Raw genomic sequence first — 57,671 nt, 5'->3', positions numbered from 1 at the left:
GCATTGTAGTAACAGCGGGACTCATTGCATTTTTATTAAATTATGCAGTAAAAAGACTGGAAGTATTTCTGCCGCGGGGAGTAGCTGCGGGGCTGGTTTATTTAACTGCGGGTGTGATAGTAGTAGTAATTGGTTTAACTATTGTGCCGCCGGTGTTGGGCCAAGCGAGCCAGTTGGGGGTGAGATTCCCGGAATTGCTGGAGTCGGGGCGGCAGCAGCTAGGTGAATTTCAAGCCTGGAGTGCCGAGCGCAATTTACCCTTTGACGTGCAAATATTGGAGCAGCAACTGTCAGCTAGAGTCCAGGGACAAGTCCAGGCGATCGCCGGTACGGGTTTAGGCTTAGTTGTAGGTACTGTTAACTGGTTTTTGGACTTAATTTTTATTGTGGTGATTTCCTTTTATATGCTCCTCGACGGGCAAAGAGTGTGGCAGGGTTTGACCAGCATTTTTTCCCCAGAAATTCGCTATGTTTTAACAGATACTTTGCAGCGAAACCTGCAGCGGTTTGTATCGGGACAGTTATTGCTGGGACTATTGATGGCTCTCTCGCTGACTCTGGCTTTTTGGTGGCTGCAAGTTCCGTTTTTTCTGTTGTTTGCGGTATTTATAGGATTGACGGAAATAATTCCGTTTATTGGAGCAACTTTGGGAATTGGCACTGTTAGTATAATTGTAGCCTTTATTGATTGGTGGCTGGCGCTGCAAGTGTTGGTAGTGGCGATCGGTCTCCAGCAAATCAAGGATAATTTAGTAGCTCCCCGCATCATGGGCAATCTCACCGGCTTGAGCCCGGTAATTATTTTCACAGCTTTGCTGTTAGGAGGTAGAGTGGGAGGATTGTTGGGAGTTATCCTGGCAATTCCGCTCACTGGGGTTGTAAAAAGTATAGTAGAAATTGTACTCAATCCCAAACTGCCGCCCCAAACAGGCTCGTTTTTCTACAATCCTTTTAGCGGCGAGGAATTGGGGAAAATACCAGAAGAGGAAAGTAGAATAGTCTTGGTAGCAGATGAACAAAAATAGTCTAATTTTTGTAGTACGTAATTCAGTTATGAAAACTTTTATCAGTCAGGAATTAACTTTTGGCTGCTGAGTCCATTAAGCAAAGACTAAAGTATCTACAAATAACTTTAATAACTTTAGTCTTTATTACTAACCCACTGAAAATCTCAAACCTAAAAACTTATGAAATGGTGGCAAAATCTTAGAAACAATCCTCTAGCTCAGTTGGGAGCAGTGCTACTGTTAATTTTTTATACAGTCGCACTTTTTGCCGAATTTGTCGCGCCTTACGACCCCTACGACTCTCAATTAAACGGTTCATTATTGCCGCCGACTCAGATTTATTTAACCACCCAAGACGGGCGATTTATCGGGCCCCACGTTTATCCGACTACCCAGGGCCCGGTGGATGCGAATACCGGCGCTCGCGAGCTAATTGTAAACTGGCAAAAACCCTCTGCTGTCGGTTTGTTTGTCAAAGCTTCCCCGTATAAATTTTTAGGAATTTTGCCATTAGACAGGCATCTTTTTGGCACTACCGGAGAAGGCAAAATTAACATTTTAGGCACGGACGAACAAGCGCGCGATCAATTCAGTCGCTTAGTACAGGGTAGCCGAATTAGCCTCAGCATCGGTTTAGTTGGCATAGCAATTTCTTTTCCCTTGGGATTGTTGATCGGAGGAATATCTGGTTATTTCGGCAGTTGGATTGATAGTATTTTAATGCGTTTCGCCGAAGTATTGATGACGATTCCCGGTATTTATTTATTAGTAGCGCTAGCAGCAGTATTGCCACCGGGATTGACAAGTGTTCAGCGATTTATATTGATTGTGCTGATTACTTCATTTATCAGTTGGGCGAGTTTAGCGCGGGTGATTCGGGGTCAGGTACTGTCAATTAAACAACGAGAATTCGTGCAAGCGGCGCGGGCAATGGGCGCCAATCCAATTTATATTATTGTCCGCCACGTTTTGCCGCAAACTGCTACTTATGTAATTATTTCTGCTACTTTGTCGGTTCCGGGTTTTATTGTGGCGGAGTCGGTTTTGAGTTTAATTGGCTTGGGAATTCAACAGCCAGATCCTTCTTGGGGAAATTTGCTATCCCTGTCTACTAATGCTTCAATTTTAGTGCTGCAGCCTTGGTTGGTTTGGCCTCCGGCGATACTGATTATTTTGACTGTTTTGGCGTTTAATTTATTGGGGGATGGGTTGCGGGATGCTCTCGATCCCAGAAGCATTCAAAGGTAATTGGACATGGGCAATTGGTAATTGGGAATCGGTAATTGGGAATTCAAATATTTGTAGGGGCGGATTCACCCAAATTTATATCATCAATTGCCAGAGCTAAAAAACCCGCCCCCACCCATCGCAGATACTCAAAAACTTGTTCCGCAATCAGGGTTAATTGGTTTGGTGTGGGCGGGTTTATTACTATTTTGGATGTGAACCAAAGATTGTTGGTGAACCCGCCCTTACGAGATTTGGCAATACAAGGATAGCTCACAAATAGCAAGATTAGTTAAGGATTAACCGGCAAGCGGATCGTAAAAGTAGAACCAACACCCTCCTGACTTTTTACGGAAATATTGCCGCCCATCATTAGGCAAAAACGCTGGCTAATTGCTAGTCCCAAACCGGTGCCGCCGTACTTGCGGGTGGTGGAAGCGTCTGCTTGGGTAAAGGGTTGGAAAATGTGCTGCAACTGGTCGGGAGTCATCCCAATTCCTGTATCTGTACAATTAATAACTAAAAATTCTTTACTACCCATTGAAGATTGAGAAATTGCCGCAGGTTCAGAAGTGTTTTCTTGTTTTGTTTCGCTGCTGTCGCCCGCAATTTTTTCTCGGCTGGCTGTGAGGGTAATTGTACCGTTTTGAGTGAATTTGGCGGCATTGCTCAGCAAATTTAATAAAATCTGCTGCACTTTGGTAATGTCCCCGTGCATAGTGCCGATATTCGTAATTTGATCCAAGTTTAGAGTGTTGCCGTTTTTCTCAATTAGCGGCGCGGCGGTAGATGCTACTTCTTCCATCAAGGCGGCGATGTCGAAGGTTTCTAAGTAAAGATCCATGCGGCCGGCTTCGATTTTAGAAATGTCGAGAATGTCGTTAATTAGCGATAGCAAGTGTCTGCCGGAAGTGCGAATTTTGTCTAAATCTGGGGTGAGTTCATCGTAGCCCAATTCTGCGGTTTCTTCTTGGAGCATTTCGCTGTAGCCGATGATGGCATTCAGAGGTGTTCGCAGTTCGTGGCTCATGTTTGCCAAAAATGCGCTTTTTGCGGTGGAAGCGGCTTCGGCTGCTTCTAGGGCGAGTTGCAAGGCGGATTCAAAGACTTTTCGATCGCTAATATCCTCGACGCTGCCTTCATAGTAGAGTACCTCGCCGTTGGCGTCGCACACTGCACGCGCGCTTTCGGAAATCCAAATTACGCTGCCGTCAACGCGGTAAACTTGTGACTCAAACCCCGAAACTTCTCCGAATTCTTCCATCACCCGCATAAACTTGTCGCCCTGCTGAGGATTGACGTAAGCTTGGTGTCTGATGTTGGTGAGATTTGATGTCAATTCTTCGGGAGTGGCGTAGCCGTAGATGCGGGCTAAAGCTGGATTTACGCTCAAGAAGTGGCCTTCGGGCGTTCTTTGAAAAATGCCTTCGACGGCATTTTCAAAGATGCTGCGGTATTTTTGTTCTGCTTGACGCAGAGCGATTTGTGTACGATCGCGCTCGCTGGCTTCGATCGCCAATGATATTAAATCTGCCAGGGAAGCAGCAAAATTTTGTTCTTCTAATGTCCAGTTGCGAGTAGTTCCCACTTGTTCGATACAGATGACTCCGACTGTTTGTCCTCCCAGCCGCACCGGCGCATCTAAGGTAGATTTGATGCCGATTACTGTAAAGTAAGATGCCACAAATTCTCTGGTTCTAATATCTGAAAGAGCGTCGTCTGCTGCGATCGTCCGGTGTTCTTCCAAAGCTTTAAAATAAGCTGGATAGTCTGCTGCGGCCACTTCTGCGCCTTCTTCATGCTGTTCGCTGCTGCGGTGAAATTGGTCGAGACATTGCAGTTTCGATCGGCTTTCATCGTACAACCAAGCTCCGGATCGTTCTGCATCTAGGGTATGAGCGGCCGCTTCGGTGATTTGCCTCAAAGCTACTTGCAAATCGCCTCGATACAGCGCTTTATTTCTTGCCAATTCTACCAAAACGGTATTTTGTTTGAGCAATTGTTTTTGCCTTTGGCGTCGCGCCGATTCGGCTCGCTTCTGTTCGGTAATATCGCGGGCCACCCAAATTACCGATGCTTCTGAAAGCGGCGAAACACTGGCGGCAAAACAAACTTGGCGGTCGTCAATGGTTAAATCGTACTCGATGCTGACAGTTTGCCGAGTATCTAAAGCTGCTCGAATGTGGTTGATAAAATTGTCTGCTGTAGCTTGGGGAAACAGGTCTGCTACAGTTTTGCCCAGTAATTCCTCGGCTGGTTTGTAGAGCAGGGATATATTTGTGGGCGCGATTTTTAAATAGCGGCCGTTGGCATCCACAACTATAATTAATTCGTTCATTGCTGCAAACAAAGCCCGCAATTCTGCTTCGGCGGCTTCGAGTTCTGCCGTTCGCTCTGCTACTCGCTGTTCTAAACTAGAGTTGGTTTGTTCTAGGGCAACAAAAGACGATCGCAATTGTCTGGCCATTTGGTTGAAAGACTGAGCTAGGAGACCGAGTTCGTTGACGCCTTGAACTTCGACTTCCCTGTCTAATTCCGAGGATGTGAAGTCGGATGATTCCGACATTTTTGTTAAAGCTTTGGAAGCTTCCAGCAATCGGGTAATCGGTTTGACAACCCAGCGAGAGGTAAAAATTCCGAGGACGATCGCCAGTACGAAGGCAAAAAAGCACAATAAGATAGTTGTGCGAGTGTTGGCGTTAATTTGCTCCATAAAGTCTGCTTCCGGGATTGCGACTACAATCAGCCAATCGAGACCGCGGCCGTCTTGCAGGGGAGCAACGGTAATAAATTGACGTTTGCCGTCTATATCGAAGGTAAACTGTCCTTGGCTGTCAATTTTTTCAAAACTACCAAATCGTTGTTGCAAGTATGTGGAAGACGATCGAATTAGCAAATTTTTGCTCTGTGTCGCCAACAGCCGTTTTTGTCCGTCTTTGTCCTTGACAAAGGGCAATTCGTCTGTGGAACTGCCGACTATTTTCCCGCTGCGTTCGATCGCAAAAACTTGTCCCGACGGGCTAATTTTGATGCTTTTGAGAAAATCGCTGATTTGAGAAAGAGTCAGGTCAATTGCCAGTACCCCCTGCAGGCTGCCCGTTTGGCTGTAGATGGGCATCACCGGCGTAATGCCGAGCACTGGCGATGCTGCGAAGACGTAGATGGGAGACCAGGTGGCTTTTCCTGACTGTTTGGCAGCTTGGTACCACGGTCTAGTACGGGGGTCATAGGGGACGGTTTGGATTAGCTTAGTGCGATTTCCTTGGCTATCTAGGCGATAAATTTGGCGGTTTGGAGCGGTTGATTCGTCTCTGATGTATACTAAGTCTTCTGCTTCTCGCTTGAGTAAGAGGAATCTGCCCTGTTCGTCGCCGTAGTAGATGGTTGTAGTTCGATCGCTCAGCTTGGTCTGGTTCCACAAATAGCGCTCTAAATTGGGGAAGTCTTCCGGGTCTAAGTTGCCAGAGGCGATCGCAGCAGTATTCATTTGTAGGAATAAATGAGACATATCCCCAAAACTGCGGAAATTTTCTTTCGTCCTGGCTGCAACTTCCAAGCTTAACCTGGTAGCAAGGTCATTGACGGCTTTCTGGCCGTTGCGAAACGACAGCCATCCAGTCACGCCGACTGCTACGGAAATTTGCACCACCAGCGGTATCAACAAGACTAGGCTTAGTGACATCTTGGGCGAGCTTTTCATCACACAACTGCTCAGACTTTTCAATAACATCAATATTGTGACACCTACCAGGTTTGCGTATCGTTTGTCGTTTAAAATATGCCCTAGATATAAGTTACAAAGTTGTACAGCAAGAGTGAAGTGCGGTGGCCGGCCGCTCAAAACTTGGCTGAGGTTTCCACCGCTGCTGTAAAAAGTTGTAATATTAATGATGCCACTACTTGCCTGAATGTGGCGATCGCTCTGCAGACTCCCGATAAAAAAGCCACAGCCCGTAAAAAAAAAGCAACTTTAGGCCCGTGCTCCACACCCCGATCGTCATCAGTCATTGCCAATTATTCAATTTTTTCATCTAAACTTTTAAATCTCAAATCAGCTCACTTTCTCCGGGTGGGCATTGTCTTCCTTACCCCTGCTTAATAAAAATCAGATTGAAAATTTTTCTACAGTGTCAGGACAAATGTAAATTATTTGACAATCGGGTGTAAAAAAATTTGCTATTAATAAGATAAGCGGCCAAAATCCCGTAGCGTAGCGGGGCGTAAGCCATCGACTACAAAGAGGATAATTGAAGGATCTGCATTTCATCAACGCCAGCAAAGTAAAGCGTTTTTGGCTTGTTTGGAAGAGCGGCATTTGGCAAAATAATACTTCTGGAGGATGACATGAACTATACATTTGAAATCCTGGGCGTATCTCCAACTTTAACATTTTTTAACCAGCAGCAGGAATTGCTGCAACAACAGCAGCCTTCCGGTGTAGAATACTTGGCAAACCGAAAGTGCACCCTTGATGCGTTTGTGGCATCCGTAGAGACAGTTTCTCCTAACCGCGGCTGGGATGTCGATCGAGTTGTAGACACCGTGATTAGTTTCTGGATGAACAACTCCGATAGCATCCAGTATTGGAGATACAGGCTGCAGGATGCCGGCAGCGAAAACTTGTTAGTAGCCAGAGTAGGCGATATCAAGTCTTTGCAAGCTGCATTTGAATCGCTGCTAGGGGAATAAGAAAATCGCCAATTGCGAAAAAGTCGATCGACTTTTTCGCAAAAATCAACTCAACTGTCTATTCGCAATTCCCAATTCCCCTGATTCGCGACACGGAAGTCGCAGATATAAAATATCTGTTTCTTCCAGCTTCTACCTTCCATCTGCCTGATGCCTTCAACATCTGGCTAATGACTAATGACTTCGCAATTGGCAATTCCCAAATATTATGTCTCGTTCCAAAGCCCTGCAATCTTATATTTTTGTCCGCTTGCTTCTGGCACCCCTAATGTTGTGGACAATCACCACAGCAGTATTTTTATTGTTGCGGGCCACTCCGGGCGACCCCATAGATGCCATTCTCGGCTCCCGAGCTCCCGCAGCAGCCAAAGAAGCAATGCGAACTCAACTCGGCCTCGACGCACCCCTGTGGGAGCAATATTTCCAATACATGAAAGACTTGTTGAGCTTCAACTTGGGAACCTCAATCACTACTCGCGGACAAACCGTGTGGCAAATTATCGGAGACTATTTCCCCGCTACAGTGGAATTAGCAGTTTGTAGCATGGCCGTAGCTTTAATTGTCGGCATCAGTATCGGTTCCCTGGCAGCATCCCGCCCCAACACTATTTTTGATGCTGCAGGCCGTTTGTTTGGCATTATCACTTACTCGCTGCCCGCTTTTTGGGCTGGCATGGTTTTGCAGTTGATTTTCGCAGTGCAGTTGGGATGGTTTCCCTTGGGAACTCGCTTTCCTGTCACATTCCCCGCCCCCGAAGGCTACACAGGACTATACACTATTGACAGTCTCCTGAGCGCTAACCCCGGTCAGTTTCTCACATCTTTGCATTATTTGGCACTTCCGAGTTTGACGTTGGGGATTCTTTTGAGCGGCATTTTCGAGCGCATTGTCAGGGTGAATCTCAAGCAAACTTTGCAAGCAGATTATGTCGAAGCAGCTAGAGCTAGAGGCATTCCCGAATTCCAGATTTTATGGGCTCACGCTCTGAAAAATGCACTAATTCCGGTGATTACTGTCTTAGGATTGACTTTTGCTGCACTGTTGGGCGGTGCTATTTTAACAGAGGTTACTTTTTCTTGGCCGGGGTTGGCAAATCGTCTTTACGAAGCGATTAGCTTGCGGGATTATCCAACTGTTCAAGGTATTGTGGTGTTTTTTGCAGCAATTGTTGTAATTGCCAGCATTGTAATTGATATTTTGAATGCTTACGTTGACCCGCGAATTCGGTACTAAAAATATCAAGGAAGAAGGGCAACGGATGGGCGACAGTGGCACTATTGGCTTTTTCTACCTATGCTTTCTGCGTTCGCGAGATGTTGCAGCCAGCGGTGGCCCTGTAGAAGCAGTTGTCAAAAAGATCGATCGGCTTTTAGAGTGACGACACTTGGCAATTTATGGGCAATACTGGAGAAAATAAAATTATACATTTGAGGAAACGCTGATGAGATTATTGCGAACAATCGCCGCTCTATCGGCGGCCTTGACCCCACTGATGGCTGAAGCTGCCTTTAGCCGTCCCATGCCGGGAACAGCCGATTTTCCCAGAGCCTCAAACCCCGAAGTAAACGTGCCGGTTTGCTTCATCGAAACTCCAGGCGGCACAACTTTTGATTTAGTCAGTTTGTGCGGCACCAACGCTGCTCCCCAAAACACTAATCCGGTTGCCGGCAACCCCGCCAATGCTCCTGCAAATAACCCCAATGGGAGCACTCCGGCTGCTGCCCCGAACCCTAACACCGTCACCAGAGATGCTGTCGGCACCCCGATAACTACTCCTGCAGGCACGGCAAATCGCAACAATCCCAACAATGCCAATCCGGGAACTTCGCCCGCAGGTACTCCCAATGCCAATCCGGGAACTTCGCCCGCAGGTACTCCCAATGCCAATCCGGGAACTTCGCCGAGTACCAATCCCAATAATCTCAATCCCGGAAGTTCGCCGAGTACCAATCCCAATAATCCCAATCCGGGAACTTCGCCGAGTACCAATCCCAATAATCTCAATCCGGGAAGTTCACCGAGTACCAATCCCAATAATAGTGCGTCTCCCACGGGTGGAACTGCTGGCGACAGCAACAGCGATTTAGTTCCCAATCCCAATCTCAATCTTCCGAGAGTGCCGCCGAGTTCTTTTGGCCCTGGAGGTGTGGCGCCGACTCGAGATGCGATTGATGGCCCCCGCCAGTAATCGGCGAAGTGTCAGAACTTTCATCACAGAAACCGGGTTTCTCGGAAATGTTCTCTTTTTTAGGGTGAGAAGCTGTAACCAAAATCCTATTCACATCTACTCATTTCTTATGAAATCAGTAGGGATTGAATCAGTATATAGTGTGACTCAAAGCGATCGAGAGGTAACAATGCTGTTAGGCTTCAAAACAGAATTGAAACTGAATAACAGGCAGCGCACTATGCTCGCCCAGCACTGTGGAGTAGCACGCCATGCTTGGAATTGGGGATTGTGGCCAACCAAAAACATTCTTGAGTATAACAAATCCCATCCCGATGAAAAACTTAACTTTCCCACAGCTATTGACCTGCACAAACTGTTAGTAACCCTGGTGAAATCAGAAAATCCGTGGTATTACGAGTGCAGTAAATCTACACCGCAACAGGCATTAATGGCTTTGCGCCAAGCTTGGAAGCGGTGCTTTAACAAGACTGCGGGAGTACCGAGATTTAAGAAAAAAGGGCGGCGCGACTCTTTCACGTTAGAAGGAACAGTCAAAATTTTGGGTGACAACAAAATCCAAGTTCCTGTAATTGGCGTTCTCAAGACTTACGAAAGGTTGCCACAAGTATTAACTTGCGTCTTGTACAATATCCCGTCAAGCTTCCAGGTGGTTTATCAGTTTCAGATTTGAGGTAGAACAGCAAGAGTCATGTCAAACAAGTATTGTGGGAGTTGACCTCGGCATTAAAGCATTAGCTACTCTTTCAACAGGTGAAGTGATGGTCGGAGCAAAATCCTACAAAAAGTACGCAGCCAAGTTGTCAAGAATGCAGTGGCTCAATCGCCATAAAACTATCGGCTCACGCAACTGGAAAAAGGCACAGCTTAAGATAGCGAGATTGCACGTAAAAATAGCTAACATTCGCAAAAATACGTTGCACAAGTTAACGGCATTGCTTGCCAAAAACCACGGCACAGTAGCGATCGAAGACCTCAACGTATCCGGGATGACGGCGTTGCATAAACTGGCTGCCTCTATTGCTGATATGGGTTTCTTTGAATTCCGACGCCAATTGACCTACAAGTGCAAGTTGTATGGCTCAAAACTTGTAGTAGTTGACCGATGGTTTCCATCCAGCAAAACTTGCTCTAATTGCTCCACCAAAAAAGAAACACTCGGACTTTCTGAGCGAGTGTTTGAATGCGGTCATTGCGGTTTTGTTATTGACCGTGATTTAAATGCAGCGATTAATTTGTCAAAAACCGTCAGTTAGACGGGGCTCGTGCCTGTGGACTGGTTAGTGCCGACACCGCCAGAATGAAGCAGGAAGTAAGTTTCACAATACTCAGGAGTAGATTTGTCTAGTTATGAGTAGTTGTGAGTAGGTCTTATGTAACGGATATTTCACCCGCGAGAAAGCCGGAATATTTATTTGCCTGTATAATATTGATCTCAGGTGCGATCGGCATATTTTGTAGCAGAGTAGCGAAATAAAAGTTAAGCTAAGAACTTGTAGGCGCTATCGGTCAAGCACTCTTTCAAAACTGGACAACCAGGTAGAAGCAGTGATAGATAGCTAGCTTTAATCCGTAACAGGATTAGCGATCGGCACAGGTTAAAATTATTACCAGGCGGGTACTCGCCTGCTCCAAGTTCTCAAGCTAAACCATTAAACAGGCATATTTTTGTTAAGCCAGTGTGGTTGGGAAAGTACCGGCTGATAACATTAGCGAGACAAAATTAACCCGATTATTCGGAGGCTCTTCATGAGCAAAATATTTGTTTTAATAAATTGGAACAAAATTGCTCTAGACCCGATCCCACTTGAGGAGGACATCTAGTGTCAAACTTAGTTCAACGCTTAGAAATAACCGCTCATCCGCAACTAGAAAAATCCCTCGGCTATCGAGGGGATAGTCGCTGGGTAGCTTGGCGCTGGGAACCCGACATCGACCAACTTATATCCAGCGACGGCAAAACAGTCGGCACTGGCAATAATATGGCTTGGCTGGTGTTTTTGCAGCACGATTTAGTCGATCCTGCGGTACAAGAGTACAACCTCGGCGAGGGCGATCGCTACTGGCTGCTTTTAGACACAGCAACTAGAAATCTCTACGTCGGCGAAGGGAAAACAGTTCAAAGTCTGCTCGAACAGCCGGAAAGTTTAGGTTTATTGGCCTGTCTCGATGGCGGGAATGCCGATCGACAAACTGGTGAAACTTGGCAGCAAACGCTATCTCAACTAACAGCCAAACCAGTTGTTCGCCACCTCACAAATGTCCTTCCTTTCGGTATCGCGGCCGCTTTGATAGGTGCTTTAGGCATCGGAACCGGATTGTGGGTAGTGCCGGCGGTGCAGCAGAAACTAGCCGAAAAAACAGCTTTTGTTTCCCCAATTAGTTCTGGCGCCAACTGCGGGCTTGGCGGTTCCGACGATTTTTCAGCTTATATCGGTTCCTCAAGCGGAAATAAAGAACTTCATTTAATAGGCGTTTACGAAGCCAATGCGGATCACAAGAACCGAGATTTATCACAAAGTGCGATCGAAGTCAAAGTAGAACGCCGAAACAAGCCCATTATTCTCGCACTTTCAGCCTACGAACCGGTGCAATGGAACATTACCGCCGAACCAGGGGCTGTTATCGAAAAAATCATCGTTAACGGATACCACAACCAAACTGTTTCAGGAGTTTCGGGAATTCCAATTGAAGAGCACAGCTACGAAGAAACCGGAGACAATCTCGGCGACTTTATCTACAAGTGGGGTGCTACCGCTGACAGTTCCAATACTTCTTCCCTCGTGACTAAATTGGAACAGGGAAACCGCACCAGTTTAACTTCTTTTCAAGGATGCTACAGAGGTAAGAACTTTAGGATTAATTGAGACCAGTGAGAGAGGGCGACAAGTTATACAATTTTCGATTTTCGATTTTCGATAAAAGAATTGGGAATAACTGATTCGATATGGGTTGGGAACTTGTTACAGTTCCGTTGTTTTTTTAACGAGCGTTAAAACCTATCCCCCTAAAATCCCAACCCGCGTCGGCGGGTTTTTTCTTGAGAGTTAAACTTATTCGCATCTCTATGGTATGATATGCGGTGGCGTCATTACCAATTCCCAATTCCCACAATACTAATAGATTTCTTATGAAATACTGGTACGAAACGCTCGCAGTAGCACAGCGGATTTTAATTGAATTGGGGAGGCGGCGACGCAGCTTAGTCTTGTGGAGTATTTTTCCAGTTTCTATCTTGATAATTAACGGTTTAATTTTAAAAGAACGCGCTAATCTCAGCACAGCAAAAGCCTTTGAAGTTGCTGCACCTGCAAGCTTAGTAGGAGCGGCTTTATTTTTTAGCTGTCTCGGTGGTAGCGTAGCAACAGTAGTAGCAGAGCGAGAACAGCATACCCTCAAACGCTTGTTTATTTCCCCGCTGAGCGGCACTTCCTACTTTTTAGGAATTTTCCTGGCTCACAGTTGCATCGGCATCGGTCAGGTAATTTTAGTATACACGATCGCCTCTTGTTTAGGAGCGCAATTCCAAGGCTCTATTCTGTTAGGATGTGCGATTATTCTGCTCAGTATTGTATCTTATGTAGGTGTAGGCTTTATTCTCGGCACCCAGTTTGCAAGGCGCACTGAAGATGTCAACTCGCTAGTAGCCGCTTTCGGCGTTCCTTTGTTAATTTTAGGAGGCGCATTTTTGCCAACTTCGCTCTTTCCCAAAAGTCTGCTGGAAATCGCCCAGTACAATCCAATCTATCACATGAACGAAGCGCTGATGGGCGTGTGGGCTGACGGCAAAGATTTGGCTGATATTTCCGAACACTTCTGGTATTTATTCATATTTTCTATTGCCATGATTGCAGGTGGATGGCTTTCTTACCGCAGGATGCTGAGAGTAGAAAGAAGACTTTAAAACTATCTCATTATATCGTAATTATTCATCTCTCTCTGCTCTGACTCTGCGCCCTCTGCGCCCTCTGCGGTTTAATCCTTCAGAAACAACCGTAAATATATAAAATAATACGGAGAATTAAAGCAGTGCTGCAAATAGAAAAGCTAAATAAGTCTTACGGCGAGCGTTCAGTGCTTCAAGATTTAACACTCCACATTCAATCTGGAGAAATTTACGGTTTGCTCGGGCCAAACGGGGCTGGCAAAACTACAACTATCAATATTCTATGCAATTTGCTAAATGCCGACAGCGGCCAAGTTTCCATCAATGGCGAACCTGTTTCCGAAGCTACAAAATTATTAATAGGTGTAGCGCCCCAAGAAAATTTGCTTTACAAAAGCCTTAGCTGCGAAGAAAATCTTAACTTTTTTGCTCAAATTTACGGCTTAGAGCGCAAACAGCGGCGCTATCAAGTAAGACACTGTTTGAAAGCAGTTAATTTGACAGATAGAGCTACAAGCCCGGTGGAAACTTTGAGCGGAGGAATGCAGCGCCGTTTGAATATTGCGGTGGCTTTGGTACACCAGCCTAAATTAGTAATTTTAGATGAACCGACAACGGGTTTAGATATTGAGGCTCGCTATGAAATTTGGGAGTTAATTCAGCGATTGCAATCGGAAGGAATTACAATTTTGCTGACAACTCACTTGTTGGATGAAGCTGAGCGGCTGTGTCAGAGAATTGGGATTTTGAAAAATGGCAGTATTGTGGCTGAGGGCAGTTTGGAGGAGTTGCAAAAACTGATTCCGGCTCAAGAAATTATCGTGGTAAAAACCGACGAAGAAGCTGAAGTCATCGCCCGCGCTAAACAATACAGTTTCATCCCCCGCCGCTACGGTAGCGATTTGGCTTTTTGGCTGCCGGAACGTTTAGAATTAAAAGAGATTATTTTGCTGTTCGACGGGATTTCTATTGATTCAATTGCTCGGTATCCGGTGCGGTTAGAACATATTTATGTCGAAGTGACTAAACAAACTGTATCCTAATCCGCGTCCATCAGCGTACATCCGCCACGGGAGTATTAAAACCAAAGAAACCGGGTTTTTTACTGAATCTGAAGGCTGTAACGCACTAAGCTGTCGCGCATTTAAATTGTAGATTCAGGGCGGGCTCATAGGCCCACCCCACAAGACTTTGATTTTTTTTGACAGACAATTTAAAGGCACAACAGCTTATTGTCGCAAAAACCCGGTTTCTGACCACCCTAGCGAATTTACACTGTCTTAGCCCACTCGATCCAAGTTTCCACCGGGCGGAAACCGACTGATTTGTAAAGCTTTGTCGCCCCCGTCAAACTGTCAGCATCGACGCTGAGTTTAGCTGTGTTTGCACCCGCTGCTTTCAACTTATGCAAACCAGCTAATAGCATCGCTTTTCCTAAACCCTTTTTCCGAAAGTCGCGCCGCGTACCCAAAAATTCAATCCAACCGTCTTTTGTGTCGCTGCGGGCGTTTTTTTGGGGTTTGATTTGACAGTCGCAGAAAGCTGCAAATTTGCGTGAAGCGAAGCTATCCCGCAGGGAATCGCCCGAAACAGCAATCAAATCTAATTCCGGCTGATAATTCGGATCTTGCATCCAGTAGCGCACGGTTTCCGCAGTTAAATCGTGGTGATTCCAGTGATCGATAAATGATTGGTTGAACATTTCTACCCAGGGTTGGATGTCTTGTTCTCCGGATACGTGTGTTAGCGCAAAATCTGCGGGAAATTCGGGTGTTGGTATGGGTTCGGCGAGGGATCGGGCCATTGTGAGAAAATAGCGATCGACCTCAAAGCCCTGTTTTTCTAACAGCCGCATCTCATCGGTTTTGTCCTCGCGGGTGTAGGTACGCAATTTCGCGGGCAAATTCCGTTCTTTCGCCACTTCGCGCAGCCGCTTTTCTCCCCACTTAATTATGTCTTTTTCTAAACCTTCGCTACGTAGATTTGGATGCACGTAAAACCAGAGACAAGCGTCAATTTCATTCTGGGAATCGGGCATATCTAAAAGTGACAAACCGATGAGTTTGTAATTACCATCTTCCCACAACTGCACGTCGCGGGCTTTGTCGAGTTTGGGCGCATCAAGTATTAGCTTGAGTTCAGTTGCTGAGACTTCTTCGCCGAGTCTATCTACTGCTTCGCAAGCATCGATTAAATTGGCGATCGCGCACCAGTCAGTTTCGCCTTTGTAACAGCGTGTTGTCAGGATATTCATAGAAAACTTGCAATCCGTAATTTCGGACTGTTCCTCTTAATTGGTATTGGCAAACAAGTACAGTGAATTTCTGGCAAAAATCCGAGTTTGCGATTGTTAACCGCAGATGCAGGCGCTTCGCCTTCCCGAAGGGTACGCGGATAAACGCGGATGTAATGCAGATTTATTGTGGTGTCGATAAAACTCAGAAACCTGTTTATATCACCCAGGCTTTCAGGTTTTATCTCATAGCGCAATCATAAAAATTGGTTTGCCCTTTTGGGCTAGTTTTGTATGTGAGTTTATGGCTGGATGTCGATGAGTCGCGCTCTCTTTCGTTACCAAGCTTGGTGCTTAAGTAACTACTATTGTTTGAATAAAGTTTCTACAGCTAAGTAAAGAAGTTGTCACCCCCACCGGGTAGTTGATTTTTACTTTGGCTCTGTTTTACAATAAATCCTTTTTCAGGGATTTTTGGCTCCTCCTGTTAACTCGCCCGATCGGAGGAGGGGAGAAGTTGAACTTATTTAAAAGTTCCCTATTTCAACTATAACCTGAGCTGTTTTTTTTGGCAAGTTTGAAATCGAGGGATTGTTGCTAGTATTAGCGATACGGGCATTTGATTGCAGGAGCGCTCCGGCTTTTAACCAGCCGTAACTGTAATTTTTATAACGTTTTTCCCTGAGTTGAGGATTAAATTTTATCCTAACGTTAAACTAACGTTAAACTGTTTTTTACAGATTAATATGAGGTAAGTATGCTCGACAACCTCGATTTAGATATTTCGCTGGATAAAGAAACCTATGATGCCAAGATAGAAATTTTAATGCAACAGTTGCGATCGCTCCAACTGGCCTGCTGGGAAAAAAAATTGCCCGCAATTATCGTCCTCGAAGGTTGGGCAGCCGCGGGCAAAGGCGCTTTAGTCAAACAAATGGTAGGGTATATGGACCCGCGGGGGTTTGCCGTCCACCCGATTTGGCCGCCGTCAGCAGCAGAAATGGGCTATCCTTTTCTGTGGCGGTTTTGGCAGAAACTTCCGGCCCGCGGACAAATTGGCTTTTTCTACCACAGTTGGTACACTCATGTTTTAGAAGACCGGTTGTTCGATCGAGTCTCCGAGGCAGAAGTACCGACAGTCATCAGGCAAATCAATGCCTTCGAGCGGCAGATGGTTGATGACGGCGCCGCAATTGCCAAATTTTGGATTCACTTGAGCAAAAAAGAACTCAAGCACCGGCTCAAAAAACTAGAAGACGACACCTTACAAGCTTGGCGAGTGCGACCCGAAGATTGGAAACAAGCCAAAAAATACGAAGAATACACAAGTTTTGCCGAAGAAATGGTAGCCCAAACCGGCACGGGTCCCGCACCTTGGACGCTAGTAGAAGGCGATTGTCAGCGGTGGGCGAGAGTCAAAGTTTTAACGCAAATGGCAGCGACAATTACAGAAGCCTTAGACAGACGAACGATGCAATCAGCACCGATACAATTGCCGCATCAAGAACACTTACAACCTACTGAACCCGACTTGCTGGCCCAAGTAGATTTAACTCAATCGCTGTCGCCCGACGAATACAAACAGCAACTTCGCGAGGAACAAACCCGTTTTGGGAAACTGCAACAAAGCATCTACGAAGAGGAAATCCCCGTGTTAGTGCTGTTTGAAGGTTGGGACGCCGCCGGCAAAGGAGGAGCCATCAAACGCTTGACGGACATCCTAGACCCCCGCAGTTACACGGTTAATGCCTTTGGGGTGCCGACAGACGAAGAAACAGCGCATCACTACCTCTGGCGGTTTTGGCAGCGGCTGCCGACTGCTGGTAAAATCAGCATTTGCGATCGTAGTTGGTATGGTAGAGTGCTCGTCGAGCGAGTCGAAGGATTTGCCACCGAACCCGAATGGCGCCGAGCTTATCAGGAAATCAACGAATTTGAGGAGCAACTCACCAGTTTCGGTTGTGTCTTAGTTAAATTCTGGCTGCACATCAGTCCTGACGAGCAACTAAAGCGGTTTACAGAGCGGCAAAACAATTCATTTAAACAATACAAACTCACTCCTGAAGATTGGCGGAATCGGGAAAAGTGGAATTATTATGAAGTGGCGGTGAATCAAATGATTCAGCGCACCAGCACGCCGGCTGCTCCCTGGACGCTAATTGCGGCCAATAACAAGTATTATGCTCGTGTTAAAGTAATTCAAACGGTAACGCAGGCAATTCGGAATCAACTGAAGCGCCGATAAATTGGGATTGGTGAATCGGTAACAGGTAATGGGGAAAAAAGTAGGCTGAACAAAGCAGGCTTGAATTGTCAATTCCACCTGCGGCGTCCTCGCTCCATTACCAATTACCAATCAACTATTACCAGTTATCAATTACCAATTAACTGTCAGCAATCTGTGACTGGAAGTAGCGGGCTTGCACCCTGCAACCAATAGTTGATAGCTGACCGGAATCGAGCATCAGGATAAATGCGATCGGACTGCGTTATTCGCGAAAGTTAAAAACCTACCGATGCCAGTATTTCCTACCGCGGCTAAATTCGCGCTCGTTTCCACACTTCCGTACTAATTTATGAAGACACAGAATATTGCAAGATGCCAGAACTGTTAGCTCGCATTCTATTTCTATTCCTCCTGTTCTCACTGATCAAATCGTGGTGGGATCAATCAGGAGGCAAAGACAATCCGTTATTAGACCGACTGCGCGTTTTGCTGCTGATCAGCCTTTTGTTCCTGGCTTTTTTTGCGCCAGACACGCCAGTAGGAGCCGCGATTTTCAGCCTAATAGCCTTCTTCTTTAAGCCCTTGGGTTTTTCCATCACTCTGCTGGTGATTGCATCGGCGCTGATCACGAACGGGGGCATCCGCAACCCGGCGCCGAGAATGATCCTGGCAGCGCTGCTAGTTTTGATCCTTTCGAGTATGCCAGTTGTCGCTTACTGGTTCGCCGAGCAAGCAGAACGGGACGCCGCCGCAGCCGTCCGGACAGTTTGCTGCGATGAAACCGCAGCGGCGATAGTTCTTCTGGGCAAGGGAACCACTCAGCCTCACATCCCCAACCGAGTAGCGATTCAACTGACAGATACAGGCAATCGCCTGCCCTATGCTGCCGTTTTGTACAGAAAACAACTCGCACCTATGGTCATCGTTACCGCTGGCCCGAGACACGAGTTGGAGGGTTATGTTGGTGAAGCCAAGGATATCGAGACTTTGCTGGCAAACAACATGGGCGTGCCGCGCAGCAGTATCGTGCTCGACGATAACGGCAGCAACATACGCACCAGCGCTCAAGAAGTGAGAAAAATACTCGACAGCCGGGGCGCCGCGCGCAAAGTAATCCTGGTAACATCTGCGATTCAGATGCGCCGTGCCAGCCTAGCTTTTGCGAATATGGGAATCCAGGTGATTCCTAGGGCTACCGACTTCTACACTTTTCAACCCACCTCAGGAGGGAGCTCCAGACTGCGTTTAGACGCGGGAGATTTTTTGCCTAGTGCAGAAGCTTTGGTAACTACGACGCGAGTATTCGATGAATATTTCGGGTCTTTCTATTACTATTTGCGCGGCTGGCAGGCTCCCAGGGCCTAAAGTGGCAAGTTGCTGGTGTTTTTCTTAGGCAACAGCGACTGCTCCCCAGATTGGTTTAACATCTGATGAGAAGAAGACCTTTGTGGGGAGCTGTATTTTCTCATTCCGGCGGGGTCGCCGACGATCAAGTTTGCCATGAATGCAAACAATACCCAAAAGATAACTGGCTCCCACTCGGATTTTTTGGGCTTTGTTTCAGGGGTTGTGACAGATTCAACGTTGACTTTGATGTCTAGTTTGCCTTCAATTTCTTTGCCTTTGAGAACTCCCTCCTTGCACACACCCTTAAAAATCATGGGAGCGGGCTTTGGTGCTTCTGCTTTCGCTTCATCTGACATTTTTTTATCCTGGTTTTGGTGAATCCGGTTGGATAGTACATTCTTAAAGGTTCGGGGGTTTTCCGGACAGGATTTGCCGAACTCTGAAAGAATTAAGTTAAATATGCACCCCGCCCCTTGCTGGGGCTTAAATATAAGAATCTGAAGGCATTTCCAGCTAGTGCTTGTTTGTTTTGGGTAGCAGCGTTGCCTTGAAGCTGCTAAGGAATGAGAATTAAATAACTTACACTCTTGAAAGTGGGGTGGGCTCTTATAGCCCGCCCAGAAAGGACGGGCTCATAGCCCCATCCCACAACAGTCATGAAAAGTGGATTTTATTTAATTCTCATCCCTAATTACCTATCTGGGTGAAGGGGAGGTTTTTATGCAAAGTACAGGTTTTTTTATGAAAAATTGTCAATAAATTTATTTGCTCCCTCCGATCCCAAACGTCAACAGCCTTAAATAAGCTGTCCCGCCTCTTGCGTTGTATTTTTCGGGCGGGCGGGACACCCCACAAAAATTTCATCAAATTATGAGCTTGCCCGATCTCACCTCAGAAACGCGGTTTATGCCAGCAGAGCACCCAAGTGACGCAATTCGGTTAATCAATCGGGTTGATTGCTCAATATCGCGCCAGGACTGCCAATCTAAAATCTCAAATAATCTAAATAATCGAGAGTGAAAATATCCACCAGCAAACTATCTTCCTTGCAACCGGAACAACTGGCAGCTTGGGCAAAAGAGGCCATGAATCGCAGTAAATCCGGTCAAATCCCCGCGTACATACCTCTCCTAGCGCGAGCCGACCGACAAGGGTTTGCCGTGCAAATTCGGGCAATTGACGGGCAAATTATGAGCTGGGGTAGCATTGCTCAAACATTCCCGCTGATGAGTGCAGTCAAGCCCTTTGTGCTGCTTTATTTGCTGTGCGAATTGGGCGAAAAAAGGGTGTTTGACTGCGTTGGCTGCGAGCCTTCGGAACTGCCTTTCAATTCCCTAACTCAACTCGAAATAGACCGAGGGAAGCCGAGAAACCCGATGATTAATAGCGGGGCGATCGCCCTAGCGTCTTTGATTCCCGGTCAAAATGCTGTGGCGCGCTGTCAAAACTTGCTCGATTGGTTAAATCAACAGGCAAACAGTCTGTTATTTGTTGACGAGTTAATGCTCGATTCGGTGAAGACAAATCCAAATCAAAATAATTGGAATCTTGCCTTGAAAATGGTAGAATCGGGTTATGTTCAAAACTCGGAAATTGCTTTAGAAACGTACAATCGCGTTTGCTGTTTGTCGGGAAATGTGGAGGATTTAGCTAAGTTGGGAATGGTTTTGGTAAATAATGGCGATCGACCAATGGGAGAAAACTGCCGTACTGTCAAAGCACTGATGGCAACTTGCGGTTTGTATGAAGCATCGGGCCGCTTTGCGCTGCGGGTGGGACTGCCGGCTAAGTCGGGAGTTAGCGGGGCAATGCTTTCGGTAATTCCGGGCCAAGGTGCGATCGGCTTTTACAGTCCGCCCCTGGATAAAGAGGGAAATTCTGTCGGCGGCTTATTTCTGTTAGAACAAATAGCTAAAACTCTGCGGCTGAGCGTATTTGATTAGATGAGATTGCACTTTGATTTACCCTTTAATTTACGCAAAATATTGGCAATTAGGAAACAATATAATTCCGTAGGGGCGGGTTTTACCACAATATCTAATCAGTACAAACAAGTTTTATAAACCCGCCCCCACACCGCTAATAATCTACATTAACCAACACGGGCGATCGCCTGAAAAAATGTATATTTCGATTTACCGTGGGGCGGGGGCGGGTTTTTGAGATTATTTGTTTGAGGCGTAGATTGTCGAAAAACCCGCCCCTACAACCAATATTTTAATTCGCCAGTAGGAAGTAATTGGGCCTAATTAACAGGACATAATATCACAACTAATGACCAATGCCCCATGCCCCATGCCCCATGACTAATGCTTTTCGCCCAAAATAGCATAAACCACAGTCTCTTCTTTTTTGCCGCGCAATTGAATCGATCCTACTTTTTGGCCTTCGTAGCGATCGCGCACGTAAGCAAAAGTCCTCGCCGTCACCAACAAATTAAAAGGACTGTCAGAAACAATTTCCTTATTCATCGCCTCCAATCTAGCAGCAACGTTGACAGCATCGCCGATCACAGAATAATTCAAACGCCGGGAACCGCCCACGCTACCAGCAACTAACTGTCCGGTATGCAAACCGATGCCAAACTTAATTAAAGGTTTGTGTTCGCTTCTAAGCTGCTGATTAAGTTGGTGCAGCCGTTCGTGCATCGCAATACAAGCCGCAACTGCATTCAAAGCATCTTGTTGAATTTCTCGATATTCGGTATGGCAAAAAGGCACTCCAAAAACTGCCATAATTGCATCGCCGATGTATTTATCTACAACGCCGCCGTGATCCATAATACAGTTAGTCATCGCTTCCAAATAATTGTTCAACCAGGTGAGTAAATCTCGCGGTCGCATTTTTTCGGAAATCGAAGTAAAACTACGAATATCCATAAACAGCACCGTTGCTGTAAGTTCTTGAGGTTCGAGTTCTCCCTGTTCAAATATCTCCGCTTTGCGTTGCCAAATAAGCTGAGCAGTCTCTGGATCGACGTGCTTTTCAAATAACCTCATCAACTGCTGCTTTTCGTACTGTTCCCGCAGTTGCAAAGCAGTGCTAGATAAAATGAGAGTGCCGATAGGTGCGGCAATCGGCACCCACCAAAAAAAGAAGCCAAATAACAAAGCAGCAGCCGCAATCCAAATTATAGGCAAACCGAGAGCGATCGCAATTCTCTCTTGAACACCTCGGTTGCCCAGAACCAAAGCGGTAAGCGGGCCAATCCCCAACAATAACAAAATTTCTACGAGTACCGGCAGCCGCCGCAGCAAGCGTTGATTGAGCAAATTGTCAATCAACGCTGCATATAAATAAACCCCAGCCGTAGTCTTGTTGAGAGGTGAAGAAATCGGGTCGAAACCGGTAGCAACTATGCCCACTAAAACTAACTTATTGGTGAGGGCATCTGCGGGAATGTTACCTTCTACGACATCAACAAAAGCATAGGTAGGTAGATTTTCTGTTGGCCCGGGCCAGTTCACCCAGGCTTTTTTTTGGGGCTTATTTTTTGACTGTGGGAGCAATACTGGATCTTGAGGATTAGCAGCATTGTACCTGTGAATCATGGCTAAACCGAAATTAGGAACCCCGTTGAGAAAGATTTTTGAGACGCGGGTAATACCGTCGCTATCGGCTTCTTGGCCGATGTGGCCGACACCTGCGGCGGCTGCTTTTAAAGATGCTACGGGTTCTTCTTTAATGGTTCTAGGGAGTACAACTTTGCCGTTGGCGACAATTGCAGCGGCTAAAATATCATCTTTCGGACTCGGATCGAGGAAAAGAATGTCAAAACCAACGGCTGTGGGGGGAGATTTTTTCAGCGCTTCTAACAGTTGGGCGTAGCGGTTGCGAGGCCAAGGAAATTTACCGTATTCCTGCAAGGAATGCGGTTCGATCGCAATTACCGCAATTCTATGATCCCATCCGGGATTTGGCAAAATTCGCGATTCTCGAATTTGAAATAGCGTTTTGTATCCCAAATATTCAAGCGGTTTCCACATTCCCAATTGCAGCATGGCTACAGACATTATACCTGCTATGGCACCTGTCATCCAGGGAGGATTTGTAATTATATATTGCCGCAGGCCGATCAGTTGATTTTGTTTGAGATGATCGATCCATTTTTTGAACTTCATGCAATTAATTTGACGCAAAAATTGACATTCGAGTCCGACCTTCGAGAGGAGTGCAAGTCATTCGATTTTAGATTTTAGATTTTAGATTTTAGATTTTGGATTGATTCCACGGATAAATCACGTGGCGGGTACCATCAAAAAAGTTTTGGTCATGAAGTTTTACAATACCGTAAGGGCGAAGGGTTGGTGCAAAATTTATTGATTTTGACTAATCTGTTGGGCATCTAAATTGTATTTTTTGACGGGCGGGACATCCCAGAATAATTGCATCAAACTTAAATGTAAGATTTAGATGCACCTGGGCTGAGGGAGTTTCAGCGCGAAATGCTTCGCACTTACACATGATAATCAACCCAGATAGGACTTACGATCTAACTCACTTCCTCAGAGACAGCCCGCGCATTTTAGTCTGAGATCGGTGGTTTAGGGAACGGCGAGGCTGTAATGCCGTTCTGTGACTGAGGGGCCTCGCACTACGATTTTGAGGCGGCGGCTTGGCGGTAAAATTCCTTGGATTTTGAAGTTGCCCTTTCGATCGATCTTAATCTCTTCGTTGTGGACATAAACTGTGTCGATCGGGTTAATTTGACCGCTGAGGCGATAGATATTGCCGCTGAGTCTCAACAACCTGCGGACTTTTAGTTGAGCTAGGCGAGGGCTCGCTGAGGGCGCCACGGGCGAGGTTTGAGGGAAAATAGTCGTGGCGTTGCCGCTGTTGACAACTACTTCGGATTCGGTGTTGCCGGATACTGCGACTGCACCTTCAATAGTTTCGACTGCGGTTTTGCCGCCGCCGACGCTGACGCCAAACGAGGTGCCGCGAACTCCGGCAACGCCTTCTGGGGTTTCAACCCTGACTGGGGCGTTTTTGGCCGAACGGGTTTTTTGGGCAATTTGACTGGATTTGCCGAGTCCGCTGAAGGTATTGAGGGCGACTATTTGGTTCGGCGGGATAATTGTTGAGGTGCTGGCTGCAGGAGTTGCCGCAGCAGTTTTGCCGATCGACAACCTGACTCGCCCCCTGCTGACAAAAATCGCTGTGTCTTTTTCGCCACCTGCACGGCTTGACAAATTGGATATTCTGACTGCTGTTTTTTCGGCAACTTCCACTATGCCGATGTTGTTGTCGATGCCTAAACGGGCTGTGGAATCGGGGCCGGTGATGATTTCGTCTCCGGGGGCGAGCAGCCGATCGCCCACTACCGCCGGCCGCCCTTTAAAGCTGACTGTACCGCGAATTTCTTCTATTTCGAGCGATCGTCCGGCCGCTGTTCCCTGGGCGTTTATCGTCTCTGCTGGGGATAAATTCGCCGCCGCTGTTGCCGGATTTTTGGGAGATTTGGAGGCGGTTGGCTGTGCTGGCTGTCGAGCGACTGAGACAATTTTAGTAGTGTTGGACGGCTGTTTGGGGGATGGAGAGAGCGGACTGGCGATCGTCCCGCGAAAGGGCGACAGACTCGCCAGCACAGCCAAGGACAAACTTAGGAGCGGAATTTTGGTCGATCGCCCACACGTAAAAATTTTATTCATAATTTCAATTTTGTCATATTGAAGTTCCTCGACTTCATTTCCTCTATCAGACGGCATACATCCGGAAATCGTTCCATTTTTTATGCCGTAACACAGCAGCAAAAATAAACTTTGTCAGCCTGAAAGTTTAGCATTAAAACTTTTTTTTAGTGTCAGAGTTTAGTAAACTGTTACAACATGGCAGTTTCCTAAACTCTGACCTTCGGAATTTTGTGCAAAGCTGGCTCAAAGTGTTATCCAGCCTCAATTTTCGCCGATGTCAACGTTAGAGAGGGCAGATTTATATATAGCAAACATAAAATTAATTACTGCTGGTGAAGGCCTTTTGGCTTCTGGCGGAAGGATGACTAATTTGGGATAAATTCTGTAGTTGTGGCAATTAATAAAAAGATTCTTTTAGCGAAGCGATAAAAAATAATTATCTAAGTGGTGCGGAGGAAGATTGCAGTGGAGCTTGCGACTGGGAAACCTGATGAAGCAAACTCAAGGGAATCAGGGTAGACGATCGACCAACTCCGACTAGAATACCGTCTTTTAGGGAAAGTTGGTGGAAATTTCGATGGAAAATCATAGGGAGCGATCGCCTGCTGGCGTTGCTGTTCGGAAGTAGACGCCAAACTGTAAAATGGACGGTTGTATATAGGTTATATAGAGCAGGAGAACAATTTCAGTGGCAATAGAAGTAGGTCAGAGAGTGAAGGTGCGCCGTCTCAGAGATCGGATACCTGCAAATATGGTGGGCAAGATAAAGGAGAATCCAGTAGGCACTGTTGACGGATTCAAAATGGTTGACGGTAGCGGAGTAGGCGTGGTTGTCAAGTTTGACGGTTTTGCGACTTGGTTCTTTGAAGATGAGCTAGAAATCGTTTAACAGATGTTGAAGGAAGAAGGAAGAAGGAAGAAGGAAGAAGGAAGAGGAAAAATTTTCCCAATTCTTCCCCTCTCCCACTCTCCCACTCACCGACTCTCCTCTTCCTCCACTCTCCCCCCTCCCCCACTCTGGCTGAAGGTTGCGCTTAAATGTTAAAGAGTAAGCTTTGGCAGTGAGAACAGAAAATGGCTTTGATTTTGACATTTTTGGGCAAAGGCGGCACTGGCCGCAGTACGATCGCGATCGCAACAGCTAAAAAATATGCGGCTCAAGGCAAGCGAGTTCTGCTGCTGGGCCAAGATCCGGGACCGGGATTGGGTATTCTGCTAGGGGTTCCTCTGACTCTCAACCCCCAGGAAATCGCCCCCAACCTCAAAGCAGTTCAGGTGCAAAGCGCGCCGCTGCTAGAACGCAGGTGGGACGAAGTTAAACAATTAGAAGCTCAATATGTCCGCACTCCGTTTTTCAAGCAGATTTACGGTCAAGAATTAGGAGTATTACCCGGAATGGACAGCGCCCTGGCGTTGAACGAACTTCGGGAATACGAGGACAGCAAACAATACGATGTAATTGTTTATGACGGCACCGGCGGCATGGATACGCTGCGGATGCTGGGAATGCCGGAAATTTTGAGTTGGTATATCCGTCGCTTCCGTCAAGCTTTGGTAGATTCGGATTTGGGTAAAGCTTTGTCGCCTTTTATTCAGCCGGTTTTCAGTACCGTGTTGACTGTGGATTTGTCTGGGGATAATCCTTTTCAATCTACTAAGCAAGTCGATAATCTTTTGGATAAGGGTAAGGAAGCGCTGGCAGATCCGAACCGCACGGCGGCTTTTTTGGTGACGACTGGGGATGCAAGCGCGATCGCAACTGCCCGCTATCTTTGGGGAAGTTCTCAACAAGTTGGTTTGACTGTGGGCGGTGTCATTGTCAATCAAGCATCGGTTACAGAAGCTATTACTGCCGATTTCGATCCTTTGACCGCTGTTTCGGTTCCGGCGCACAGTGACAATAACTGGCAGCCGCTAATTGATGCTTTGCCAGATTTTTCTGAGGCCGCAAAAGCTCCTAAACCCATTAACATAAACATTGCACAGCGTCAAGTTAGTTTGTTTTTGCCTGGGTTTGACAAGAAAGAAATTAAATTGATTCAATCGGGGCCGGAAGTGACGATCGAAGCGGGGGATCAGCGGCGCAATATTTTGCTGCCTCCGGCGCTGACTGGCAAGTCTGTTACTGGTGCTAAGTTCCTGAATGGTTACTTGATTATTTCTTTTTAGTGGTTAAGTTGTAGGGATTTTGGGTGCAGTTTGGGAACGGGCATCTTGCCCGTTCCACATTTTTAGGAAAAATATTTAGAAGTTTAGACTTGTATCCCACATTCCACACCCTGGGGTGTCATACAGCATAATTACGCAGAAAACTATATCTTCAAAGTAACAAATTATGCCTTTAAAAAGTTATTTATCCGTTAATGGTATTACAGTATGATTTATAGTTTTATTGCTGGCTCAAAATAAGTAAAAACCGATAGTGACAGTTGAGGGTGCGGAATGTGGGTTGTATTGCAAGCATTCGCTCTCATCTCTTAAAAATATCTGCGTTTATCTGCGTTATCTGCCTTACATCGGCGGTTTTTGTATCAAGCAAAAATTTATGCAATAAGTCTTTTAAGCAGGTGAAGCCGCCCGTAAAAGGTGGTCGGGAATACGCTCGCGGTTCGTCTACAATAAAATAAAGTCATTAGCCAATTTGGGGAAACAGCAATGGTTACACAACTGCAATCTCCCGACAAATCAAATATCATCTATCCCGACGACAACGGCGAACCCATGTCAGACAATACTGAGCAATTTAGATTAATCGTCTGGCTCAAGGAAAACTTAGAATTGTTATTTGCTAACGTTGCTAATGTTTTCGTAGCAGGAAACTTGCTATGGTATCCGGTAGAAGGAAATAACAAAATTTCCCAAGCACCGGATGCAATGGTAGTTTTCGGTAGACCAAAAGGATATCGAGGTTCTTACCAACAGTGGAATGAAGATAATATTGCGCCGCAAGTGGTGTTTGAAATTTGGTCGCCGGGAAATCGCCTCACTCCGATGATTCAAAAGTTCAAATTTTACGAACGCTACGGTGTGGAAGAATACTATTTATTCGACCCGCAAACATTAGAATTGACAGGATGGCAGCGGGTTGAGGAAGAATTAGAAGCGATCGAACAAATAGACGGTTGGATTAGTCCCAGACTGGGCGTGCGCTTTGGATTGTCTGAAACCGGACTCGAAATGTTCGGGCCGTCGGGAGAACCCTTTGTGAGTTTTGTAGAACTCGCTCAACTGATCCAGCAAGCAGAAACGCGGGCACAGCAGGCAGAATTACGGGTTCAGCAGGCAGAAGAACAGGTTCAGCAAGCAGAAAGTTTGTTGGAACAAGAACGATCGCGATCGCAAGCTTTAGAATTAAGACTCCGAGAAATGGGAATCGACCCCAATGAATTGTAATTGCAACTCGTGCAAAAACCCGGTTTCTTCAAGAAACCGGGTTTTTTAAGACAATTACCTAACTTTTACCGTTGCCGTTTCCATTTCCGTTAGTCGTTAGCAACACCCGCTTAGCTAAAGGTTCCGGCACTTCTTGCAATCGATCGAACTCCCAATTAAAAAATCCGACTCCCATTGTCTGCGATCGCAATTCTACGATCAAATTCTGCATTTCTGCGATCGGCAAATAAGCAGAAACTGCATCCCATCCCTTCCAGTCTTTTTTACCTTCGTAGCCGAGAATTTGGCCGCGGTGTCCGCTGACCAACTGCAACACCTTTGATGTACACTCGTTCGGAGCGCAAATTTCAACTTTGGCGATCGGCTCCAGCAATGCCGGTTCGCACTTGGCCATTCCCTCCTGCATCGCCAAACGCGCCGCTTGCTTGAAAGCTTGTTCGGAACTGTCAACGGTATGGTAGGAACCGTTCGTCAGCGTCACCGCTACGTCTACCACCGGGAAACCCAGCGGGCCGCGATCCAAATACTCGCGCACTCCCACTTCCACGCCGGGTATATACTGTTTTGGGACGACGCCGCCGACTATTTTGTCGCTAAACGTGAAACCTTCTCCGCGAGGCTGCGGTTGAATGTCGAGGTACACGTCGCCGAATTGTCCGTGCCCGCCGCTTTGGTGTTTGTAGCGCCCGTGGATGGAAGATGCTGGTTTGCGGATGGTTTCTTTGTACGGCACTTGCGGTAAGTGAGTTAGCATCGGCAAGTTATACTTGCGGCGCAACCTGTCTAAGGCTACTTTCAGGTGGATTTCGCCTTGACCCCAAAGTATAATTTCGTGAGTGTCGCCGTGCTGTTCCCAGACTAAAGATGGGTCTTCTTCTAGCAATTTAGCTAAAGCGGAGCTCAGCTTAACTTCATCGTTGCGCTTTTCTGGGGCGATCGCCAGTGCGTAGACAGGCGGGATGATTTCGGCTTTTGGCAATTCCTCCGATCGGTCGATCGCCAGCGTATCGCCTGTTTTCAAGCCTTCTAGCCTTCCCAAAGCCACAATTTCCCCGGCGCTGACAGACTGCAAACTTTGCGTTTGCTGGCCGGTCAAGCGGTACAAACCGTTAACTCGAACCCCGTTCAAAATTGCTCCGTCTGCCAGCGTCCCCCGCCACATTCTCACTAACGATAATTTGCCTCCCTGGGGCGTGTAATAGGTTTTGAGGATTTGAGCCAGAACTTTGTTTTCACTTAGTATAATCCCGCGGCGATCGGCTGTAGTTTCCGGTGTCGGCGCTTCCCTCAGCAAAGCTTCCAGCAGAGGCCGCACGCCGAAATCTTGTTCGGCGATGCCGATGAATACTGGCACAATTAAATCTGCGCCTAATTCCATCTTTAAATCGCGGGTAATTTCTTCGGCGTCGGGATTGATTTCTTCGAGCAATTCTTCGAGTAAATGGTCGTCAAAATTCGCCAATTCTTCGAGCATTTGCTGCCGCGCAGCGCTTTCTTGTGCTTTGAGGTGTTCTGGAAGCGGGACGGGCTCTGCGGCCGCGCCCGGACGGTAGTGGTAAGCTTGTTCGGTTACTAAGTCGATAAAACCGATGATTTGTTCGTTTTTGCCGATCGGATATTGGTGAGGTACGATCGGTCTGCTGGAAACCGATTTGAGCGCGTCGAGCACGTCGGTGAAGTTGCTGCAGCAAGTAGTTTCGTCAGTGCAAGCCCGATCGATCTTGTTGATGAAAACTAAGTGGGGAATTTCCCAATCGTCGAGGAATTTAAACAGGGGTGCGAGGGTTAAAGCGCGATCGGCAACCGGTTCGCAAACTATTATCGCCGCATCCACACCAATCAGCGCATTGTAAGTTTCTTGGACAAATTCTACCGATCCCGGACAGTCGAGAAATGTGAAGCGGACGCCTTCATATTCAGCGGTGGCGGCGTTTACTTCTACGCTCATTTTGCGATCGCGCGCTTCCGGCGAACTATCACCTATTGTGTTCCCATCTTTGACATTTCCTTTGCGGGTAATTGTCCCTGTCACCGACAGCAAACTTTCTAGCAGTGCGGTTTTACCGCTTAAATAAGGGCCAACAATTGCAACGTTCCGCGCGGCCCCAAGGACTTTTTCGTTCATATTGCCTCCAACAGAAAACTTGTTTTCCATTGCTCTTGGTGCAACCAGTTCTATACCATTTTCTAGACTTTTTCTAGGTTAATTTTTATTGCATTTTCGAGCAATTTCAGATTTTGGTATGATTCTATACTTTTGACGCTAGCGTATTTTGAGTGACGAAAACACAAATTGTAGTTTTTCTTAATATTTTTATTTTTTAACCGCAGAGAACGCAGAGAACGCAGAGGAAGAGAAGAGAGAGACTAATAATTCCGATGAAGGGCGGATTTGATATCACTCTTCCTCTGTCTCGATTGGTCTAATTTCTGAGGAGTCGCAAACCGCTTAAGGTTACTATTACTGTAGATCCTTCGTGGCCGATGACGCCGAAAGGCATGGTGATATTTCCGAAAAAATTAGCTGCCAATAACAGGACAATGCAACTGAGTGCAAAAACAATGTTTTGTTTGACAACATTTTGAGCGCGGCGGCCCAAACTAATTGCTTTAGCTAGTTGCTCTAACTTATCTGCCATTAATACGATATCTGCAGTTTCTAAAGCAACATCGCTGCCGGAAATTCCCATCGCAATGCCCGCGGAAGCTTGAGCGAGGGCGGGGGCGTCGTTGATGCCGTCTCCCACCATTGCTACAGTTTGATACTGGGTTTGCAGTTGTTTAATTGCCTGCACTTTGTCTTCTGGCAAAAGTTCGGCGTACACTTCGTTGATGCCTAGTTGGCGGGCGATGTGTTGAGCTGTTTGCTCGTTGTCGCCGGTTAGCATAATTATATGTTCTACGCCTAATTTTTGCAAGTGTTTTACCGTTGCTGCTGCTTCGGGGCGGATGGTATCTGCTACTGCAATGATTCCTAAAAGCTGCTCGCCTTTTGCCACCCAAACAACGGTTTTACCTTCTGCTTGCAACTGCTGGCTGATTTGACTCAATTCGGAAGTTGCTTCGACAAAATCGGCTTTACCAATGGCAATAATTTGATTGTTGACTTTGCCGATAATTCCTTGACCGATTTTTGCTTGTACATCGGTAGCCGTGGACAATTGTAACTGTTGCTGCTGGGCGGCGCTGACAATTGAAGAGGCGATCGCGTGTTCGGAATGGGCTTCTAGGGCGGCAGCTAATTGCAGAACTTCTGTTTCAGTATATCCGATGGCTGGTACAATTTGGATAACTTCGGGTTTTCCCGTGGTGAGAGTTCCGGTTTTGTCAAAGGCGATCGCCCTGACTTTACCAATCATCTCTAATTGCGCGCCGCTTTTAAACAAAATCCCCTGTCTCGCCCCGTTAGCAATTCCCGAAAGCAGCGCCGGCATAATCGAAGCCATCAGGGCGCAGGGGGACGCGACTACTAGGAAAATCAGCGCCCGATAGATTGTCTCTTCCCAATTCCAGCCCAAAACAAAGGGCGGCAATGTTGCGAGAAGCAAGCCTAAAGCGACAATTAATTTGGCATAACCGCGCTCGAATTTTTCCACAAACATTTGAGAAGGCGGCGCTGCTGTTTGCGCTTCTTGAACCAGCCGAATCACTCGCTGAATTAAGCTGCTTTCTGGAGTTTTATGAACTTCGAGTTTCAGCGCGCCGGCACCGTTAATTGTACCTGCATAGACTTCATCGCCGCTGGTTTTTTCCACGGGCATCGATTCGCCGGTAATCGAGGCTTGATCGATCGCGCTGCAGCCTTCAATAATTATCGCATCTGTGGGGATGATTTCTCCGGGCTTGACTAAAATGCAATCGCCAATTTCCAATTTGTCGATCGCAACTTCCCGTTCCCCGCCGTACATTACCACCCTAGCAGTATCCGCAGTCAAACTCATCAAACTGCGGATGCTGCGTTCAGTCCGCTGCATAGCATAACCTTCCAGCGCGCCGCTAATTGCAAAGATTAAAATCAGCACGGCGCCGTCAACAATTAAATGATATTCTTGCCGCCACATCCCCAAACCGGCCGCGCCCAAAGCAGCGACAATCATTAACAAATCTACATCTAATTCGCGTTCTTGAAAAAGCGTAGTTAAGCCTTCGCGGGTGCTGGAATAGCCGCCGATAACATAAGCTGCGGGTAAGATTAACGCGGCTACACCCAGCCAGCCCAATTGCAGGGCTAGCGAACCCAAGATTACTAGAATTCCGCACAGGGCGGCAGTCACAGCATCGGGGTGTTCTTCGGCGAGGCGCCCGAGGCGAGAAATGGGGAGGGAATTGGGAGTCATTGGGGAAATTTGATTTGGTAGAATGACTCCTTTAGCCTAAACTTTGACATTAGTGTCAATGTCAAGAGTGAAACCAAAATAAATTCAGCATCAACGAGGGGCGAGTTGAGTCCCAGAGTCCGACAGGGAATGAATTCCCTGTCTCATAGCGCAAGTCCTCTGGAAGAGGACTGAAGAGAGTTGAGAATTGAATTTAATGTTTGAGTCGGTTAAAACCGAGATCTTGCACCATTCTCAATTAGCCGTAGGGGCGGGTTCGCCAACAGCCTTAAAGCTTGCAAATAGGTTCTATAAACCCGCCCGACCCCACGAAAAATCCTCTTATTGATATTGCTGCAAGATGTCAGTTTTAACCGACTTCTGCTATGAGACGGGGGATTTATTCACTCCTAGGACTGCGGGTGAATTCCAGAACCAAATATACAGTCCCAAAATTCCCAAAATCCCATGCCATAAGAATAGTTGAGTCCCAGAGTCCGACAGTCCGACAGGGATTGAAATCCCTGTCTCATAGCGCAAGTCCTCTGGAAGAGGACTGAAGATGGCTGAGAATTGAATTTAATGTTTTAGTCGGTTTTAACCGACTTCTGCTATGAGACGGGGAATTGATTCACTCCTAGGACTGCGGGTGAATTCGAGAACCAAATATACAATTTCCAAATCCTAAAATCCCATGCAATAAGAATAGTTGAGTCCCAGAGTCCGACAGGGAATGAATTCCCTGTCTCATAGCGCAAGTCCTCTGGAAGAGGACTGAAGATGGCTGAGAATTGAATTTAATGTTTTAGTCGGTTTTAACCGACTTCTGCTATGAGACGGGGAATTGATTCACTCCTAGGACTGCGGGTGAATTCGAGAACCAAATATACAGTCCCAAAATTCCCAAAATCCAATGCAACAATACCTGACAATCAAACAACTTACAGAAGCGGTAAAAGGCACAATTACCCCTCGGATGGTGCGACACTATCACGCATTGGGGCTGCTATCTCCGGCGGTGCGATCGACCTCTAACTACAGATTGTATACCCGCAGCGACGTGCAAAGACTGCAAAGAATAGTCGCACTCAAGCAGCAAGGCTTTCAACTGTCTCACATCCGCAAACTGTTAGAAACTGATGCGGATGCTTCCCCTGACGCGCTGATGGCGACTCTGCAACGGCAATATCTGTCGGTTATTCAGCAAATTGTTCGCCTCAGAGAAACTGCTTCGGCGCTGGAAGGATTGCTGGGGCGGGATATTTCCTGTCAAGCGGTGCAAGCGGACGCCCTGGCGCAATTAAGGCTGTTGCAGGCGGAAACTGAGGGGGGGTTGGATGAGTTGGAACAAATTTGGAAGGGTTGGGATGCGGGGGCGCACACTCACCCGGAGGATTTTGGGGAGTCGCTGCAGCATTTGTTGCCGGATTTGCCCGATCGCTCGGAAATTGAGGTAGACTTGCTTTCAAAACTGGTGTTAGCCTGCGGAGATTGTTCGCTGCTGCCGTTTGTGAAGTTGAGCGAAACGGCGATTAAATCGGCGCGGGAAGCTTTGAAAAATCAGTGTCAAATTGTGGCTGATGTGCCGCCTGTTTTTGCCGCTTTGGATGGGACTAGATTGGCGCATTTGGGAACAAGTATTGCAACTTTAATTGACGATCCGCACATCAATGCTGCGGCGGAAGCGGAACAGGAATTCTGGCAGCAGCGTGAGTGGTTTGATAAGTTGTTGAAACTGGAAAAAGGATGTATATTGGTGATAGGATATGCGCCGTCTGTGCTGATGGCGGTTTGCGAGGCGATCGAGTGCGGGCAACTGCAACCGGCTTTGGTAGTTGGAATGCCGATCGGTTTTAGTCATTCTCCGGTGGCGAAACGGCGGTTAGTGCGATCGGGCGTTGATTATATTACAACTGTGGGAACTTTTGGCGGCGGGTTGTTGGCGGCGGTTGCTTTGAATGCTTTGGTTGAGTCTTTGATTGAAAAGCCGAATTGTCACTGTCATCTGAATGGAAAATTGGCTTGAGAAAAGCGTACAACTCAAATTCTCCTGTATAGGGATTTGTTTGATAGCGCAATTCTGACTTCAACCTCGTTCAAAGTTGACTGTTGTCAGTTGACTGTTGAGTGTTTGGGCATTTGAACAATACCGATGCAACCGGAAACAATATCACCCACAAACAAGATTTGGATTCTATTTTAACCTAAAAATTTCGGAGATTCCAGCCAGAGCAATTAACCGCCAAAGGTACTCAGCTACTCACCATTGTCTTTGACGGTGCTGAGTATATCTTGTACTTTTTCAAAGGCAAGCTCAGTTATTATGGCTGCCGATCTTGCACTGAGGCTGCATCTTTGACTCGTGTTTTTGGTTGGCTGTTAGCATAAGCACGTATCAAAGCAGACTTCTTAAGCCGTTTGACGCCACTCAAAACCAAGAGTGCAAACAGGGTTCCTATCAAACTCATCACCCACAAACCGCAGCCTGCCGCTGCACCTAATCCGGCAGCCAACCAAATAGTTGCGGCGGAAGTTAGTCCTTTGACTTCAGCTTTACCCACTGGGTATTGAGTTTGTTGCAGAATGATTCCGCCCCCCAGAAATCCTACCCCTGTGGCAACTCCTTGGATAGTTCGGCTTAAAGCGTTGGAAGAGGAAAAGGTGCTGTCGCCATCCATCTGCAAAGGAATCATTACAAATATAGCTGCGCCTAGACTCACGATCGTAAAGGTTCTTAAACCTGCCGGTCTACCTGGCTGCTGGCGGTTCATGCCGATCGCGAAGCCTACCAGTAGTGCAGCCGTCAGCCTCAAGGTGACTGTCTGCCAATCGTTGGGGCTGAAAAATATAGAACTCATTGCCTGTACTCCTACTAGAACTGGCTCTTCACGCGGACGCATTCCCAGGCGGGGCAGGCTGACTCAAGGTAACTCCGGTTAGCCGCTAGATTTACTAGGGAATTAGGTTAAGTTTAAGTTAAGACTAAGTTAGATTCAAGTAGAGGTTCGGCTCGTCGATGTGCGACCCCGAAACGTCAAACGCTGGAACTCCCACGCTGATAGGGAGTTAGGTTAATTGCGGCTAATAATTTTCTTCGTGCAAAAGGTTGTACAAGGGGTTTCAATCCCTGATAGGGAGTTATAGCCTTTCTCAGATAGATCAGGTACAAGTTTAGATTTTAGATTTTAGATTTTAGATTTTAGATTGGGGGATTGGGGAATTGTTAATTAATTCGTGAATACCTCATTTTTCCGAGAACCGCTATAGGTTAATTGCGGCTTCACCGCGTCCGCATCTTGAATATCAATTTGCGGGCTGTTTCAATCCCTGATAGGGAGTTAGGTTAATTGCGGCTTGATTTAATTAACAACTTAACTGCTTCTCCACGTTTCAATCCCTGATAGGGAGTTAGGTTAATTGCGGCTCAATATGTTTGGTGAAATCATCAGGAGTTTCAACGTTTCAATCCCTGATAGGGAGTTAGGTTAATTGCGGCTCGATGGCTACAGACCGCAATACAATACCAGTTTCAATCCCTGATAGGGAGTTAGGTTAATTGCGGCCCTTGGCTTGTAAATCTTCAAGAATTATCGAATGACTGTTTCAATCCCTGATAGGGAGTTAGGTTAATTGCGGCTGTGGACAACTTCAAAAGGTAGCAAGCGTGACTGGTTTCAATCCCTGATAGGGAGTTAGGTTAATTGCGGCGAAAATCCCGATCTGTACGCGGTTCTAAAGATGAACTGTTTCAATCCCTGATAGGGAGTTAGGTTAATTGCGGCTACTCTGATTAGCCTATCCGTCCAATTAGATTTTAAAGTTTCAATCCCTGATAGGGAGTTAGGTTAATTGCGGCCAGTACGCACGATTGCTGCAAGAACAAGCCGAGCGAGTTTCAATCCCTGATAGGGAGTTAGGTTAATTGCGGCTGGTGTGGCCCTTGCCCCTATGGGGTTTATGGTGTTTCAATCCCTGATAGGGAGTTAGGTTAATTGCGGCGAAAAGCGATCAGCTCAGGAATTTAAGGTTGGAGTTTCAATCCCTGATAGGGAGTTAGGTTAATTGCGGCCGCCCGTTCCAGAAGCTTTGCTGTATTTGGTTTTCAAGGTTCATTTGCGTCTGCGTAAAACAAAAGTACCATTTCAGCCTTCGACTTGTCAATACCCACATTTTCATACAGCCCTCAAACCCTTTTCCTGTATAGATTTCAGCGATTGCGTCTCCCATTTTATTGGTTGAAGTGCCTCTAACCCTTACAGGATCTAAATTATAGCCCCCCAATTTCACACCTCGATTTTTACACCTACTCCTAGACGCATTTTCCACCGAAAAACACACATCAACCGATCACCACTTCCCCAAAGCCCCCCAAACAGTACCCGAAACCACGCCCCAAATTGCCCCCAAACCAGCCCCCACGATCGCCCCCGCCACAGGCCCCAACTCCACCGGCACCCCAGCGCTAACACCCGGAAACATCGCACACACCCCCGCCCCCAACACAGCACCCGCAAAAGTCCCCAAAAAACTCCCCCAAATCGCCCCCAAAGTCCCACCATTGACACCCGAAGGCTGAAACGAAATCGGCAGCTTCGGCGCAAACCCGCAAAAACCCAACAAACCCCCAGAAACCACACCCCCAACAGAACCCACACCAGCCGCCACGATCGCCACACCCAGCAGCAAACCCGCAAACTCATTCACCGGCCGCATCTGGACACCGTACTGCTGCCAAACCACCAGCCCCGCCCCCAAAAAAATACCAGCCAGAGTCCCCACAAACGAGCCCCAGACCGCCCCCAAATACCCTCCCCGCCGGCCCCACACCCTCCCCACCGGCAGCGCCAGAGGAGGCTGAAAAGCAGCCCAAACACAGCCCCAGACAGCCCCAACCCCCGCCCCAGCCAAAATCCTCTCGCCGATTCCCGGATTGCTATTAATTGCCCCAAACACCGCACCGCCGATCGCCGCCAACAAAAAAGCCCCCCAAGCCGCCCCCACCAAAACTCCGCCCCACTTCCGCCAAATCTGATTCGGCGGCAAAGTAAAAACGCCCCACATCATCCCAAAAAAACAGCCCCAAATCGTACCAACAAAAATCGCCCCCAAAATAGCGGCGCCGCCCTCAGCTATTACCGAATAAATCCCCCCGATCGCCGCCAAACACAAACTGCCCCAAACACCTCCCCAAGCAGCATCCTGAACAATGCGCTCAAACTTGCCCGCGGGAAGCTGAGGCGCAGGAGTCCGACTCCGAGAAGACATCGGCATCGGCAGCAGCGGCACTGCGTACTGGCCCAGGGGGCGCGGCAGCCCCGTGGCGGGCTGTTGCCGGCGCACTGCGGGTGGGTTCGCGACGGGCGGGGGTTGGGGCTTTTTGCGCTTGATTTTCGCGGGCTGCAAGTGCAATCCGTTCCTGACTGCTTGCCGCGAAGGAAACGGATCGCGCCCTTTGAGGAGTTTTGCCCGATCGCACCAAGGGCACCGACTGAGATGATTTCCGTATTTATGCTGGCTGTTTTTGCTGCAAGTAACTAAAGCATCTTCCGCTTCCCGAATCGCATTCACCCAAGTTTTCGCATCCGGGCGCGCGGAAGGATTGCCGTGCCCTTCCTCAAAACAGCGGATAAACATCTGCTGCAGCCGCGGATGCAGCATCTCAAAAGGAGGCGCAGCGGGCATCGGGCGGTAGGGAATCCGCTTCGTACCTGTGGGGAAATGGCCCGATCGAATTCTCGCTTCCAAAGACGGCGGTTCGCCGCTACCGAGATAAACTCCCGAAAACGGGTGCGTACCTTCCATCAGCAATTGAAAAATTAATACAGCTAAACCGAACAAATCGTGCTCTGGAGATCGATCGATATCGCGGAAAGTCTGCCCCTGCAACTCCGGCGGCGTAAACTCCGGTTTCCCCACGGGACACCGATAAACGTAACCCGTATAAGGATCGCGCACTTGAAACGAATCCGTGTCTACCAGCGTTACCAACGCCGTATCCGTCACGAGAATGTTCGACTCGTTTACGTCGCCGATGACGTAACCCCTGACGTGGAGGGCGTTTACAGCCGAGGCGAGATTTCTGGCGGTACGGTGGAGGTAAAGATAGCTAAATAGCGGTTTTTGTTCGCGCCTGGTTTTGGGAGTGTAGAAAGTGTGTACCGGCATCACTTTGTTGACGCGCGGCATCACAAAACCGACGATTTTTTCTCGCCCGCCGACAGTATGCAGCAAATCGATCGGCCAAGCAATGGAAGCGTGCCCGGGTTCCGCGATCGGCGCATCCGGCGGCATACTGAACATGACTGTGAGTTTGTCGCCGTCTTCGTCTGTCGGTTTGTGGTAGATTTTTGCTACAAGGGACGAGTCTTGGGCGATCGGGTAGATGCGACCCTCACCGCCACTGGCGATCGCGGTTTTGGTATCGATCGCAATCAGTTGTCCGCTAAATTGGCGCTGCAACTGCATAGAATTCCGTTATGGGATACAGGATTTGGAAGCCATCACTCAATAAATTTGACTTGCCCATTAAATCTTACCTTTGTTAGGACTTAGGCACCGGTGAGGAGAAACCGGGTTTTTCACCAAAAGAGGCGTTGCAGCCCGCAGATTCGGTAAAAAACCCGGCTTCTTGGGTGGGAGTGGGTAAGCCCTGTTTACCTGAGTGGGATGGGCGTCCCGCCCGTCCATCCCTGAGTGGGATGGGCGTCCCGCCCGTCCATCCCTGAGTGGAATGGGCGTCCCGCCCGTCCATCCCTGAGTGGGATGGGCATCCCGCCCGTCCATCCCTGAGTGGGATGGGCATCCCGCCCCTCCGCGCCATCAAAATTAAATGTGAACCAGCTTCAAATCCACCGACAATAACAACATTTTATCCTCAATTTTTTGTCTGACGGCGGGTGTCACCTGACAATTATCGCTGTTGAGGCATTCCACCAGCAAGTTGTGGGCATAGTAATACTGTTTCAGCAAAGTTTTCTGTTGGGGGCGAAAGTTTTGATTGTAGCCGATCGCAGTTTTGAATTTTGCCAGCCAACAGCTACCGCACTCTTTGCGCCACTTTTTCCAGTTTTGCAAATCAGGCATCTCAGTCTGAAATTGTGCCAGCAGTTGTTTAAGTTCTGGTTCAATATCCAGTCCCCAAATGCCAACCAAGATACCCGCCACATCATTATCAAAAGCCAATTTCAGACACTCGTTAACCTCCGCAAATTCTACATTTTTCCCAGCCTTTACCAAACTATTCCGCAGCTTGCGAACTTTCGATCTATCAAACTTCAGACTCGGATCGAGGACGCGAGTCAAAGCCAAATCGAGCACGCAAACTAAGGCAACATAAAAAGCGCGAATTTCCGCCGGTTTGAAATTCCTTTGCACTAACTGAGACTTGTGATTTGCCCAGATTAGCAACTGCTGCAAGGTTTCATCCTTAGCGGCCATACTGTCTAATTTTTGTTGCATCAGCAGCAAAAGTTCGTCAGCCGGTTGCAAAATGCTGACAACTCTCACAAATTCTTTTTTCCACTTTTTGTCTGTAATCCGGCTGACCAATTCTGGCAGCGATTCCGGGTTTGCACTGTCAATCACATATTCTGGTTGAGTTTCGCTTTCCTCTAGCAGTTCGTCAACTGCGCTTTTGATAAAGTTATCCACCAACCAGTCGCGGGTACGCGAGAAATTGCTGTCCAACTCTAGGTAATGACTGCCTAATTTTGCCTTAAAGTCTTTGGGAAAAATCTTTTTAGCCACTAACATATTTTTCCAGCGAGTTAGCTGGCTGGCGTTGCGTTCGGGAAAGCGGTGGTACAAATAGTCGATCGCGATCGCATCTAGAATATCCCCACCCAGGATTTCCCGCCGTTTCACCTCGTTTTCTCGTCCAATTTTTCGCCGCTGAGTTAGATCCCCATGCTGGCTAACATTTGGTTCAATCCAGCCCTGAATCAGCCAGTTTCCCCCACGGAAAAAATCGCGGTCTAACTCCAAGTAAATCGCGCCAAACAAAGCTTCACAAGTCTCAGAAACAATTATATTGTACTCCCTTTCTTCTGTCTCTTTCCGGTTCCAGACGCGCCAATTAAGTTCGTTTAATTTCAAATTTTGTGCAAAATCCGCAAGCTTTTTCGGATCTGCTAAACGAGCTTTTAAGGTTGAGATAGCATCGGGATCGATTGCTGGATATTCGCGGTAGAGGTAATCGGTAACAACAGCACCGAAAATAGATCCCCCTAAGAGTGACAGCCGTTTGTACTTAACCTCTTGCCAAGCGGGAGACTCCTCCGGGCGATCGGAGTAATAGCTGGTAGAGTAACGGCAATTCAAGGCGATTTCGAGCAGTTTTGTCTGCTGAAAGCTGGGAATGTCGATCGCTGCTTTGACCGCTTCAATATCTACCTTTTTATTTTTTATTTGCTCTAATTCTTCTTCACATTTTCCCCACTTTTCCAACCAATCACCTCCCGCATCTTCCACATACAAATCTACAAAATCTACCCCGTAATTCATCCATTCATCCTGCATTTTTCTGGCTGCTTCCAGTTCTTCCCAGACTTTTTGCAAGTTGTTTTCAACGATGCTCGTACCTTGTACAGTCATAGTATTTGATTTTGATGTATTTTGATTTTATTTCCAACTCTTTCACCGCGATTAAATCAAATCTCAATTCAATTTAGAGCGAGTTGCTAGTTATTTCACTCTTATTGATTGATGCGGTAAATCTTCTCGTTACTTAGCCTTCCTATCAAGCACCTCTTGCCAGCGTCTGGCAGACCCCTCCCGGAGACAGAAAAGGGGAGGAAAAATCTTGGTCTGTTTTCCCTTTTCCCGAAGCAGGCTGGGGGTTAGGTTTTTGGCATTGCCGAAAATTGTGCAATATGTGAGTTAGTCAAATTTTTTTTCACAGAGTTTTTAGCAGTCGAACTATTCTCAGCAGCAGATATGCTTGATTTACGGGAACTTGAGGTAACGACCTGCGGGCAAATTATCACTATTATATAATGCAATGTTAACTAACTGGTTCAGGAAATTTGCATCGTTTTTATCATAACTTAAAAATAATCCTCTGTCAATCCCCCAATCTTGAAGAGTTTGTTGCCAATTCTGATATTTTTGTTCAGAGAATTCATCCGAAAGAGTTGTGACTTGAATGCAGAGGGGCTGCTGTTGGCGGCTGCTAACGATCGAATCGGTTGCCATAGAAAGATCTGCAACATATCGATACAAAACAGTGCCTTGGCGATCGACAATTCGGGCTGCGATCGCTCGAATGACGAGATCGTCAGCCGGATCGAATTTACCGGCTTTCAGTTTTTGTTTCCAAATGTAAAATTTGCGATCGGTTTCGCTCAGCCATTTAGGAAATAGATAGCTGTACCAATACCTTTCCCCCGGAGTCATCAACTCAAAAGCGGCTTGCTGTTCTCTTTCCGAAGGTAGAGATTGAACGGCCAGCCAAACCTGAGAATCTCGGATAAGCTGCAGCAAAAAAGCCATCACAAATTTTTTAGCCGTTAGCGAACCGGGTTTAACATCTTTCACCCAGCGATTGATTTCATCCAATCTTCTCGCCAAACTCGGATCTATTAGATCTGCGTCGCTAATTAGGGAGTTGAGCTTATCCTTAATCTCTTGTGCTTGCAAATGACGACCTACTGTACAAGTTAAAGCAGAATTGTTGACTCCTCGATTTTATTATAGAACCGCGCCAAATTTTCACCGCTGATTACACATCTCCCAAAATTGTTGTGGGTAAGTACCCTGCCAGCCCTTAACTTTATTTGAGCAAATGTCTATTGAGTAGCTGCGACTGATTCCCGTAGGCGCAGGTACAAGAAAACAAAATAAACATTGATCGACGGCCCGGCTAAAAACCCGAGTAGATTAGCTGCAAGCTGAGATGCTAGCAAATTTTTCGTCGAACTGATTAATAGGGAAATCAACAGTATTGGCACAAAAAGCACAAAAAATATCAGCAAAGTGGATCGAAATACCAACCACCAACGCCCTTTAGTTAATTCCCAACTGCTGCTAAGACTGTCTAGCGCCGAAGAGTTATCAATAACGGTAGCGTAAGATGAAAATATCAACCGATATGATACATAAAATCCGGGAATTATTAGTGCAATGAAGCCAGCAGACACCAGCAGCAAACACATAATGTAAACCCCAATTAGTGGCAGCAATCTTCTGTTTGCTTGATTGAAAGCCTGACCCACAGTTACTTGATTTTTTGTCAAACTTCGGTAAGTGTAGAAAATCATGGCTCCCGACAATAAAGGAACTACCACGAACCAGTAGATAATATTGACAGCAACACCTGCTGAACCTAGCTTGCCCAAACTATTGAGCGCGGCAAATATCAAACTGGGAGAGTTGATGAGCAACAGGGGAGCGTATAGAGGCCCCGTAGTAGCAAATGTTTCTCGCAACAGACTTCTGGCACTAATTCGTGAAGCTGTCATAATTTTTTATCCTGCTTTTGTAAATGGATTTGAACCTATTAAGCGGGCTTTACAAATAAACATTACATGGGAGGGTAAGTGAGAATACTCATCAAGTCGCTGGTATCTCACGATCCTAGGCTAAACCCGCCCGGACAAGATACTATTTTTGTTAGCCCTTACCTACTGAGACATTATTAATTAGAAAAAGTTGCTAACAATAATGTTAAGTCATCATCGGTGCGTTCGGAAACCCGGGGCGATCGCAAAAATGACTCTAACTGCTGTTTGGCATCTTCCTCTTCTTTCCACTCGCCAGAAAACCGAAACAAAGGCGCAAAAAACGGCCCGTGCGGCGTGCCTTCTGGGATTTTGAGAGCTAGCATTTGCAAGCCGTCGGAAAAAACGGCCAAGTGCCGGAGTTTTTCCCGCAGTACCTGAAATTGCGCTGTTTCAATTGCATTCGGCGAAATCAAAAACACGGTTTCGTTGATGTATTCGCCGCAGGGAGGTACAGTCAGGGCGATCGCATTTCCGACACTATCACCCGCTACCGCCGCACCGTCGCCGATTTGAGCAACTGCGATTAATTCCGGCGTAGCAACAACCGCAATTAAAGTGCAGGCCAAATCTCTCGCAGCCACTTCCCGCACTGCCGCTTCTGCTTCCACCTGCGCCCGCGCAACTTGCAGTGATGCAGTCAAGAATACCTGCCATTCGTCGTCATTTTGAGGCAGCCTTTCCTGTTGCTGGCAAATCGTTTCAACAACCGCTTCCACAGCAATTTTCGCCCCAATTTCTGCGAGTGCTGCGGAACCCGCGCCATCGGCAACTGCGGCGGCTAAAACACCGTTCGGCAAGAGACGCCAGCAGTGGGCATCTTGACAAGGCTGCGATCTTTTTTCGTGGCTCGTACCTATCACCGATGCCGCTACAACTTGCCAATTAAAGGATGAATTCTGCATTAATAACTCTTTAACTCAAAACTTCGTAAATTCACAACTCTGCAAAGTCTGGACGGGTTTATTTATCCCTAATTACAGCACTTTTCTGGGTTCGTAGGTACTAGCGTAGGGAGACGGCAGTGCCGTGTCCCTACAGCACTCTTACTAATGACCAATGACTAATGACTAATGACCAATGACTAATGACTAAACAGTTCCCCATCCGGGCGGCGGCAGTGCTACTTGTTCATCAATTTTTGAGTGAGAAACTCTCTGCATACTAGCCGACAGCCAGATGAACATCTCTCTAAAGTCTAATCCTCTCAATTTTACAGGCGTGCGCTCGACAATTTGCGACAGACGGGTGATATTAGCACCTTCCACTCCGACTGCAAAAAATGCCACGCGCTTGTTAATTTCTTCCTCTTTAATCCGCTGTGCTGCTATTTCCACAACATCGTCGGATTCGCCTTGAGGTTCGCCGTCGGTAATCATAAATACCCACGGGCGGTAGTAGGTAATGCCGTTGTTGCGGTATTCGGATTTGCGGGCGGCAATGGTATCTAATGCTAGCTGAATCCCTGCGCCCATGTGGGTTTGTCCTTGAGCTGTCAGCAGTGGCGCCTCGAACTGGTCGGCGGTCACGAAGTCTTGCACGACTTTGATATGATTGTCAAATGAAATAATCGCGACTTCCACTCGCTTTTTAGCTAGTTCATCTTTAATTAGGTCATTCCTAAAAATTTCCAGCCCCTCATTCAAGGCATCTATGGGTGCGCCTTGCATGGAGCCGGAGGTGTCCAGCAGGAGGACGCAGGGACAGCGCGGCTCTGGGTTTTCGGCAAATTCTACGGCTTCGTCTAGTCTCATGGTTCGGGGTTGACCTGGGAGTGGCTCGATTTTTAGGTTTGTTACTTTCTACCCTAGCAAGTAGGTGACATATTTAACTCAATCTGCCCGCTGGCGATCGTATTTTACCATTTACCTGAATCGATTTGAGATTTTTAATTGTAGATTGTAGATTTGATAATTGGATATCTGCGGTCAAAAAACAAATTAATTCCTGCCTGTGGTAATATAGACTAATAGTATTACCGCAAAATAAGGATAAATCTTATGATTGCAACAGTCACACAGAAATTCACCTTTGACCAATTCCTTGTAGAATGTCCAGAAGATGGACTCTACGAACTGGTAAACGGAGAAATTGTAGAGATGAATGCCACAAGGAATCATGATGATGTTGCTAATTTCATGTTATTTGGCTTCAATGATGAAATCCGGCGACTAAATTTGAATTATGTAGTCAACACTACAGCCGTTATCAGAACTGTAAGTAAAGCCGGCATCGAACAAGGGCGGAGGCCGGATGTCAGCGTAATCGATCGCGATTTGTGGCGCTCGAACCGTTCTGCTTATGCTGCATTGCGGGAACCAATTCAATTGGCAGTGGAAGTAACATCAACAAATTGGGAGGACGATTATACAGACAAATTGGACGAATATCGGCGCCTCGGAATTCCCGAGTATTGGATTGTCGATTATTTAGCAATTGGCAGCAGGGAATTTCTCGGAAATCCCAAAGTTCCAACTGTATTTGTTCACCTTTTGGATGCAGATGGCAACTATCAAAGAAGCGCGTTTAAAGGCAGCGAACGAATTGTATCGCGGACTTTTCCAGAATTAACGCTGACAGCAGAAGAGGTGATGAATGTTTAACTTCGGTTAATCCAGCTAGCCAGACTATTCTCCATGAAAAATCACTGAAAATATGAAATCTGTTTCTGAAAAAAAAGCTATTAGTCCTTGGAGTTACAAACCTTGGTGGTGCCAGCCTTGGTCGATTCTTTTAACTGGTACTAGCCTGATTGGCGGCAGTTGGTTTTTATTAAAAACTGTTTGGATAACTGTTTTAGTCGCGATTCCTTTATTAGCTTGGATGGGTTTTTTCTTGTTAGTTTGGCCGAGGTTGATGCTGTCTAGCGGAGTTTTGGATTCTCATCAAGATTAGGTTTTGGTGGCGCGCAGCCTGTGTTTAGGGTAAGGTGCGCCCTGCACACCCTACCTTTGAGTGTTTCGCAGTCTAGGTTTGCGGGTAATAGTCTTGAATTGCTTTTACTTCCATCGGGTGGGATTTGAGCGATCGAATTCCCGCTGCTGTCGCTTTGGCACCGGCTATTGTCGTAATAATCGGGATTTTGTAAGTCAAAGCTGTGCGGCGGATAAAGATTCCGTCGGCTCGGGATTCTTCGCCCGAAGGTGTGGTGATAATTAGTTGAATTTTCTCATTCTTGATCGAATCCAACAAATTCGGCCGCCCTTCGTGCAGTTTCAATTCCAAATCTACCTCTAAACCTTGCTCTCGCAAAACTTTGCGTGTCCCGTGAGTTGCGACTACTTTGAAACCCAATTCTAAGAATTCCTTGACAACGGGTATAACTGCTATTTTGTCCCGATCGCGCATCGAAACCAGTACAGTTCCCAACAGCGGCATCATTTGTCCGGTACCTAATTGAGCTTTGGCAAAGGCTTTGCCAAAATCGGTGTCAATTCCCATGACTTCGCCGGTCGATCGCATTTCTGGCCCTAACAAGGTATCAGTTCCCGGGAACTTAGCAAAGGGCAATACAGCTTCTTTTACCGAAACATGAGTGGGTATAATCTCTTCAGTAAAACCCAAAGCTTCTAGAGTTTTGCCAGACATGACTCGCGAGGCCATTTTTGCTAAGGGAACTCCGATCGCCTTGGAGACAAAAGGCACTGTTCGAGAAGCGCGCGGATTAGCTTCCAAAATGAAAACTTGTTCCCCTTGAACGGCAAATTGAATGTTCATCAACCCGATCACTTTTAGGGCTTTTGCTAGTTCCACTGTCTGGCGGCGAATTGTTGCCAAAGCTGCCTCGGAAAGCGTCTGGTAAGGGATAGAACAAGCAGAGTCGCCGGAGTGGATTCCCGCTTCCTCAATGTGTTCCATAATACCCCCGATCGTCACATTGCCAGTAACATCAGCGATCGCATCTACATCCACCTCGATCGCATTCTCCAAAAACTTATCAATTAAAATCGGATGATCGGGTTCTACTAGCACGGCATAGGTCATGTAACGTTCCAATTCCGTATCGGAATAAACAATTTCCATGGCTCGCCCGCCTAATACGTAACTCGGTCGCACCACTACGGGATAACCGATCCGTTGAGCTACTATTAAAGCATCATCAAAACTACGGGCTAAACCGTTAGCAGCTTGCTGAATATCCAACTCCCGCAGAATCTTTTCAAATCGCTCCCTGTCTTCAGCAGTATCAATGGAATCCGGCGAAGTTCCCCAGATTTTGGTTTGTACGTCGGGGTGATTTTCCAGAGCTTTTTGTAAAGGAACCGCTAATTTCAGCGGCGTTTGACCGCCAAATTGAATAATTATTCCCTCGGGATTTTCGGCTTCGATGATGTTGAGAACATCTTCTTTTGTTAGCGGTTCAAAATACAGGCGATCGCTCGTATCGTAATCCGTCGAAACCGTCTCCGGGTTCGAGTTGACCATAATTGTCTCAAAGCCGTCTTCTCCTAGGGAATAGGAAGCGTGACAGCAGCAGTAATCAAACTCAATTCCCTGTCCGATCCGGTTCGGCCCGCCACCTAAAATCATCACTTTTCGTTTGGTAGAAGGCAAAACTTCCGACTCCGGCGCCAGACTGTGGCCCACAGGCGAAACTTTCTTTTCTTCATCGCCCAAGTCCCAAATTGCCGCTCCCGCTTCGTAGGTGGAATAATAATACGGTGTAAACGCTTCAAATTCAGCGGCACAGGTATCGACTGTTTTGTAAATCGGAATTATGCCTAACTGTTTGCGGTAAGCGCGGACTTGATCTTCCGATGTTTTGGTGGCGTAAGCAATTTGGCGATCGCTAAAACCCAACTGCTTTACTTCAAACATTGTCTCTTTTGTCAACTCTTCCAACCGCGTTCGTTTCAAGAACTTCTCAGTTTCCAGCAATTCCTGCATTTTATCCAAAAACCAAGGGTCAATTCCTGTGAACTCGAAGATATCTTCTACCGACATTCCCATCATCATCGCGTGGCGAACTGTAAAAATGCGTTCGGGATTTGGCGTCCGCAATCCGGCGCGAATTTGTTCCAAACTCGGCAACTTTTCCGGTTTGTCGCACCCGAAACCTGCGCGGCCTGTTTCCAATCCCCGCAGGGCTTTTTGGAAGGATTCGTTGAAGCTGCGCCCGATCGCCATTACCTCTCCTACTGACTTCATTTGTGTTGTCAAAGTCGGTTCGGAACCGGGGAACTTTTCAAAGGCAAATCGGGGAATCTTCGTCACCACGTAGTCAATTGTCGGCTCAAAAGACGCCGGAGTTTTCTTGGTGATATCGTTGGAAATTTCGTCTAGGGTGTAACCTACCGCTAATTTTGCCGCCATTTTGGCAATTGGGAAACCAGTTGCTTTCGAGGCCAAGGCGGAGGAACGGGAAACCCGAGGGTTCATTTCAATAACGATGAAATCTCCGTTGACAGGATTGACGGCAAATTGAATATTGGAACCGCCTGTTTCAACTCCGATTTCGCGAATAATTTTCACCGAAGCATCTCGCAGGCGCTGATATTCTTTGTCTGTGAGAGTTTGCGCCGGGGCGACGGTGATAGAATCGCCGGTGTGGACGCCCATCGGGTCGAGATTCTCGATCGAACAAATAATCACCACATTATCTGCCAAATCCCGCATTACTTCCAGTTCGTACTCTTTCCAACCAATCAAAGATTGTTCGATTAAAATTTGCGATACTGGACTGGCATCAATCCCGCCTTGTGCCATTTCTTCAAACTCTTCTTGATTGTAAGAAATGCCGCCTCCCGTGCCGCCCATTGTAAAAGCCGGACGAATAATTAACGGATAACTGCCGATTTGGTGACCGATTGCTTTGGCTTCGTCGAGAGTGTTGGCAATTCCTGAAGGACAAACTGCGACCCCAATTCGCGCCATCGCTTCCTTAAATAATAGCCGATCTTCTGCCATTTCAATTGCTGGCAACTTAGCACCAATCAACTCGACCTTGTATTTTTCTAAAACGCCATTTTTAGCGACTGCAACTGCTAAATTTAGCGCTGTTTGACCGCCCATAGTCGGTAAAATTGCTTGAGGTCTTTCTTGAGCGATGATTTGTTCGAGGATGACCGGCGTTAGAGGTTCGATGTAAATGCGATCGGCAGTTTCCGGATCGGTCATAATTGTTGCAGGGTTGGAATTCACCAACACTACTTCAAAGCCTTCTTCTCGCAAAGCTTTGCAAGCTTGTGTCCCTGAATAGTCAAATTCGCACGCTTGACCGATAACAATTGGGCCGGAACCAATAAGAAGAATCTTTTTTAAGTCTTGACGACGGGGCATAGGTTCGTAATTAGTAATTGGACAAGGTGGAGGATTAATTTGATATTTTGCATCAGTCTTAGAAACAGGCTTTCTAAGTTGTTCCCCCCAAAGCTTACTCAAAATAGTGCAAGTTTTGTTGTTAATTTGAAATTGTGCACCATTCTCAGCATTTTGGAAGCAGAACCTCGCAACTCCGGCTGACAGACACCCCCAGCTAACCAGAAATATTGATGAGAAAAGGGTGCGGTCGATCGGTAAATCAAGACTATTTTAAGTGTTGCGGTCAAATCGTGTTCTAAAATACACAATCCCTGTATTCCGCCAGATTAATCATTGTAGGGACACTCCAAGAAGCCATTGGTGTCAACTTAACGTCAAACCCAATCACAGACTGTTGTTTGAGTATTAAATCTAGATCCCCCCGGCGCCAAGGGCGGGCACGGGGGCACCGCCCCTACGAAGGGGGGGACAAGAGTCTTCTCAAAGTCCCCCAACAATCAGGGGGATTTAGGGGGATCTAGACTAAGCTAAAAGCGAGATTTATCAATGGTTTCAGGCTTAAGTTGACGCGCTTTGGATCTTGGAGTGTCCCTACCGTATTTCATCCTATTTTTAGGCTTTGCGCGATCGGCGAATGAGTACGCTTATCACTTGTCCCGGCTGTGCGCCTCGCTGTGGCGGACTCCAATCCCCGACGGCGGCAAATCCCAGTCGGTACAAGGTGTGGATGGTTTCTAACACGGCTGCGCGGGAACCGAAAACCGCGATCCGCACGACTTCCTGTTCCGATGCTGCTGAGTCGTCATTTGGACGCGCGGAAAAGTTATCGTCAGGTACGAATTCCTGTGACATAATATGATCTCCTGGTTTTTGGTTTTCTAGGAAAACCCAAAAACCCAGCCGCCCCGCACGTTAACACAGAGCAGGGCGGCTACAGAGAGTGTTAAAATTCTCCATTAGCCTCCATACTGCCGTAATCAGTTTGGCGGTTAGCTGTCCATTGCTGTTGGTAGCAGCTTTGGGCAGTGCAACTAGATTTTTGAGCGACGCGGGCTGCTTCCTCCTTGAGGAAAGCAGCCTTATTTTCACAGCGTAGCCGCAGATGGGGGCCGCCGTCAATCGATTTAAGATTTTGGATTTTAGATTTTAGATTGAGATTTTTCTACAACAACTCTATCGATTTTAGATTTTAGATTTTAGATTTTAGATTGAGATTTTCCTGCAACAACTCTCCGGTCTCTCCCACCCTCCTCTTCTTCCACTCTCCCCTTCTCCCCTTCTCCCACCTTCCCCTTCTCCCACTCTCCCCTTCTCCCACTCTCCCACTCTCCCCCTCTCCCGTCTCTCCCTCTGGCTCAACCCAACCTACTAGATGAGGGAATGCGCCGAGGAAGATGTAAAATATGGAATCGTTCCAAAAGCTTAAAATCAAAAATCTAAAATACAGATATGCCTAGAACACAAGTGCGAATATTCCGTGCACCTGCTGCTTGAGGGCAACCACATCAATTTTTGATTTTTGATTTTTGATTTTTGATTGTCCTCCAACAACTCTCTCCATCTTCTATGCCTAGAACACCCAGCGAATATTCCGTACACCTGCTGCTTGATGGTGGCCATCGCGAAGAAGTGCGTTTCGCAACCCTGCAAGATTTTCAAAAATGGTACAGCAGTACGCTGGTGCCGAAACAAGATTCAAGAGAATTTCTTAACGTCCCGATTAAAAATATTCAAGGCGAATACATGGTAGTTCGGCCTACCAGCGTGGTCGCAATTCGCGTAGAACCGATATTTACTTCTAGCGTCGAACGATACGATGAATAAGGAAAATAATCTATTCAGTAGGGAAGATTGGCAATTGAGCAAGATTTTTCGCTATCAGCTATTAGCGATCGCCTGTTGCATTTTGGCGATCGCTTTTTCGGTGCCCGCCGTTGCAGCCGGGCCGCTGCAACCAATTAGTCTAAATCAGTTACAAGCGAGTGAATTGGAGTCGATCGCCTTTGACGCTCAAATCTGGGGCGAAAATGGCAAACCGGGGGATAAAGAATTGCTGTTAAGGTCGATCGACAACAGCCTCCGCTATCTCGATACATCGGCCGCCGCCACTGCTTACAGCCGCTATCCAGTCGCAGGATTTACGCGCGATCGAGTCCGCCGTTCCCTCGATCGATTTCGCCAATTAGTTGTCAGTTCCACAACCCCCTCACAACTTCAGGAATCGGTCAAGCGCGAATTTGTATTTTACAAATCCACGGGCAAAGATGGCAAAGGAACAGTCGCATTTACAGGTTATTTCGAGCCGACTTACGCAGCATCTCGCACGCCGAATTCCGAATACCGTTATCCCCTGTACCGGATGCCGCCAAACATGGCATCTTGGCCGAAACCTCACCCGACAAGATTGCAATTAGAAGGCGAAGATGCTTTGCAGGGAAGCAAAGGATTGCTGCGGGGATTAGAATTAGTTTGGTTGCGCGATCGCTTCCAAGCATTTCTCGTGCACGTTCAAGGTTCTGCGAGATTGCAGCTAACAGATGGTAGCGTCATGACAGTCGGTTTTGCAGGCAAAACCAGTCACAGTTATACCGGAGTCGGGCGAGAATTAGTTAAAGACGGAAAGTTTACTTTAGAAGAGTTGACTTTGCCGAAACTAAAGGAATATTTCACCAACTTTCCCGCAGAGATGAACAAATATTTGCCGAAAAATGAAAGCTTTGTATTCTTCCGGGATACTAATGGAGTTCCAGCCACAGGAAGCATTGGAGTGCCAGTAACTGCCGAAAGGTCGATCGCCACCGACAAAGCCTTAATGCCCCCTGGCGCACTAGCATTGATTAGTACAAAACTCCCTTATCCGAATGCGGCGGGACAACTCGAACAAAATGCCGTGAATCGGTACGTTTTGGATCAAGATACCGGCGGTGCAATCAAAGGTGCGGGGAGAGTTGACGTATTCATGGGAACGGGGAATTTAGCGGGCGATCGGGCCGGTCATATCAACTCAACAGGAGAACTGTATTATCCGCTTTTAAAGTAGATTAATTCTACTTCATGTGATTGTTTGCTGTGCGTCGCCATCCCGGACACGGCAGTGCCGTGTCCCTACAGATATCGCGGACAATCAATATGTAATCTATTTGTGATAATTGCTATAAAATAGAAAATACCCCACCCTCCCAATTTCACAAATGCTCGACAAAATTCTGCAATTCTTCAAACGACTATTTCAGCGAATATTCGGATACCCAACCCCACCCACCCCACCGCCGGGAAATACCGCCATCCGCCCAACCCTAACAGATGCGGAATACGAGTCGAAATTCATGGAAATCCTGGAAGGGGTGAATGCCGGCTGGAGTCGAGGAGATGTAGCGGGATTCTTAATCGCAAAACGCCTTAAAGATGGTGAATTGGCTGCTTGGCTGCGACGGTTTGGGCAAAGATTGTTAGAGGGCGAACATGATGGCACCGCTGCTGCGGATGCGGTGGCATCGCTTCAGGAATTGTCGCAGAGGCTGGTATTGTTAGGTAGAATTGGCAGCGGGGAATTGTCAGAGGTTGCGAGGCAAATTGGGGGGGAGATATTGACACGGTTTCCGCTGCCGGAGGTTGAAGAGGAGGATACAAAGGGGAGGGTGATTGAGGCGGTGTTTGTTGGGGATGGTTTGGGTTTTTCTGGGGAAGGGAACCGCAGAGGCGCTGAGGATGCGGAGGCAGAATCGGAAGTTAATTTAGATGCTGAGGCGTGGTGCGATCGAGGGAACGAGCAGTATAATTTAGGAAGATTTGAAGAGGCGATCGCATCTTACAACCAGGCAATTGCTCTCAAACCAGACTACCGCGATGCTTTGCACAACCGAGACGTAGCCCAACGTAAGTTAGGCGAAATTGAATAGGCGAACTCGCTTGTATCTATAATTTTTGCTAGGTATTGCGATCGGTATGATACTATTAATAATTAACCGCCGTTTTTGTCCCTAATTATACACAAAAATAGTCGTTATAGGGTTTAAATTGTCACTAGAAAGTTACTTAGTAAGGTGCACAATCTGCACCATAAAATATGTTCATCCTATGAGGATGAATCCCAAATTATTGCATCCCAAACCCAAAATCGAATGACACAAGTAATCGGCATTGACTTAGGCGGAACCGCAATTAAACTCGGCAGATTTAGCGAAGATGGGATTTGTCACCAATCCTTAACTGTTCCAACCCCTCAACCGGCAACGCCAGAAGCCGTTTTAGCTGCGATGACCGATGCTATTTTACAACTGAATCCGGTCGAAAATGCTGTAAGTGCGATCGGCATCGGCACTCCAGGCCCCGCAGACGCCGCCGGCCGCATAGCCAGAGTAGCAATTAACCTCAAAAACTGGCATAACGTCCCCCTAGCTGACTGGGTGGAAGCTAAAACCGGGCTGCCCACAATATTAGCAAATGATGCCAACTGTGCCGGATTGGGAGAAGCTTGGTTGGGTGCAGGAAGGCACTTTAAAAACCTAATCTTACTAACTTTAGGTACAGGCGTCGGCGGTGCAGTTATCCTAGACGGTAAACTATTTGCAGGCCATCTAGGCGCGGCAGGAGAACTAGGATTGATTGCCATAAATCCCGACGGCCCGGACTGCAACAGCGGCAATCGCGGTTCTTTAGAACAGTACGTTTCGGTGCAAGCAATTCGCCGGGAAACGGGTTTGGAACCTATAGAATTAGCAAATTTAGCTAAGTCTGGAGATGCCAAAGCTTTAGAATTTTGGCAAAATTACGGGCGCTACCTGGGTATCGGTTTGGCAAGTATAATTTATATTTTAACGCCGGAAGCTATTATTATCGGCGGCGGAATTAGTGCAGGTGCAGAATTTTTCTTGCCGCAGGTTCAAGCCGAAATTCAGCAACGTGTACTGCCGAGTTCTCGCGAAGATTTACAGTTATTGGTGGCTGAATTGGGCAATCAAGCAGGCATGGTAGGGGCTGCGAAATTAGCTTGGCAGCTTGTTCAATAGTGAAAATTTAAAAAAGCAACGCATTTTACTGTGCTTTTTTCATATCTAAAATTAGGGTGCAACCTCAGCGCTTTACCTCAAAAAAAAGAAAATGAATGTGAGGAGTTACTACACAGAGTCTCCCTTCATTGTTCATGCTTCTAACTAATGACTAATGACTGATGACTGATGACTTCTTCATGGCAGAGATTGTCCAGTCGTATTTTTAATGTATTCCTGAATTTCTTGATAAGTTTCCGGGTTGCTTTGGCGGAGGATAATAATATTAGTTGCGCTGTCAGGCAGGCAAAAGCTTAGCCGACCGTTCTGTTCGCAAGCAAAAGAGCTAATTCGACTCATATCGATCGCAAATTCTTTGCGGTCATAATGAATTTTAATCCACGAACCTCTAGAATTGCGATCGATGGTTTTTTTGAGGTAATCGAGAACTTGCTTGTAAGCCTCATAATTGCCTTGGGGATTGAGGATAATCGGCTGACTGCTATTAGGCAGCCAAAAGGTGAGACGCTTGTTATCCAGTTCGCTAGAAAAAGCACTAATAGTGTCAAGGTCAATTATGTATGTACTTTTCTCATAAGTAATTTTGCTCCAATAAGCCACAAAGCCTCCTCAAACCTGTGTTTCCTGGTATTTTAGGATAGTTTGACAATTCCTACCATTTTAGATTTTAGATTGTAGATTTTAGATTGGGCATGACTGATGACTATCTGGGTTGGGAGTTGCCTAAAGTTGCATTTTTTTGGAAACTGGTATCACCCTTGAAATCCGTAAAAAGTTAAGTAAAAATATCAGCATTTTTACCTTCTGCCTTCTGCCTTCTGCCTTCTGCCTTCTGCCTTCTCCCTTGTGCTACTGCCCCCCAGCCCTTGCATAGGGGTTGGGGGTGAGGTTTTTCACTCGTTGAGAATGCTGCCCGATATCTAGTCCGGTAAGTGCGACCCCGATCAAATCCTATTGGTCTGTTGGGTGGTTTTGTAATGTCCATTGTCGGGGCGATTTGAATATTGTCTACTCTGAACCGCCCCTACAGACCTCTAATATATCAGAACTAATCGATCGCACATGATATGAGATCAGTTTGCTGCAACTTTCCCGGCAACCAAGTCGCGACCCTCATCTTCTAAAACATCCTGCTTTCCCTGGATGCTAGCCGCCTGGATAAACCCTTGAAACAATGGGTGGGGGGTGCTAGGTCGAGATTGGAATTCGGGGTGAAATTGACTGGCTATGAAAAAGGGATGGTTGGGCAATTCGATCATTTCTACCAATCGGCCGTCTGGAGATGTACCGGAGACTGCATAACCTGATTCTAAGAAAAGATTGCGGTAGGCGTTGTTAAATTCGTACCGATGGCGGTGCCGCTCGTAAATCACTTCTTTCTGATAAAGTTTGAAAGCTAGCGTGTCTGGGTTGACACGGCACGGATACAAACCCAGTCGCATTGTACCGCCCAAATCGACTACATCTTGCTGTTCTGGCAATAAATTAATTACCGGATTTGATGTATCCGGGTCAAATTCAGCGCTGTTGGCATCCTTTAGTTGGGCGGTGTGGCGCGCCCATTCAATCACAGCACACTGCATCCCCAAACACAATCCCAAAAATGGAATTTTGTTGTGTTTAGCATATTCTATCGCCGCTATTTTGCCGTCAACTCCCCGAACCCCAAAACCTCCCGGTACAAGAATGCCGTTGATATCTTTGAGATAATTATCGAGGTTGCCCGATTCTAAATCTTCTGAGTTAATCCAGTGTAAATTCAGGTCGCAGCCGATCGCAATTGCCGCGTGCCGCAAAGCTTCGACCACCGAAAGATAAGCATCGTTCAACCGCACGTATTTGCCAACTAAAGCAATATCAATTTTGTGATTGGGACTGTAAAGCCTGTTGACTAAAGTTTGCCACTGATGCAAATCTGGCTGGCGATGTTCGAGTTGCAGCAAATTGAGCGTTTGTTGGGCCAAACCTTCCTGTTCCATCATCAGGGGTACTTCGTAGATACTTTTAGCATCTTGAGACGTGATGACGCATTCTTCCGGGACGTTGCAGAATTCCGACAATTTCTGTTTCATGCCCAAAGACAGCGGGCGATCGCACCTACAGACTAAAATATCTGGTTGAATGCCGATCGACCGCAATTCCTTCACCGAATGCTGAGTCGGTTTAGTTTTCATCTCCCCAGCCGAAGGAATCCAAGGTATCAGCGTGACGTGCATATACACAACATTTTGCCGGCCGACATCCTTGCGAAACTGGCGAATTGCCTCCAAAAACGGCAAAGATTCAATATCTCCCACCGTTCCGCCGATTTCCGTAATCACCACATCTGGATTAGTATTTTTTGCTACCCTGTGAATTCGCTCTTTAATCTCGTTAGTGATGTGAGGAATCACCTGCACCGTACTCCCCTGATACTCGCCGCGGCGTTCTTTGTTGATCACCGCTTGATAAATCGAACCCGTGGTGACGCTATTGAGGCGAGACATGGAAGTATCGGTAAAACGCTCGTAGTGCCCCAAATCCAGGTCAGTTTCCGCACCGTCTTGCGTGACGAAGACTTCTCCGTGCTGAAACGGGCTCAGAGTGCCGGGGTCAACGTTAATATAGGGGTCTAGCTTCAAAATCGAGACAGAATAGTCCCGCGACTTCAATAGGCGGCCCAAGGAAGCACCGACAATTCCCTTGCCGATGCTGGAAACCACGCCGCCGGTCACAAACACAAATTTGCTCATAGGATTTTCGACTTTAGATGTTTCAATGTCAGGTCAGACTCAAATGTGACATAGGTAATCCATAAGGGCAACTACGGGGGATTGCCCCTACACCCATTTGACCAAATTATTGACGATTGTTATGTGCTTGCAACCAAGTTGTCAAATCTGACATACTGGCAAAGTCTAATAGTGCCTCTCCTAGATTCTCTAATTGCTGAGCGGATAACTGAGCGATGCTGGTTTTGATCTCCGGCGATAGCCCGCCGACACTGCGCTCCAACTGACGAACAATTAATGTCACATTTCCTTGTTTGATGCCTTGTTCGATGCCTTGTTCGATGCCTTGTTCGATGCCTTGTTCGATGCCTTGTTCGATGCCTTGTTCGATGCCTTGTTCGATGCCTTGTCTGATTCCTTGTTCTATCCCGATTCTGGTTGCTTTGGTAATTGCACCGCGCTGGTCTTGAATAAAAATTTCTCGCCTTTCTAAATCGTCCAATTCATCCGGATCGAGATTTGCTTCATTGGCAATTGTAAAAGCTTTGCGGAGTTCCGGTACATTTCCCAACTCTTCCGGCACAGACCTTAACGTCCGAGCAGTTTTCATGAAATATATCCACTTATCAGTCAGAGTCTCTAATTCTGCTAAAGTTTTGTCAAATTTGGGCAACTCAACAAAGACAAATTCTAATTCATCCGCCAAATAATCGACCAAGTTGTTTTTTTCTTTGATACAAAACCGCGAAATTACTGTTTCCAGATGCTCAAACATTTGGAAATCTGTAATCGTCAAGGCAATTACGGGATTTAATAGGTTGTAGTTTTCTCCGCTTTTCAATTGCACTGAGTAAGCTTTGGTAGCATTGTATAAAATCCGCTTCTCAAAGGATTCTACATTCAACACCTGCATTTCAATGATCGCAGTTTTGCTGCCACTAATTTTAGCTTTGACATCCAAGTAAGTATCTTTGACTCCTTTGATTTTGGGAGCTAAATAAGGGTCAATAATTTCTAAATCTTCGATGACTGGCTGCGCTTCGTAGA

44 protein-coding genes and 1 CRISPR repeat array (2 of these 45 running past the window's edge) are annotated in these 57,671 nt (G+C 46.9%); of the genes, 24 read left to right on the top strand and 20 right to left on the bottom strand.

The annotated features are described in order from the left end of the window. Together OSC7112_RS05740 and OSC7112_RS05735 are read left to right on the top strand one after the other, a co-directional pair. Positions 1-1,025 carry the 3' portion of an AI-2E family transporter gene (locus tag OSC7112_RS05740; protein ID WP_015175018.1) on the top strand. It extends 109 nt beyond the left edge of the window, so only the last 1,025 of its 1,134 coding nucleotides appear in the window; its start codon lies off the left edge, out of view; the stop codon is at positions 1,023-1,025. Positions 1,026-1,187: 162 nt separating this feature from the next. After that, positions 1,188-2,255: an ABC transporter permease gene (locus tag OSC7112_RS05735; protein ID WP_015175017.1), complete on the top strand. Its 1,068-nt coding sequence runs from the start codon at positions 1,188-1,190 to the stop codon at positions 2,253-2,255. Between the two features lie 271 nt (positions 2,256-2,526). Here OSC7112_RS05735 and OSC7112_RS05725 read toward each other — a convergent pair whose 3' ends face one another. Beyond that, positions 2,527-5,916, bottom strand: coding sequence for a PAS domain S-box protein (locus OSC7112_RS05725; RefSeq protein WP_223300767.1), 3,390 nt, complete (start codon positions 5,914-5,916; stop codon positions 2,527-2,529). A gap of 155 nt (positions 5,917-6,071) precedes the next feature. Then, the gene (locus tag OSC7112_RS39390; RefSeq protein WP_015175015.1) at positions 6,072-6,242 is read right to left on the bottom strand and encodes a hypothetical protein; all 171 of its coding nucleotides are present in this window, start codon (positions 6,240-6,242) and stop codon (positions 6,072-6,074) included. A 336-nt stretch (positions 6,243-6,578) separates the two neighbouring features. Between OSC7112_RS39390 and OSC7112_RS05720 the strand changes: the two genes are divergently transcribed. The 9 genes from OSC7112_RS05720 (at position 6,579) to OSC7112_RS05690 (ending at position 14,041) form a co-directional block, all read left to right on the top strand. Further along, on the top strand, positions 6,579-6,923 hold the full coding sequence (locus tag OSC7112_RS05720) for a hypothetical protein (RefSeq protein ID WP_015175014.1): 345 nt from the start codon (positions 6,579-6,581) through the stop codon (positions 6,921-6,923). A gap of 208 nt (positions 6,924-7,131) precedes the next feature. Further along, a complete protein-coding gene (locus OSC7112_RS05715) occupies positions 7,132-8,157 on the top strand; it encodes an ABC transporter permease (protein WP_015175013.1) in 1,026 nt (341 codons plus the stop codon). Further along, positions 8,126-8,302 (top strand): hypothetical protein, encoded by a 177-nt coding sequence (locus OSC7112_RS39385; RefSeq protein WP_015175012.1) that lies wholly within the window; start codon positions 8,126-8,128, stop codon positions 8,300-8,302. Before OSC7112_RS05715 ends, OSC7112_RS39385 begins: the two co-directional genes overlap by 32 nt. Positions 8,303-8,365: 63 nt before the next feature. Beyond that, positions 8,366-9,112 carry a hypothetical protein gene (locus tag OSC7112_RS05710; protein ID WP_015175011.1) on the top strand — a complete coding sequence of 249 codons (747 nt, stop codon included), beginning with the start codon at positions 8,366-8,368 and terminating at the stop codon, positions 9,110-9,112. A 109-nt stretch (positions 9,113-9,221) separates the two neighbouring features. Next, positions 9,222-9,785, top strand: coding sequence for an RNA-guided endonuclease InsQ/TnpB family protein (locus tag OSC7112_RS40765; protein WP_223300766.1), 564 nt, complete (start codon positions 9,222-9,224; stop codon positions 9,783-9,785). Further along, positions 9,742-10,368, top strand: coding sequence for an RNA-guided endonuclease InsQ/TnpB family protein (locus OSC7112_RS40760; RefSeq protein ID WP_317623949.1), 627 nt, complete (start codon positions 9,742-9,744; stop codon positions 10,366-10,368). The genes OSC7112_RS40765 and OSC7112_RS40760 overlap by 44 nt, the downstream gene beginning before the upstream one ends. A gap of 567 nt (positions 10,369-10,935) precedes the next feature. Then, positions 10,936-11,979, top strand: coding sequence for a hypothetical protein (locus OSC7112_RS05700; RefSeq protein ID WP_015175010.1), 1,044 nt, complete (start codon positions 10,936-10,938; stop codon positions 11,977-11,979). A gap of 263 nt (positions 11,980-12,242) precedes the next feature. Next, the gene (locus OSC7112_RS05695) at positions 12,243-13,016 is read left to right on the top strand and encodes an ABC transporter permease (RefSeq protein WP_015175009.1); all 774 of its coding nucleotides are present in this window, start codon (positions 12,243-12,245) and stop codon (positions 13,014-13,016) included. Between the two features lie 125 nt (positions 13,017-13,141). Beyond that, positions 13,142-14,041, top strand: a complete 900-nt coding sequence (locus OSC7112_RS05690; protein ID WP_015175008.1) for an ABC transporter ATP-binding protein — start codon at positions 13,142-13,144, stop codon at positions 14,039-14,041. A 227-nt stretch (positions 14,042-14,268) separates the two neighbouring features. Here the strand turns inward: OSC7112_RS05690 and OSC7112_RS05685 are convergent, their stop codons facing one another. Beyond that, complete coding sequence (locus OSC7112_RS05685; RefSeq protein WP_015175007.1) at positions 14,269-15,252, bottom strand: GNAT family N-acetyltransferase; 984 nt, start codon at positions 15,250-15,252, stop codon at positions 14,269-14,271. 736 nt (positions 15,253-15,988) lie between these two features. Here OSC7112_RS05685 and pap point away from each other — a divergent pair. Both pap and OSC7112_RS05675 read left to right on the top strand, forming a co-directional pair. Then, positions 15,989-17,476, top strand: coding sequence for a polyphosphate:AMP phosphotransferase (pap, locus tag OSC7112_RS05680; protein ID WP_015175006.1), 1,488 nt, complete (start codon positions 15,989-15,991; stop codon positions 17,474-17,476). A 354-nt stretch (positions 17,477-17,830) separates the two neighbouring features. Beyond that, positions 17,831-18,823, top strand: a complete 993-nt coding sequence (locus OSC7112_RS05675) for a YdcF family protein (RefSeq protein WP_015175005.1) — start codon at positions 17,831-17,833, stop codon at positions 18,821-18,823. Here OSC7112_RS05675 and OSC7112_RS05670 read toward each other — a convergent pair. Next, on the bottom strand, positions 18,820-19,161 hold the full coding sequence (locus tag OSC7112_RS05670; RefSeq protein WP_015175004.1) for a hypothetical protein: 342 nt from the start codon (positions 19,159-19,161) through the stop codon (positions 18,820-18,822). The genes OSC7112_RS05675 and OSC7112_RS05670 overlap by 4 nt on opposite strands. A gap of 660 nt (positions 19,162-19,821) precedes the next feature. Here OSC7112_RS05670 and glsA point away from each other — a divergent pair. Continuing rightward, positions 19,822-20,748 (top strand): glutaminase A, encoded by a 927-nt coding sequence (glsA, locus tag OSC7112_RS05665; RefSeq protein ID WP_015175003.1) that lies wholly within the window; start codon positions 19,822-19,824, stop codon positions 20,746-20,748. 363 nt (positions 20,749-21,111) lie between these two features. Here the strand turns inward: glsA and OSC7112_RS05660 are convergent, their stop codons facing one another. Continuing rightward, positions 21,112-22,926 (bottom strand): CHASE2 domain-containing protein, encoded by a 1,815-nt coding sequence (locus OSC7112_RS05660; protein WP_015175002.1) that lies wholly within the window; start codon positions 22,924-22,926, stop codon positions 21,112-21,114. A 423-nt stretch (positions 22,927-23,349) separates the two neighbouring features. Then, on the bottom strand, positions 23,350-24,456 hold the full coding sequence (locus tag OSC7112_RS05655) for a FecR family protein (protein WP_041622938.1): 1,107 nt from the start codon (positions 24,454-24,456) through the stop codon (positions 23,350-23,352). 670 nt (positions 24,457-25,126) lie between these two features. Between OSC7112_RS05655 and petP the strand changes: the two genes are divergently transcribed. The 3 genes from petP to OSC7112_RS05640 all read left to right on the top strand — a co-directional run bounded on the left by petP (position 25,127) and on the right by OSC7112_RS05640 (position 27,831). Then, a complete protein-coding gene (gene petP, locus OSC7112_RS05650) occupies positions 25,127-25,327 on the top strand; it encodes a cytochrome b6f subunit PetP (RefSeq protein WP_015175000.1) in 201 nt (66 codons plus the stop codon). Positions 25,328-25,512: 185 nt separating this feature from the next. Further along, positions 25,513-26,607, top strand: coding sequence for a Get3/ArsA fold putative tail anchor-mediating ATPase NosAFP (locus tag OSC7112_RS05645; RefSeq protein WP_015174999.1), 1,095 nt, complete (start codon positions 25,513-25,515; stop codon positions 26,605-26,607). Between the two features lie 486 nt (positions 26,608-27,093). Continuing rightward, a complete protein-coding gene (locus OSC7112_RS05640) occupies positions 27,094-27,831 on the top strand; it encodes a Uma2 family endonuclease (RefSeq protein ID WP_015174998.1) in 738 nt (245 codons plus the stop codon). A 58-nt stretch (positions 27,832-27,889) separates the two neighbouring features. Here OSC7112_RS05640 and OSC7112_RS05635 read toward each other — a convergent pair whose 3' ends face one another. Continuing rightward, the gene (locus OSC7112_RS05635) at positions 27,890-29,956 is read right to left on the bottom strand and encodes an elongation factor G (protein WP_015174997.1); all 2,067 of its coding nucleotides are present in this window, start codon (positions 29,954-29,956) and stop codon (positions 27,890-27,892) included. 298 nt (positions 29,957-30,254) lie between these two features. Next, positions 30,255-32,168: a heavy metal translocating P-type ATPase gene (locus tag OSC7112_RS05630; RefSeq protein ID WP_015174996.1), complete on the bottom strand. Its 1,914-nt coding sequence runs from the start codon at positions 32,166-32,168 to the stop codon at positions 30,255-30,257. A gap of 892 nt (positions 32,169-33,060) precedes the next feature. Here OSC7112_RS05630 and OSC7112_RS05625 point away from each other — a divergent pair. Continuing rightward, complete coding sequence (locus OSC7112_RS05625) at positions 33,061-34,173, top strand: precorrin-8X methylmutase (protein ID WP_015174994.1); 1,113 nt, start codon at positions 33,061-33,063, stop codon at positions 34,171-34,173. A 295-nt stretch (positions 34,174-34,468) separates the two neighbouring features. Here OSC7112_RS05625 and OSC7112_RS05620 read toward each other — a convergent pair whose 3' ends face one another. The 7 genes from OSC7112_RS05620 to OSC7112_RS05590 all read right to left on the bottom strand — a co-directional run bounded on the left by OSC7112_RS05620 (position 34,469) and on the right by OSC7112_RS05590 (position 44,397). Then, on the bottom strand, positions 34,469-35,005 hold the full coding sequence (locus OSC7112_RS05620; protein WP_015174993.1) for an MgtC/SapB family protein: 537 nt from the start codon (positions 35,003-35,005) through the stop codon (positions 34,469-34,471). Positions 35,006-35,464: 459 nt separating this feature from the next. Further along, a CRISPR array of direct repeats spans positions 35,465-36,216; the repeat unit is 37 nt; unit sequence GTTTCAATCCCTGATAGGGAGTTAGGTTAATTGCGGC. Positions 36,217-36,494: 278 nt separating this feature from the next. Continuing rightward, positions 36,495-38,612 carry an integral membrane protein kinase gene (locus tag OSC7112_RS05615; RefSeq protein ID WP_015174992.1) on the bottom strand — a complete coding sequence of 706 codons (2,118 nt, stop codon included), beginning with the start codon at positions 38,610-38,612 and terminating at the stop codon, positions 36,495-36,497. Between the two features lie 360 nt (positions 38,613-38,972). Continuing rightward, positions 38,973-40,739 carry an NACHT C-terminal helical domain 2-containing protein gene (locus OSC7112_RS05610; protein WP_015174990.1) on the bottom strand — a complete coding sequence of 589 codons (1,767 nt, stop codon included), beginning with the start codon at positions 40,737-40,739 and terminating at the stop codon, positions 38,973-38,975. A 351-nt stretch (positions 40,740-41,090) separates the two neighbouring features. Continuing rightward, positions 41,091-41,783 (bottom strand): hypothetical protein, encoded by a 693-nt coding sequence (locus OSC7112_RS05605; RefSeq protein WP_015174989.1) that lies wholly within the window; start codon positions 41,781-41,783, stop codon positions 41,091-41,093. 149 nt (positions 41,784-41,932) lie between these two features. Next, positions 41,933-42,604 carry a DUF7847 domain-containing protein gene (locus tag OSC7112_RS05600; RefSeq protein WP_015174988.1) on the bottom strand — a complete coding sequence of 224 codons (672 nt, stop codon included), beginning with the start codon at positions 42,602-42,604 and terminating at the stop codon, positions 41,933-41,935. A gap of 176 nt (positions 42,605-42,780) precedes the next feature. Then, positions 42,781-43,548 carry a PP2C family serine/threonine-protein phosphatase gene (locus OSC7112_RS05595; RefSeq protein WP_015174987.1) on the bottom strand — a complete coding sequence of 256 codons (768 nt, stop codon included), beginning with the start codon at positions 43,546-43,548 and terminating at the stop codon, positions 42,781-42,783. A gap of 186 nt (positions 43,549-43,734) precedes the next feature. After that, positions 43,735-44,397, bottom strand: coding sequence for a vWA domain-containing protein (locus OSC7112_RS05590; RefSeq protein WP_015174986.1), 663 nt, complete (start codon positions 44,395-44,397; stop codon positions 43,735-43,737). Positions 44,398-44,643: 246 nt separating this feature from the next. Here OSC7112_RS05590 and OSC7112_RS05585 point away from each other — a divergent pair, with 246 nt between their 5' ends. Next, complete coding sequence (locus OSC7112_RS05585; protein WP_015174985.1) at positions 44,644-45,246, top strand: Uma2 family endonuclease; 603 nt, start codon at positions 44,644-44,646, stop codon at positions 45,244-45,246. Positions 45,247-45,298: 52 nt separating this feature from the next. Next, positions 45,299-45,538, top strand: coding sequence for a DUF6737 family protein (locus OSC7112_RS05580; RefSeq protein WP_015174984.1), 240 nt, complete (start codon positions 45,299-45,301; stop codon positions 45,536-45,538). A 72-nt stretch (positions 45,539-45,610) separates the two neighbouring features. Here OSC7112_RS05580 and carB read toward each other — a convergent pair whose 3' ends face one another. Together carB and OSC7112_RS05570 are read right to left on the bottom strand one after the other, a co-directional pair. Continuing rightward, positions 45,611-48,922, bottom strand: a complete 3,312-nt coding sequence (carB, locus tag OSC7112_RS05575; RefSeq protein ID WP_015174983.1) for a carbamoyl-phosphate synthase large subunit — start codon at positions 48,920-48,922, stop codon at positions 45,611-45,613. A 594-nt stretch (positions 48,923-49,516) separates the two neighbouring features. Further along, positions 49,517-49,756: a hypothetical protein gene (locus OSC7112_RS05570; RefSeq protein WP_015174982.1), complete on the bottom strand. Its 240-nt coding sequence runs from the start codon at positions 49,754-49,756 to the stop codon at positions 49,517-49,519. A 714-nt stretch (positions 49,757-50,470) separates the two neighbouring features. On the opposite strand from OSC7112_RS05570, the gene OSC7112_RS05560 reads away from it, so the two are divergent. The 4 genes from OSC7112_RS05560 to OSC7112_RS05545 all read left to right on the top strand — a co-directional run bounded on the left by OSC7112_RS05560 (position 50,471) and on the right by OSC7112_RS05545 (position 53,913). Next, entirely contained in the window at positions 50,471-50,728 is a 258-nt protein-coding gene (locus OSC7112_RS05560) for a hypothetical protein (RefSeq protein WP_015174981.1), read from the top strand. Beyond that, positions 50,721-51,944, top strand: a complete 1,224-nt coding sequence (gene mltA, locus OSC7112_RS05555) for a murein transglycosylase A (protein WP_015174980.1) — start codon at positions 50,721-50,723, stop codon at positions 51,942-51,944. The genes OSC7112_RS05560 and mltA overlap by 8 nt, the downstream gene beginning before the upstream one ends. Before the next feature lie 151 nt (positions 51,945-52,095). Next, positions 52,096-52,803 (top strand): tetratricopeptide repeat protein, encoded by a 708-nt coding sequence (locus OSC7112_RS05550; RefSeq protein ID WP_015174979.1) that lies wholly within the window; start codon positions 52,096-52,098, stop codon positions 52,801-52,803. Positions 52,804-53,025: 222 nt separating this feature from the next. Further along, complete coding sequence (locus OSC7112_RS05545; protein ID WP_015174978.1) at positions 53,026-53,913, top strand: ROK family protein; 888 nt, start codon at positions 53,026-53,028, stop codon at positions 53,911-53,913. A gap of 177 nt (positions 53,914-54,090) precedes the next feature. Here the strand turns inward: OSC7112_RS05545 and OSC7112_RS05540 are convergent, their stop codons facing one another. From OSC7112_RS05540 to OSC7112_RS05525, 3 genes are all read right to left on the bottom strand, one after another. Continuing rightward, positions 54,091-54,513, bottom strand: coding sequence for a hypothetical protein (locus tag OSC7112_RS05540; protein ID WP_015174977.1), 423 nt, complete (start codon positions 54,511-54,513; stop codon positions 54,091-54,093). Positions 54,514-54,986: 473 nt separating this feature from the next. Beyond that, on the bottom strand, positions 54,987-56,645 hold the full coding sequence (pyrG, locus tag OSC7112_RS05530) for a CTP synthase (RefSeq protein WP_015174975.1): 1,659 nt from the start codon (positions 56,643-56,645) through the stop codon (positions 54,987-54,989). A 106-nt stretch (positions 56,646-56,751) separates the two neighbouring features. Further along, a protein-coding gene (locus OSC7112_RS05525) for an Rpn family recombination-promoting nuclease/putative transposase (protein ID WP_015174974.1) crosses the window boundary here: on the bottom strand, positions 56,752-57,671 show its 3' portion. 97 nt of this gene lie beyond the right edge of the window; only the last 920 of its 1,017 coding nucleotides appear in the window; its start codon lies beyond the right edge, outside the window — the gene reads right to left on this strand; it ends in the stop codon at positions 56,752-56,754.

This window comes from Oscillatoria nigro-viridis PCC 7112, assembly GCF_000317475.1.
In the GTDB taxonomy this organism is placed as follows: domain Bacteria; phylum Cyanobacteriota; class Cyanobacteriia; order Cyanobacteriales; family Microcoleaceae; genus Microcoleus; species Microcoleus nigroviridis.
This window is presented reverse-complemented; position numbering and strand designations above follow the sequence as displayed.

What these genes read in the sequence shown, in the direction of transcription:
- OSC7112_RS05735 (WP_015175017.1), top strand. Translation starts at nt 1,188, where the DNA reads ATGAAATGGTGGCAAAATCTTAGAAACAATCCTCTAGCTCAGTTGGGA.
- OSC7112_RS05725 (WP_223300767.1), bottom strand. Translation starts at nt 5,916, where the DNA reads ATGTCACTAAGCCTAGTCTTGTTGATACCGCTGGTGGTGCAAATTTCC.
- OSC7112_RS39390 (WP_015175015.1), bottom strand. Translation starts at nt 6,242, where the DNA reads ATGACTGATGACGATCGGGGTGTGGAGCACGGGCCTAAAGTTGCTTTT.
- OSC7112_RS05720 (WP_015175014.1), top strand. Translation starts at nt 6,579, where the DNA reads ATGAACTATACATTTGAAATCCTGGGCGTATCTCCAACTTTAACATTT.
- OSC7112_RS05715 (WP_015175013.1), top strand. Translation starts at nt 7,132, where the DNA reads ATGTCTCGTTCCAAAGCCCTGCAATCTTATATTTTTGTCCGCTTGCTT.
- OSC7112_RS39385 (WP_015175012.1), top strand. Translation starts at nt 8,126, where the DNA reads ATGCTTACGTTGACCCGCGAATTCGGTACTAAAAATATCAAGGAAGAA.
- OSC7112_RS05710 (WP_015175011.1), top strand. Translation starts at nt 8,366, where the DNA reads ATGAGATTATTGCGAACAATCGCCGCTCTATCGGCGGCCTTGACCCCA.
- OSC7112_RS40765 (WP_223300766.1), top strand. Translation starts at nt 9,222, where the DNA reads ATGAAATCAGTAGGGATTGAATCAGTATATAGTGTGACTCAAAGCGAT.
- OSC7112_RS05695 (WP_015175009.1), top strand. Translation starts at nt 12,243, where the DNA reads ATGAAATACTGGTACGAAACGCTCGCAGTAGCACAGCGGATTTTAATT.
- OSC7112_RS05685 (WP_015175007.1), bottom strand. Translation starts at nt 15,252, where the DNA reads ATGAATATCCTGACAACACGCTGTTACAAAGGCGAAACTGACTGGTGC.
- pap (WP_015175006.1), top strand. Translation starts at nt 15,989, where the DNA reads ATGCTCGACAACCTCGATTTAGATATTTCGCTGGATAAAGAAACCTAT.
- OSC7112_RS05675 (WP_015175005.1), top strand. Translation starts at nt 17,831, where the DNA reads ATGCCAGAACTGTTAGCTCGCATTCTATTTCTATTCCTCCTGTTCTCA.
- OSC7112_RS05670 (WP_015175004.1), bottom strand. Translation starts at nt 19,161, where the DNA reads ATGTCAGATGAAGCGAAAGCAGAAGCACCAAAGCCCGCTCCCATGATT.
- OSC7112_RS05660 (WP_015175002.1), bottom strand. Translation starts at nt 22,926, where the DNA reads ATGAAGTTCAAAAAATGGATCGATCATCTCAAACAAAATCAACTGATC.
- OSC7112_RS05655 (WP_041622938.1), bottom strand. Translation starts at nt 24,456, where the DNA reads ATGAATAAAATTTTTACGTGTGGGCGATCGACCAAAATTCCGCTCCTA.
- OSC7112_RS05645 (WP_015174999.1), top strand. Translation starts at nt 25,513, where the DNA reads ATGGCTTTGATTTTGACATTTTTGGGCAAAGGCGGCACTGGCCGCAGT.
- OSC7112_RS05640 (WP_015174998.1), top strand. Translation starts at nt 27,094, where the DNA reads ATGGTTACACAACTGCAATCTCCCGACAAATCAAATATCATCTATCCC.
- OSC7112_RS05635 (WP_015174997.1), bottom strand. Translation starts at nt 29,956, where the DNA reads ATGAACGAAAAAGTCCTTGGGGCCGCGCGGAACGTTGCAATTGTTGGC.
- OSC7112_RS05630 (WP_015174996.1), bottom strand. Translation starts at nt 32,168, where the DNA reads ATGACTCCCAATTCCCTCCCCATTTCTCGCCTCGGGCGCCTCGCCGAA.
- OSC7112_RS05625 (WP_015174994.1), top strand. Translation starts at nt 33,061, where the DNA reads ATGCAACAATACCTGACAATCAAACAACTTACAGAAGCGGTAAAAGGC.
- OSC7112_RS05620 (WP_015174993.1), bottom strand. Translation starts at nt 35,005, where the DNA reads ATGAGTTCTATATTTTTCAGCCCCAACGATTGGCAGACAGTCACCTTG.
- OSC7112_RS05615 (WP_015174992.1), bottom strand. Translation starts at nt 38,612, where the DNA reads ATGCAGTTGCAGCGCCAATTTAGCGGACAACTGATTGCGATCGATACC.
- OSC7112_RS05610 (WP_015174990.1), bottom strand. Translation starts at nt 40,739, where the DNA reads ATGACTGTACAAGGTACGAGCATCGTTGAAAACAACTTGCAAAAAGTC.
- OSC7112_RS05600 (WP_015174988.1), bottom strand. Translation starts at nt 42,604, where the DNA reads ATGACAGCTTCACGAATTAGTGCCAGAAGTCTGTTGCGAGAAACATTT.
- OSC7112_RS05595 (WP_015174987.1), bottom strand. Translation starts at nt 43,548, where the DNA reads ATGCAGAATTCATCCTTTAATTGGCAAGTTGTAGCGGCATCGGTGATA.
- OSC7112_RS05590 (WP_015174986.1), bottom strand. Translation starts at nt 44,397, where the DNA reads ATGAGACTAGACGAAGCCGTAGAATTTGCCGAAAACCCAGAGCCGCGC.
- OSC7112_RS05585 (WP_015174985.1), top strand. Translation starts at nt 44,644, where the DNA reads ATGATTGCAACAGTCACACAGAAATTCACCTTTGACCAATTCCTTGTA.
- OSC7112_RS05580 (WP_015174984.1), top strand. Translation starts at nt 45,299, where the DNA reads ATGAAATCTGTTTCTGAAAAAAAAGCTATTAGTCCTTGGAGTTACAAA.
- carB (WP_015174983.1), bottom strand. Translation starts at nt 48,922, where the DNA reads ATGCCCCGTCGTCAAGACTTAAAAAAGATTCTTCTTATTGGTTCCGGC.
- OSC7112_RS05570 (WP_015174982.1), bottom strand. Translation starts at nt 49,756, where the DNA reads ATGTCACAGGAATTCGTACCTGACGATAACTTTTCCGCGCGTCCAAAT.
- OSC7112_RS05560 (WP_015174981.1), top strand. Translation starts at nt 50,471, where the DNA reads ATGCCTAGAACACCCAGCGAATATTCCGTACACCTGCTGCTTGATGGT.
- mltA (WP_015174980.1), top strand. Translation starts at nt 50,721, where the DNA reads ATGAATAAGGAAAATAATCTATTCAGTAGGGAAGATTGGCAATTGAGC.
- OSC7112_RS05550 (WP_015174979.1), top strand. Translation starts at nt 52,096, where the DNA reads ATGCTCGACAAAATTCTGCAATTCTTCAAACGACTATTTCAGCGAATA.
- OSC7112_RS05545 (WP_015174978.1), top strand. Translation starts at nt 53,026, where the DNA reads ATGACACAAGTAATCGGCATTGACTTAGGCGGAACCGCAATTAAACTC.
- pyrG (WP_015174975.1), bottom strand. Translation starts at nt 56,645, where the DNA reads ATGAGCAAATTTGTGTTTGTGACCGGCGGCGTGGTTTCCAGCATCGGC.